This window comes from Pedococcus bigeumensis (assembly GCF_039531795.1).
Taxonomy (GTDB): Bacteria; Actinomycetota; Actinomycetes; order Actinomycetales; family Dermatophilaceae; genus Pedococcus; species Pedococcus bigeumensis.
In genome coordinates this window covers 623,622-679,774 of sequence record NZ_BAAAQS010000003.1, presented here as the reverse complement: position 1 = coordinate 679,774, position 56,153 = coordinate 623,622, and the positions used below count along the sequence as shown (strand labels likewise).

Annotated in this window: 54 protein-coding genes (1 of these 54 only partly in view); 24 read left to right on the top strand and 30 right to left on the bottom strand. The window is 70.9% G+C overall.

What is annotated here, in order from left to right:
- Positions 1-490, bottom strand: partial view of a sugar-binding transcriptional regulator gene (locus ABD262_RS13785; RefSeq protein WP_344137146.1) — the 5' portion only. Its footprint begins 452 nt before the window's first position; only the first 490 of its 942 coding nucleotides appear in the window; it begins with the start codon at positions 488-490; its stop codon lies beyond the left edge, outside the window.
- 211 nt (positions 491-701) lie between these two features.
- Here ABD262_RS13785 and ABD262_RS13780 point away from each other — a divergent pair, with 211 nt between their 5' ends.
- On the top strand, positions 702-2,120 hold the full coding sequence (locus tag ABD262_RS13780; RefSeq protein WP_344137143.1) for a xylulokinase: 1,419 nt from the start codon (positions 702-704) through the stop codon (positions 2,118-2,120).
- A 55-nt stretch (positions 2,121-2,175) separates the two neighbouring features.
- Here the strand turns inward: ABD262_RS13780 and ABD262_RS13775 are convergent, their stop codons facing one another.
- A complete protein-coding gene (locus tag ABD262_RS13775) occupies positions 2,176-3,369 on the bottom strand; it encodes an MFS transporter (RefSeq protein WP_344137140.1) in 1,194 nt (397 codons plus the stop codon).
- Between the two features lie 143 nt (positions 3,370-3,512).
- Between ABD262_RS13775 and ABD262_RS13770 the strand changes: the two genes are divergently transcribed.
- Positions 3,513-3,968, top strand: a complete 456-nt coding sequence (locus ABD262_RS13770; RefSeq protein WP_344137137.1) for a MarR family winged helix-turn-helix transcriptional regulator — start codon at positions 3,513-3,515, stop codon at positions 3,966-3,968.
- 57 nt (positions 3,969-4,025) lie between these two features.
- Positions 4,026-4,514 (top strand): cupin domain-containing protein, encoded by a 489-nt coding sequence (locus ABD262_RS13765; protein WP_344137134.1) that lies wholly within the window; start codon positions 4,026-4,028, stop codon positions 4,512-4,514.
- 40 nt (positions 4,515-4,554) lie between these two features.
- Here ABD262_RS13765 and ABD262_RS13760 read toward each other — a convergent pair whose 3' ends face one another.
- Entirely contained in the window at positions 4,555-6,129 is a 1,575-nt protein-coding gene (locus ABD262_RS13760) for a PucR family transcriptional regulator (protein WP_344137131.1), read from the bottom strand.
- 102 nt (positions 6,130-6,231) lie between these two features.
- Between ABD262_RS13760 and ABD262_RS13755 the strand changes: the two genes are divergently transcribed.
- From ABD262_RS13755 to ABD262_RS13730, 6 genes are all read left to right on the top strand, one after another.
- A complete protein-coding gene (locus ABD262_RS13755) occupies positions 6,232-7,500 on the top strand; it encodes an NAD(P)/FAD-dependent oxidoreductase (protein ID WP_344137128.1) in 1,269 nt (422 codons plus the stop codon).
- 165 nt (positions 7,501-7,665) lie between these two features.
- Positions 7,666-7,965: a metal-sensitive transcriptional regulator gene (locus tag ABD262_RS13750; RefSeq protein WP_344137125.1), complete on the top strand. Its 300-nt coding sequence runs from the start codon at positions 7,666-7,668 to the stop codon at positions 7,963-7,965.
- 41 nt (positions 7,966-8,006) lie between these two features.
- Positions 8,007-8,225: a heavy-metal-associated domain-containing protein gene (locus ABD262_RS13745; protein ID WP_344137122.1), complete on the top strand. Its 219-nt coding sequence runs from the start codon at positions 8,007-8,009 to the stop codon at positions 8,223-8,225.
- On the top strand, positions 8,222-9,172 hold the full coding sequence (locus ABD262_RS13740; RefSeq protein ID WP_344137119.1) for a hypothetical protein: 951 nt from the start codon (positions 8,222-8,224) through the stop codon (positions 9,170-9,172). Before ABD262_RS13745 ends, ABD262_RS13740 begins: the two co-directional genes overlap by 4 nt.
- The gene (locus ABD262_RS13735; RefSeq protein WP_425564874.1) at positions 9,169-11,466 is read left to right on the top strand and encodes a heavy metal translocating P-type ATPase; all 2,298 of its coding nucleotides are present in this window, start codon (positions 9,169-9,171) and stop codon (positions 11,464-11,466) included. Before ABD262_RS13740 ends, ABD262_RS13735 begins: the two co-directional genes overlap by 4 nt.
- Positions 11,467-11,506: 40 nt before the next feature.
- Positions 11,507-11,869 carry a hypothetical protein gene (locus ABD262_RS13730; RefSeq protein WP_344137116.1) on the top strand — a complete coding sequence of 121 codons (363 nt, stop codon included), beginning with the start codon at positions 11,507-11,509 and terminating at the stop codon, positions 11,867-11,869.
- Between the two features lie 84 nt (positions 11,870-11,953).
- Here ABD262_RS13730 and ABD262_RS13725 read toward each other — a convergent pair whose 3' ends face one another.
- Positions 11,954-13,066 carry a lysylphosphatidylglycerol synthase transmembrane domain-containing protein gene (locus ABD262_RS13725; protein WP_344137113.1) on the bottom strand — a complete coding sequence of 371 codons (1,113 nt, stop codon included), beginning with the start codon at positions 13,064-13,066 and terminating at the stop codon, positions 11,954-11,956.
- Positions 13,067-13,191: 125 nt separating this feature from the next.
- Entirely contained in the window at positions 13,192-13,539 is a 348-nt protein-coding gene (locus ABD262_RS13720) for a UBP-type zinc finger domain-containing protein (RefSeq protein ID WP_344137110.1), read from the bottom strand.
- An 85-nt stretch (positions 13,540-13,624) separates the two neighbouring features.
- Between ABD262_RS13720 and ABD262_RS13715 the strand changes: the two genes are divergently transcribed.
- Complete coding sequence (locus ABD262_RS13715) at positions 13,625-14,140, top strand: DUF427 domain-containing protein (RefSeq protein ID WP_344137107.1); 516 nt, start codon at positions 13,625-13,627, stop codon at positions 14,138-14,140.
- Positions 14,141-14,182: 42 nt separating this feature from the next.
- On the opposite strand, the gene ABD262_RS13710 is transcribed toward ABD262_RS13715, so the two are convergent.
- Positions 14,183-15,142, bottom strand: coding sequence for a hypothetical protein (locus ABD262_RS13710; protein ID WP_344137104.1), 960 nt, complete (start codon positions 15,140-15,142; stop codon positions 14,183-14,185).
- Positions 15,135-16,055, bottom strand: coding sequence for an amidohydrolase family protein (locus ABD262_RS13705; RefSeq protein ID WP_344137101.1), 921 nt, complete (start codon positions 16,053-16,055; stop codon positions 15,135-15,137). Before ABD262_RS13705 ends, ABD262_RS13710 begins: the two co-directional genes overlap by 8 nt.
- A 127-nt stretch (positions 16,056-16,182) precedes the next feature.
- On the opposite strand from ABD262_RS13705, the gene ABD262_RS13700 reads away from it, so the two are divergent.
- From ABD262_RS13700 to ABD262_RS13685, 4 genes are all read left to right on the top strand, one after another.
- Positions 16,183-16,653 (top strand): VOC family protein, encoded by a 471-nt coding sequence (locus tag ABD262_RS13700; protein ID WP_344137098.1) that lies wholly within the window; start codon positions 16,183-16,185, stop codon positions 16,651-16,653.
- 241 nt (positions 16,654-16,894) lie between these two features.
- Positions 16,895-18,382, top strand: coding sequence for a DHA2 family efflux MFS transporter permease subunit (locus tag ABD262_RS13695; protein ID WP_344137095.1), 1,488 nt, complete (start codon positions 16,895-16,897; stop codon positions 18,380-18,382).
- A gap of 1 nt (position 18,383) precedes the next feature.
- On the top strand, positions 18,384-19,484 hold the full coding sequence (locus ABD262_RS13690) for a phosphotransferase enzyme family protein (protein ID WP_344137092.1): 1,101 nt from the start codon (positions 18,384-18,386) through the stop codon (positions 19,482-19,484).
- A 9-nt stretch (positions 19,485-19,493) separates the two neighbouring features.
- Complete coding sequence (locus ABD262_RS13685; protein ID WP_344137089.1) at positions 19,494-21,149, top strand: glycoside hydrolase family 13 protein; 1,656 nt, start codon at positions 19,494-19,496, stop codon at positions 21,147-21,149.
- Positions 21,150-21,153: 4 nt separating this feature from the next.
- On the opposite strand, the gene ABD262_RS13680 is transcribed toward ABD262_RS13685, so the two are convergent.
- The 3 genes from ABD262_RS13680 to ABD262_RS13670 are packed head-to-tail and all read right to left on the bottom strand — an operon-like array spanning position 21,154 to position 23,919.
- A complete protein-coding gene (locus tag ABD262_RS13680) occupies positions 21,154-21,987 on the bottom strand; it encodes an amino acid ABC transporter ATP-binding protein (RefSeq protein ID WP_344137086.1) in 834 nt (277 codons plus the stop codon).
- Complete coding sequence (locus ABD262_RS13675) at positions 21,984-23,450, bottom strand: ABC transporter substrate-binding protein/permease (protein ID WP_344137083.1); 1,467 nt, start codon at positions 23,448-23,450, stop codon at positions 21,984-21,986. The genes ABD262_RS13680 and ABD262_RS13675 overlap by 4 nt, the downstream gene beginning before the upstream one ends.
- 43 nt (positions 23,451-23,493) lie before the next feature.
- Positions 23,494-23,919, bottom strand: coding sequence for a VOC family protein (locus ABD262_RS13670; RefSeq protein WP_344137080.1), 426 nt, complete (start codon positions 23,917-23,919; stop codon positions 23,494-23,496).
- A 343-nt stretch (positions 23,920-24,262) separates the two neighbouring features.
- Between ABD262_RS13670 and ABD262_RS13665 the strand changes: the two genes are divergently transcribed.
- Positions 24,263-25,531 carry a hypothetical protein gene (locus tag ABD262_RS13665; protein WP_344137077.1) on the top strand — a complete coding sequence of 423 codons (1,269 nt, stop codon included), beginning with the start codon at positions 24,263-24,265 and terminating at the stop codon, positions 25,529-25,531.
- 13 nt (positions 25,532-25,544) lie between these two features.
- Here the strand turns inward: ABD262_RS13665 and ABD262_RS13660 are convergent, their stop codons facing one another.
- The 5 genes from ABD262_RS13660 to ABD262_RS13640 form a co-directional block, all read right to left on the bottom strand.
- Positions 25,545-26,561: a GTP pyrophosphokinase gene (locus tag ABD262_RS13660; RefSeq protein WP_344137074.1), complete on the bottom strand. Its 1,017-nt coding sequence runs from the start codon at positions 26,559-26,561 to the stop codon at positions 25,545-25,547.
- A 77-nt stretch (positions 26,562-26,638) separates the two neighbouring features.
- A complete protein-coding gene (locus ABD262_RS13655; RefSeq protein WP_344137071.1) occupies positions 26,639-27,199 on the bottom strand; it encodes a DinB family protein in 561 nt (186 codons plus the stop codon).
- A 150-nt stretch (positions 27,200-27,349) separates the two neighbouring features.
- Positions 27,350-28,660, bottom strand: coding sequence for a DUF4232 domain-containing protein (locus ABD262_RS13650; protein ID WP_344137068.1), 1,311 nt, complete (start codon positions 28,658-28,660; stop codon positions 27,350-27,352).
- A 78-nt stretch (positions 28,661-28,738) separates the two neighbouring features.
- Positions 28,739-29,227 (bottom strand): mycothiol transferase, encoded by a 489-nt coding sequence (locus ABD262_RS13645; RefSeq protein ID WP_344137065.1) that lies wholly within the window; start codon positions 29,225-29,227, stop codon positions 28,739-28,741.
- 52 nt (positions 29,228-29,279) lie between these two features.
- Positions 29,280-30,668 carry a flavin-containing monooxygenase gene (locus ABD262_RS13640; RefSeq protein ID WP_344137062.1) on the bottom strand — a complete coding sequence of 463 codons (1,389 nt, stop codon included), beginning with the start codon at positions 30,666-30,668 and terminating at the stop codon, positions 29,280-29,282.
- Positions 30,669-30,743: 75 nt separating this feature from the next.
- Between ABD262_RS13640 and ABD262_RS13635 the strand changes: the two genes are divergently transcribed.
- Positions 30,744-31,667, top strand: a complete 924-nt coding sequence (locus ABD262_RS13635) for a serine hydrolase (protein ID WP_344137059.1) — start codon at positions 30,744-30,746, stop codon at positions 31,665-31,667.
- Between the two features lie 10 nt (positions 31,668-31,677).
- A complete protein-coding gene (locus ABD262_RS13630) occupies positions 31,678-32,793 on the top strand; it encodes a DNA glycosylase AlkZ-like family protein (protein WP_344137056.1) in 1,116 nt (371 codons plus the stop codon).
- 28 nt (positions 32,794-32,821) lie between these two features.
- On the opposite strand, the gene ABD262_RS13625 is transcribed toward ABD262_RS13630, so the two are convergent.
- Together ABD262_RS13625 and ABD262_RS13620 are read right to left on the bottom strand one after the other, a co-directional pair.
- A complete protein-coding gene (locus ABD262_RS13625; RefSeq protein WP_344137053.1) occupies positions 32,822-33,859 on the bottom strand; it encodes a fatty acid desaturase family protein in 1,038 nt (345 codons plus the stop codon).
- Between the two features lie 58 nt (positions 33,860-33,917).
- The gene (locus ABD262_RS13620; RefSeq protein ID WP_344137050.1) at positions 33,918-35,162 is read right to left on the bottom strand and encodes a cysteine desulfurase-like protein; all 1,245 of its coding nucleotides are present in this window, start codon (positions 35,160-35,162) and stop codon (positions 33,918-33,920) included.
- 58 nt (positions 35,163-35,220) lie between these two features.
- Between ABD262_RS13620 and ABD262_RS13615 the strand changes: the two genes are divergently transcribed.
- Positions 35,221-36,150, top strand: a complete 930-nt coding sequence (locus ABD262_RS13615) for a DUF429 domain-containing protein (protein WP_344137046.1) — start codon at positions 35,221-35,223, stop codon at positions 36,148-36,150.
- 13 nt (positions 36,151-36,163) lie between these two features.
- On the top strand, positions 36,164-36,865 hold the full coding sequence (locus tag ABD262_RS13610) for a nucleoside/nucleotide kinase family protein (protein ID WP_344137043.1): 702 nt from the start codon (positions 36,164-36,166) through the stop codon (positions 36,863-36,865).
- A gap of 17 nt (positions 36,866-36,882) precedes the next feature.
- Here ABD262_RS13610 and ABD262_RS13605 read toward each other — a convergent pair whose 3' ends face one another.
- Genes ABD262_RS13605 through ABD262_RS13580 form a run of 6 tightly spaced genes read right to left on the bottom strand, consistent with a single transcriptional unit; the run spans position 36,883 to position 44,066 of the window.
- Entirely contained in the window at positions 36,883-38,112 is a 1,230-nt protein-coding gene (locus ABD262_RS13605) for a glycoside hydrolase family 32 protein (protein WP_344137040.1), read from the bottom strand.
- 4 nt (positions 38,113-38,116) lie between these two features.
- Entirely contained in the window at positions 38,117-39,250 is a 1,134-nt protein-coding gene (locus ABD262_RS13600; protein WP_344137037.1) for a LacI family DNA-binding transcriptional regulator, read from the bottom strand.
- Complete coding sequence (locus ABD262_RS13595; protein WP_344137034.1) at positions 39,247-40,182, bottom strand: carbohydrate ABC transporter permease; 936 nt, start codon at positions 40,180-40,182, stop codon at positions 39,247-39,249. The genes ABD262_RS13600 and ABD262_RS13595 overlap by 4 nt, the downstream gene beginning before the upstream one ends.
- Complete coding sequence (locus ABD262_RS13590) at positions 40,179-41,060, bottom strand: carbohydrate ABC transporter permease (RefSeq protein WP_344137031.1); 882 nt, start codon at positions 41,058-41,060, stop codon at positions 40,179-40,181. The genes ABD262_RS13595 and ABD262_RS13590 overlap by 4 nt, the downstream gene beginning before the upstream one ends.
- A gap of 55 nt (positions 41,061-41,115) precedes the next feature.
- Positions 41,116-42,474 (bottom strand): ABC transporter substrate-binding protein, encoded by a 1,359-nt coding sequence (locus ABD262_RS13585; protein WP_425564872.1) that lies wholly within the window; start codon positions 42,472-42,474, stop codon positions 41,116-41,118.
- Entirely contained in the window at positions 42,471-44,066 is a 1,596-nt protein-coding gene (locus ABD262_RS13580; RefSeq protein WP_344137028.1) for a family 43 glycosylhydrolase, read from the bottom strand. The genes ABD262_RS13585 and ABD262_RS13580 overlap by 4 nt, the downstream gene beginning before the upstream one ends.
- A 541-nt stretch (positions 44,067-44,607) precedes the next feature.
- Between ABD262_RS13580 and ABD262_RS13575 the strand changes: the two genes are divergently transcribed.
- A complete protein-coding gene (locus ABD262_RS13575) occupies positions 44,608-44,877 on the top strand; it encodes a DUF4242 domain-containing protein (protein WP_344137025.1) in 270 nt (89 codons plus the stop codon).
- A gap of 17 nt (positions 44,878-44,894) precedes the next feature.
- Here the strand turns inward: ABD262_RS13575 and ABD262_RS13570 are convergent, their stop codons facing one another.
- Complete coding sequence (locus tag ABD262_RS13570; RefSeq protein WP_344137022.1) at positions 44,895-47,825, bottom strand: ATP-binding protein; 2,931 nt, start codon at positions 47,823-47,825, stop codon at positions 44,895-44,897.
- A 149-nt stretch (positions 47,826-47,974) separates the two neighbouring features.
- Between ABD262_RS13570 and ABD262_RS13565 the strand changes: the two genes are divergently transcribed.
- From ABD262_RS13565 to ABD262_RS13550, 4 genes are all read left to right on the top strand, one after another.
- A complete protein-coding gene (locus ABD262_RS13565; protein ID WP_344137019.1) occupies positions 47,975-48,340 on the top strand; it encodes a cupin domain-containing protein in 366 nt (121 codons plus the stop codon).
- 66 nt (positions 48,341-48,406) lie between these two features.
- Positions 48,407-49,783: an FAD-binding oxidoreductase gene (locus ABD262_RS13560; protein ID WP_344137016.1), complete on the top strand. Its 1,377-nt coding sequence runs from the start codon at positions 48,407-48,409 to the stop codon at positions 49,781-49,783.
- A 140-nt stretch (positions 49,784-49,923) separates the two neighbouring features.
- Positions 49,924-50,820, top strand: a complete 897-nt coding sequence (locus ABD262_RS13555) for a hypothetical protein (RefSeq protein WP_344137013.1) — start codon at positions 49,924-49,926, stop codon at positions 50,818-50,820.
- 169 nt (positions 50,821-50,989) lie between these two features.
- Positions 50,990-51,862, top strand: coding sequence for a phosphatase PAP2 family protein (locus ABD262_RS13550; protein ID WP_344137011.1), 873 nt, complete (start codon positions 50,990-50,992; stop codon positions 51,860-51,862).
- Positions 51,863-52,181: 319 nt separating this feature from the next.
- On the opposite strand, the gene ABD262_RS13545 is transcribed toward ABD262_RS13550, so the two are convergent.
- The 6 genes from ABD262_RS13545 to ABD262_RS13520 all read right to left on the bottom strand — a co-directional run bounded on the left by ABD262_RS13545 (position 52,182) and on the right by ABD262_RS13520 (position 56,037).
- Entirely contained in the window at positions 52,182-52,724 is a 543-nt protein-coding gene (locus tag ABD262_RS13545; protein WP_486352071.1) for a PIN domain-containing protein, read from the bottom strand.
- A 28-nt stretch (positions 52,725-52,752) separates the two neighbouring features.
- Entirely contained in the window at positions 52,753-53,895 is a 1,143-nt protein-coding gene (locus tag ABD262_RS13540) for an ImmA/IrrE family metallo-endopeptidase (RefSeq protein ID WP_344137005.1), read from the bottom strand.
- An 83-nt stretch (positions 53,896-53,978) separates the two neighbouring features.
- Positions 53,979-54,362 carry a hypothetical protein gene (locus tag ABD262_RS13535; RefSeq protein ID WP_344137002.1) on the bottom strand — a complete coding sequence of 128 codons (384 nt, stop codon included), beginning with the start codon at positions 54,360-54,362 and terminating at the stop codon, positions 53,979-53,981.
- Positions 54,355-54,741 carry a hypothetical protein gene (locus tag ABD262_RS13530; protein WP_344136999.1) on the bottom strand — a complete coding sequence of 129 codons (387 nt, stop codon included), beginning with the start codon at positions 54,739-54,741 and terminating at the stop codon, positions 54,355-54,357. Before ABD262_RS13530 ends, ABD262_RS13535 begins: the two co-directional genes overlap by 8 nt.
- 192 nt (positions 54,742-54,933) lie before the next feature.
- Positions 54,934-55,518, bottom strand: a complete 585-nt coding sequence (locus tag ABD262_RS13525; protein ID WP_344136997.1) for a hypothetical protein — start codon at positions 55,516-55,518, stop codon at positions 54,934-54,936.
- A gap of 27 nt (positions 55,519-55,545) precedes the next feature.
- Positions 55,546-56,037: a hypothetical protein gene (locus tag ABD262_RS13520; RefSeq protein WP_344136994.1), complete on the bottom strand. Its 492-nt coding sequence runs from the start codon at positions 56,035-56,037 to the stop codon at positions 55,546-55,548.
- Positions 56,038-56,153: the final 116 nt, after the last annotated feature.

Here is a 56,153-nt window from a genome sequence, read left to right as displayed (position 1 = left end):
CGCGTGCTGCCCGGCGGACGATGTCGACGGCGCTGCTGTCGAGGTCGGGGAGGGCGATCGCACCGGTCAGCTGCACGACGTCGACGCGAGGCAGGGTGGTCAGCGCGCTGACCACGGCGTGGACGTTGCGCGACCACGGCAGACCGAGCACGTCACCCTCGACGACGACCTCGGACAGCAGCTCGGCCGCTGCCCGACCCAGCTGGTGGCGCACCCCGCCCGGGTCGGCGTCCGCGGTGTCGACGACCACCGCGTGGGCCAGGCCGAAGCGCTCCTGGAGCCGCGCCGACAGGTCGACGTCGAGCGACCCCTGGCGCACGATCTCGATCCGGACCAGCCCCCGCTCCCGGGCAGCCTCGAGCATCCGGGCCACCTTGAAGCGGCTGATCCCCAGCTCCTCGGCGATCTGCACCTTCGACTGGTTCTGCAGGTAGTGCCGACGCGCCACCGCCGCGAGCATCACCAGCTCGGCGGGTCCGTCGTCGTCCACGTATCCGTCCTTCCCATTGACAGGCTCCGGGGTGCGCCGACATGCTCGACGAACTCGTTTGCGCATCATCGCGCTCGTTTGAGCGACAGTCAACCAGCCCGGACGTCGAGGGAGGCGGTGACCGGCCAGGCGTGAGAGCCTGACCGGCACCACCATCGCGTGTCTCGAATCGACCCCACGGGCGCCCCGCCGACCCGTCCCGGAGGCCTTCATGCCCGACGCCCCTCGCACCCTCGTCGCCGGGGTCGACTCGTCCACGCAGTCGACCAAGGTCGTCGTCTGTGACGCCGAGACCGGCGAGATCGTGCGCTCCGGGCGGGCCCCCCACCCCGACGGCACGTCGGTCCACCCCGACCGGTGGTGGGACGCCTTCACGGCGGCGACCGCCGAGGGGCTGCTCGACGAGGTCGCGGCCATCGCCGTGGGTGGACAGCAGCACGGCATGTGCGCCCTCGACGAGTCCGGTCAGGTGGTGCGGGATGCCCTGCTGTGGAACGACACCCGCTCCGCGCAGGCAGCCCGCGACCTCACCGACGAGCTGGGCGGACCGCAGGAGTGGGTCCGCCGCACCGGTTCCGCGCTCGTGCCCAGCTTCACCGTGACGAAGGTGAGGTGGCTGGCCGAGCACGAGCCCGAGAACGCTGCCCGCGTGCAGGACGTGGTGCTCCCGCACGACTGGCTCACCGCCCAGATCCTCAAGCAGGGCAACGGCTTCGAGCGCTACACCACCGACCGTGGCGATGCCTCGGGCACCGGCTACTTCTCCACCACCGACGACTCCTACCTCCCCGACCTCCAGGAGCTCGCGCTCGGACGCGTCTTCGGCGTGCCGGAGGTCCTCGCCCCCCACCAGGTGGCCGGGCGCACCGAGGGCGGGATGGTCGTCGGACCCGGCACCGGAGACAACGCCGGGGCTGCGTTCGGCCTGGGACTGCGACCCGGCGACGTCGTCGTGTCGCTGGGCACCAGCGGCGCGGTGTTCGCCGACGCCGACCGGCCGGTGGCCGACCCCAACGGCCTCATCGCGTCGTTCGCGAGCGCCTCCGGCGGCCACCTCCCCCTGATGGCGACCCTCAACGCGGCGCGGGTGCTGACTGCTGCGGCCCGACTGCTCGGCACCGACCTGGCCGGCCTCGACCGGCTCGCGCTCGCCGCCCCGCCCGGCGCCGGTGGGCTCACACTGCTGCCCTACCTCGACGGCGAGCGCAGCCCCAACCTCCCCGACGCGACCGGCACCCTCGGCGGCCTCACCCGGGCCAACGCGACGCCCGAGAACCTCGCCCGTGCAGCGGTGGAAGGGATGCTCGCCAACCTCGTCGCCGGGGTGGCCGACGTGCGACGTCTCGGCCTCCCGGTCGAGCGTGTGGTGCTCATCGGCGGGGCCGCCGCCTCCGCCGCGGTGCGGGCGGTCGCACCCGGCCTGTTCGGGGTGCCCGTCGCGATCCCGGAGCCCGGTGAGTACGTCGGGCTGGGTGCCGCGCGGCAGGCCGCGTGGGTGCTCGGTGGCGACGAGCGGCCGCCGGAGTGGGAGGTCAGGTACGAGGCCACCCTCGAGCCGCCGACCGGCGACGAGGGCGCGGCCGTGCTCGACCGCTATGCCGCGTTGCTGGGAACCGTCCACCCTTCCTGACCCAGCATGCCCCCGTCCCGCCCCCCCGCGAGCAACCTTTGCTAGCAAAGGTTGCTCAGTGGTGGACACCTTGCAACCTGTCCGGCAGCGAGTTTCCTTTGCTAGCAAAGGTTGCTGCGCGTTCGGCGACCACCAGCACCACGAGCGCACCGAGGCTGAGCGCGGCGCCGTCCCAGATCGTCGAGGCGTAGCCGAGCCCTGCGGTGATCGTCAGCCCGCCGAGCCAGGCACCTGCGGCGTTGCCGACGTTGAAGGCCGCGATGTTGGCGCCACTGGCCAGTGTCGGAGCGGAGCCGGCATACGTCATGATCCGCATCTGCAGGCCCGGCACGGTCGCGAACCCGAAGGCCCCCATGAGCACGAGCCCCACCACGGCCATGACCGGCGAGGAGGCGGTGAGGGCGAAGAGGCCCATCACGACGGCGAGGGCGGCGAGCACCACGGTGAGCGTGACGGGGACCGACCGGTCGGCCGCGCGTCCACCGACCCAGTTCCCCACGAACAGGCCGACCCCGAACAGCACGAGCAGCCACGGCACGGTCGTGGACGCGAAGCCGGAGACCTCGGTGAGGGTGTACGCGATGTAGGTGAAGGCGCCGAACATCCCACCGAAGCCGAGCACCGTCACCAGCAACGACAGCCACACCTGGCCGGACCGGAAGGCCCCGAGCTCGCCGCGCAGGCCGGCGTCGTCGGCGGAGACCGGCTGCGACGGCACCAGGGTGGCCATCCCGACCAGGGCGAGGACGCCGATCCCGCTGATCGCCCAGAAGGTCGACCGCCAGCCGAGCTGCTGCCCGAGCAGGGTGCCGAACGGGACCCCCAGCACGTTGGCGGTGGTCAGCCCCGCGAACATCATCGCGATCGCACCCGCCTTCTTCTCGGGCGCGACCAGGTGGGCGGCGACGACCGAGCCGATGCCGAAGAACGCGCCGTGGGTCAGGGCCGCCAGGATGCGGCCGAGCAGCATCACCTCGTAGGTGGCGGCGTTCGCCGAGACGAGGTTGCCGGCGATGAACAGGACCATCAGCGCGGTGAGGACGTGCTTGCGGTCGAACCGCGTGACCGCCGCCGTGAGGGCGATCGCGCCGACGGCAACGCTCAGGGCGTAGCCGGAGATCAGCCAGCCGGCCGCGGCCTCGTCGACGCCGTAGTCCGCCGCCACCTCGGGGAGCAGTCCCGCGATGACGAACTCGGTGAGCCCGATGCCGAAGCCCCCGATGGCGAGGGCGAGGAGTCCGAGGGGCATGTGGTGCCTTTCCGTGCGTTCGTGGTGTCGGGGCTGGAGACCTCGAGCTTTCCCGAGCCGGTATGCCGCGTGTGCAACAACCAGCGCATGCAGCAAGTTAGTTGCACGCGCGGCTTATTGCAAATGCGGGTTATGATGGCGCCATGGGAATCGCAGACGACGCCGTCGAGGTCCGCGCCCAGGGCTGGCGGACCCTCGCCGCGCTGCACGGGCTGATCGAGTCGGCCCTCGAGCGTGAGCTCACCAGTGCGCACGACCTCTCGGTCGTGGAGTTCACCGTGCTCGACGCGCTCTCGCGCCAGGACGGCTGGCACATGCGGATGTCACAGCTGGCCCGCGCCGCAGCCCTGTCCAACAGCGCGACGACCCGGCTGGTCAACCGGCTCGAGGACCGCAAGCTGATCCGGCGGATCCTGTGCGCCGACGACCGGCGCGGCATCTACACCGAGCTCACCCGCTCGGGGGTCAAGCTCCTCGAGGCGGCCCGGCCGACGCACGACCGGGTGCTCGAGGACACCATCCGGCAGGCCGAGGAGACGCCCGAGCTGGCGCCGCTCGTCGACGCCCTGCACCGGCTGCCCGCCGCCGTCGCCGTCTGAGGCCGCCACCCGCCGCCTGAGGCTGCCGCCCGCCCTCATCCCGGGCAGGATGGCCGCATGAGCTATCCACCGCCCCTCTACGACGGCACCACGGGCGAGGTCAGCGCGACCGTCCGCCTGAGCGACGCGGAGCCGGATGTCATCTACCCCAACGGAAACCGGGTGCACTACCTGTCGACCGGGGAGTCCACCGGCCGGCTGTTCGGGCTCTACCGGTGGGAGTTCGCCGGCCCCCGGTCGGGCCCGGACTCGCACTTCCACAAGACCATCGCGGAGTCGTTCTACATCCTGTCCGGCGAGGTGAGCATCTTCGACGGCACCCGCTGGAACACCACCCGACCGGGCGACTACGTCCACGTCCCTCCGGGTGGCCTGCACGGCTTCCGCAACGAGGCCGGCCCCGCGTCGATGCTGCTGCACTTCGCGCCCGGCGCTCCTCGCGAGGGTTACTTCGAGGGCCTGGCCCGCGTCGCCGCCGGCGAGACCATGACCGACCGGGAGCGCGACGAGTTCATGCGCTACCACGACAACTACTGGGTGGACTGAGGACCACCGGCGGGGCTCCGGATACCGGGTGGGCTGAGGACTACCGGCCGGACTGGGGCGCGGCGGCGACCGGACCGGCCGCGGCCAGCTGGAGGCGCACCGCCAGGCGCACGGTGGCGTCGTCGAGGTCGAGCCCCGCGAGGTCGGCGATCCGGGACATCCGGTAGCGCATCGTGTTGGGGTGCACGTGGATCGAGCGCGCCGCGCTGGTGGGCGCGCCCGGGTGGTCCAGCCAGGCGGTGAGCGTCCGCAGGTAGTCGCTGTGGTGCTCGGCATCGTGCGCGCCCAGGACGGCGAGTGGCCCGAGCGGGTCGCCGACCAGCGTGCTCGCAGCCCGTGCGATGGTCACCTCCGCCCAGACCTCCTCGTGGGCCACGACCGAGTCGTCAGCGCCCCCCGCGCGGCCGCGTCCGCCAGCGGCCCGCCGGCCCACCACGCGGTCGGTCTCCTGCGCCTCGACCCGGGAGCGCTCCAGCTCCGCCGGGGCGTGTGCCGTGCGGCCGGCCCGGGCGGTCAGCGCCAGCGACTCGTCGCGGGCCTGCGCGACCACCCCACGCAGCCAGGCCCACGTCCCGGGTGACGTCTCGCTGCTGTCCCGCACCACGGCATACCCCCGGCCGTCGAGGTCGGCGAGCAGTGGCTGGTTCCAGGCGTGCCGTCGGCACACCGACTCCCAGAGGTCGAGCAGCCGCACCGGATCGCCCTCGCCGCCGAGCGCCACGACCCGCCACGGCCCGGCCGGTAGCCAGTCGGCGGCGCCGCTGGTGTTGCCGGACAGGACGCCCCGCAGGCGGTCGGCGGCCACCCGGCGGGAGAGGTCGGCCTGGGCCCGCAACCGCAGGAGGTGCAGCGCCACCACCGAGGAGGTCTGGACGAGCTCGGCCACCAGGGGGGCCGGCGGACGCTCCTCCACCACGGCCCAGATCGAGCCCAGCCAGGCGCCACCGGCTCGCACGGGGATGACGAGGCGCGGCTTGGTGCCGCCCGAGGCCGGGACGAAGACAGGGTCCGCAGACCGGGCGAGCCGGCGGAAGACACCTTGGGCGCGCAGGGTGGCCAGCACCTCGTCCGGCACCCGACGGCCGACGATCGTCGAGACCCGGGCGGGGTCGGTGAGGTCCTGCCTGGAGGAGTAGGCCAGCACCCGCGACTGGGCGTCCTCGATGGTCACCGGGGCATCGACCAGGGCCGCCGCGGCATCGGCGAGGGCGAAGAGGTCGTCCTGCACGGGGGCGTCGTCGCGCCGGCCGGGGCCCACGGCCGCGCGGTCGATCACGCCGCGCAGCAGCCACACGAGGTGGGCCCACGACGCCTGCTCCGCGAGCTCCACCAGGGCGATCCCGCTGCGCCGGGCGCGGTCCCGGACGGTCCGGCGCCGGGCGATGCCGCGTCGCAGCACGACACCCCCCGCCCCGGCCTCGGCGGCCCTGCGCACGAGGTCGCTCGCCGACTCGGCCGACTCGACCCCCACGCCGAGGACGAGGTCGCCCGGCTGGCCGACGATGCCCTGCCCCGGTTCGGCGATGGTCAGGTCGTCGACCTCGGCCCCCTGGTGCGGCACCCCGAGGGTCAGCAGACCCCCGAGGGTGGCGACGAGGTCGGTGACGGCGAGCACCCGCTCAGGGTGCCCGTTCTTGTGCTGGCCGCACAAGTCGTGCGGAGGTATTCAGGCTGGCGGGCCAAGGCGGCATACCGGTTGCGCTGTCACGCTCGATCCATGGCCCCCATCACCGCAGCAGGTCTCCCCGTCCCCCAGCGCGTCGCCGTCGTCGGCGCCGGCATGGTCGGTCTGTCGACCGCCTGGTTCCTCCAGGAGCACGGCGTGGAGGTGACCGTCCTCGACCGCGAGGGCGTCGCCGCGGGTTCGTCGTGGGGCAACGCCGGGTGGCTCACGCCCGGCATCGCCACCCCTCTGCCGGAGCCGGCCGTCCTCAAGTACGGGCTGCGCGCGGTCCTGTCGCCGAGTTCCCCGGTCTACGTGCCGCCGAGCGCCGACCCCAAGTTCCTCAAGTTCGTCACCGGGTTCACCAGGAACTCGACGATGAAGAAGTGGAAGAAGGCGATGGGCTCGCTCGTGCCGGTCAACGACCTGTCGCTGGAGAGCTTCGACCTGCTCCGTGACGGCGGCGTGCAGGCCGAGACCCGTGAGGCGAAGTCGTTCCTCGCGTCCTACCGCACCGAGGCCGAGCGCGTCACGCTGCTCGAGGAGATCGAGCACATCCACGCCGCCGGCCAGGACATCGAGTTCGACGCGCTGACGGGCGACCAGGCCCGCGCCATCGAGCCGAGCCTGTCCGACGAGATCGGCGCCGCGATCCTGCTCAAGGGCCAGCGCTTCATCGACCCCGGCACCTACGTGCACGCCCTCGCCGACTCGGTGCGGGCCCGCGGCGGCAAGATCATGGACGCCGCCACGGTGGCCGACATCCGCGACACCGGCACCGGCGTGGTCGTCACCACCGCAGAGGGCTCGGTCGAGGAGTTCGACGCCGCCGTCCTGGCGACGGGCGCCTGGCTCGGCAAGCTGGCTCGCCAGTTCGGCGTCAAGAACGTCGTGCAGGCCGGGCGCGGCTACTCCTTCTCCGTGGCGATCGACCACGTGCCCAACGGCCCGGTCTACTTCCCCGCCCAGCGGGTCGCCTGCACGCCGATCGGTGACCGGCTGCGCGTCGCCGGGATGATGGAGTTCCGCAAGCCCGAGGCCGCGCTCGACCAGCGCCGCATCCAGGCCATCGCGGAGGCCGCCCGTCCGCTCCTGCGTGGCGCCGACCTCGACAACCGCCAGGACGAGTGGGTCGGCTCGCGTCCCTGCACGGTCGACGGCCTGCCCCTGATCGGTGCCACGAAGTCGCCGCGCGTCTTCGCTGCCGGTGGTCACGGCATGTGGGGCATCACCCTGGGGCCGGTCACCGGCCGCCTCCTCGCCGAGACGATGGTCACCGGCAAGCAGGTCGAGCAGCTCAAGCCGTTCGACCCCATGCGCTGACCTCTCGCGCCACCCGCGCAAAACGGGGGTTGCCCGACGAAACGGCCGCTATAGGCCCCGTTTCGTCGGGCAACCCCCGTTTTGCGGTGGCGGACAGGGGGGAGTTGGCGGTCGCAGGGCAGGGTGGGCTGTTGACTTAATACCATAGGGGGGTATGGTGTGTGCATGAGCAGCACCGAGACGCACCACGGGTACCACGACCAGAAGGACAGCCACCTCAAGCGGCTGCGCCGCATCGAGGGGCAGGTCCGCGGCCTCCAGCGGATGGTCGAGGAGGACAAGTACTGCATCGACATCCTGACCCAGGTGTCGGCCGCCACCAAGGCGCTGCAGTCCTTCTCGCTGGAGCTGCTGGAGGAGCACCTCGAGCACTGCGTGGTCGATGCCGCGCGCCGGGGCGGCCCCGAGGCCCAGGAGAAGGTCCGCGAGGCCTCCGACGCGATCGCCCGGCTCGTCCGGTCCTGACCGACCACCCCCACCACCCCACCACCTGCGAGGAGCACCCCATGAGCACCCAGAACTTCGACGTCGTCGGCCTGACCTGCGGCCACTGTGCGAGCGCCGTCACCGAGGAGCTGAGCGCCCTCGAGGGCGTGACCGCCGTGACCGTCGACCTCGTCGCCGGCGGCACCTCCTCCGTCACCGTCGAGACCGCCCGCGAGCTCAGCCCTGCCGAGGTCACCGCGGCCCTCGACGAGGCGGGCGACTACAGCCTGGCGCCGTGAACGCCGTCACCCGTGTCGCCGCCTTCGGCGCCGGGATCGCGGTGGCCTTCGTGGCGGCGTTCGGCACGGGACGCCTGATCGGACCCCTCGAGTCCGTCGCCGCGCCCGCACCGCACACCGACATGCCCGCCACCGGCCACACCCCTGCGCAGGACACGGGCACGGGGGGCCACGGCGACGAGGGCCATGCCGACGAGGGACACGGGGCCGAGACGGCCACACCCGTGCCCGCCGGGCTGAGCGCCACCGACCAGGGCTACCGGCTCGTCGCGGGGAGCGGCACCCTGACGCCCTCGACGTCGGCGCGCGTGACCTTCCGGATCCTGGGTCCCGACGGCCGGGCCGTCACCGGCTTCACGACGGCGCACGAGAAGAAGCTGCACCTCATCGTGGTGCGCCGCGACCTGTCCGGCTTCCAGCACGTGCACCCGGTGATGTCGGCGGACGGCACCTGGGCGGTCGGCCTCGACCTGAGCCGGCCGGGACAGTGGCGGATGTTCGCGGACTTCGACCCCGACGGCCCGACCGGCGGCCTGGTGCTCGGCACCGACCTGGCCGTCCCCGGCGACTACTCGCCGGTGGCGCTGCCGGGGGCTGACGCGAGCACGTCGGTGGACGGGTTCTCGCTCCGGGTCGCGGGCGCACTCTCCCCGGCCCGGGCCCAACCCGTGGCCTTCACCATCGGTCGCAGCACGGGCACCCGGCCGGTGAGCCTCGAACCGTACCTGGGCGCCGGTGGTCACCTCGTGGTGCTGCGGGAGGGCGACCTCGCCTACGCCCACGCGCACCCCCTCACGGGAGTCAGCAGCCTCGCAGGAGGCGCCGCAGGGCTGGCGTTCCAGGTCGAGGCGCCCGGGCCCGGGCGCTACCGACTGTTCCTCGACTTCAAGGCCGAGGGCGTAGTCCACACAGCCGCTTTCACCCTCGACGCGGGGACGACACCATGACCGAAGCCCGCCAGAGCAGCAGCACCGCCACCACGGCGACCGCTCCCCCGATCGTGACCGACTCGGTCGAGCTGGTCATCGGCGGGATGACCTGCGCCTCCTGCGCGACCCGGATCGAGAAGAAGCTCAACAAGATCGCGGGCGTCACGGCCACGGTCAACTACGCCACCGAGAAGGCCAAGGTCAGCTTCCCCGCCACGGTCTCGACCGACGACCTCCTCGAGACCGTCGAGCGCACCGGCTACACGGCCACCCTTCCGGTCGTCGCCCGCCCCGAGGGGGGCGCAGGCGCCGCGGCCGAGGTCGACCCCACCGCGGTGCTCCGCCACCGGTTGCTCGTCTCGGTGGCGCTGGCCGTGCCCGTAGTCGTCCTGGCGATGGTGCCGGCCTGGCAGTTCGACTACTGGCAGTGGGCCTCCCTCGCCCTCGCGGCCCCTGTCGTGGTGTGGGGCGGCTGGCCGTTCCACCGCGCTGCCTGGACCAACCTGCGGCACGGGCAGACGACGATGGACACCCTGGTGTCGGTCGGCACCCTCGCGGCGTTCGGCTGGTCGCTCTACGCCCTGTTCCTGGGCACGGCGGGGGTCCCGGGGATGACCCACCCGTTCCGGTTCACCCTCGAGCGCAGTGACGGCGCCGGGAACATCTACCTCGAGGCGGCAGCCGGCGTGACCGCCTTCCTCCTGGCCGGGCGCTACGCCGAGGCCCGCGCCAAGCGGACCTCTGGCGCAGCACTACGGGCTCTCCTCGAGCTCGGCGCCAAGGACGTGGCGGTGCTGCGTGGCGAGGGAGACGACGCCCCCGAGGAGCGCATCCCGGTGGACCAGCTCGTCGTCGGCATGCGGTTCGTCGTGCGGCCGGGCGAGAAGATCGCCACCGACGGCATGGTCGAGCACGGGACCTCGGCGGTGGACGCCTCGATGGTGACCGGCGAGTCCGTGCCGGTCGAGGTCGGCCCCGGCGACGCCGTGGTCGGCGCGACCGTGAACGCCGGTGGCCGCCTGGTCGTGCGGGCCACCCGGGTCGGTGCCGACACCCAGCTGGCCCAGATGGCGACCCTCGTCGAGGACGCCCAGAACGGCAAGGCGCAGGTGCAGCGGCTCGCCGACCGCGTCTCGGGCGTCTTCGTGCCCATCGTCATCCTGCTGGCGGCAGCCGCCCTCGGCTTCTGGGTCGGCACCGGCGCCGGGTGGACGGCCGCCTTCACCGCCGCCGTGGCGGTGCTGATCATCGCCTGCCCCTGCGCCCTCGGTCTCGCGACGCCGACCGCGTTGATGGTCGGCACCGGTCGCGGCGCCCAGCTCGGCCTGCTCATCCGCGGCCCCGAGGTGCTGGAGTCGACCCGTCAGGTCGACACCGTGGTGCTGGACAAGACCGGCACGGTCACGACCGGTCGGATGGCACTCACCGAGGTCGTGCCGGCCGCCGGTGAGGAGGCGGCGGAGGTGCTCCGGCTGGCCGGTGCGCTGGAGCACGCCTCGGAGCACCCCGTCGCACGCGCGGTCGCCGAGGCGGCCAGGGGCGCGGGACCGCTGCCGGCGGTCGAGGGCTTCGCCAACAGTGAGGGACTGGGCGTCGCGGGGACCGTCGACGGACGAGCCGTCGTCGTGGGTCGGCCCCGGCTGCTGGCCGACTGGTCGGTGTCCGTCCCGGACCACCTCACGGAGGCCGTCGAGTCGGCCCAGCAGCGTGGCGCGACCGCTGTCGTGGTCGCCTGGGACGGCGTGGCCAGAGGTGTCCTCGTCGTGTCGGACACGGTGAAGGAGACCTCGCGGGGCGCGGTCGCGCAGCTGCGGGAGCTCGGGCTCCACCCGATCCTGCTGACCGGCGACAACGCAGCCGCTGCCCGCGAGGTCGCGGCGAAGGTCGGCATCGACGAGGTGGTGGCCGACGTGCTGCCGCAGGAGAAGGTCGAGGTCATCCGGCGGCTGCAGGAGCAGGGCCGCACGGTCGCGATGGTCGGCGACGGCGTCAACGACGCGGCTGCGCTCGCCCAGGCGGACCTGGGGCTGGCGATGGGGACCGGCAGCGACGTGGCGATCCAGGCCAGCGACCTCACCCTGGTCAGGGGCGACCTGCGCTCGGCACCCGACGCCATCCGGCTGGCCCGCCGCACGCTGGGCATCATCCGCGGCAACCTGTTCTGGGCCTTCGCCTACAACGTCGCCGCCATCCCCCTCGCGGCCGCCGGACTGCTGAGCCCGATGATCGCCGGTGCGGCGATGGCCCTGTCGTCCGTCTTCGTCGTGACGAACAGCCTGCGCCTGCGCGGCTTCAAGGCCACGATCTCCTAGAGGCCGCGCGGTCGTCCGCGGGCGGTGGGAGGATCTGCCGGTGAGCGCCGACCTTCGAGCCCTTTTGCAGTCGTCACTCCTGCCCGCGATGCGGGTGGGCGACAAGGACACCGTCGACGTCGTGCGCTCCGCCTTGGCAGCCATCGCGAACGCCGAGGCGGTGCCGCCCACCACCGGCCGGGTCGGGGAGGGACGGGTCGCGGGCGCCGCAGTCGGCGTCGGCTCCACGGAGGCTCCGCGTCGCGAGCTCACGCCCGACCAGGTCCGTGCGGTCGTGGAACGCGAACGGCAGGAACGGATCCACGCGGCCGAGCAGTCGGAGGCCGGCGGGCTCGGGGAGTATGCCGCCCGGTTGCGGACCCAGGCCGCCGTCCTCGCGTTCCTCCTCGAGCGGACCGCCTGAGCGGTCCGCCCGACCGGACCGCCCGAGCGGACCGCCCGACCGGCGCCCTGACGGCGCACCCTGATCCCCTCTGAACGGGGTGCGTCAGGCGGCGAGGGCGGTGCCGCGGCGACGCAGCGACCAGGCGAGCATCGACAGTCCGCCGACGGGGATCTCCAGGCCGAAGATGAACGCACGGTAGAGCAGCACCCCGGCGGCGGCGGTGGCCGGTTCGCCGTGGAACGCCACGAGCACCCCGGTCATGCCGAGCTCGACGATGCCGGTAGCGCCCGGCGTGATGGCGACCATGGTCAGGATCCGCTCCACCGCGAAAGCCGCACCGACGACGGCGGGGTGGACGTCGGCGCCGACCACCCGCAGGCAGGCCCAGAGGAGCACCGCCTGCAGCGCGGCATACGCGAGCTTGGCGCCCACCATCCGTCCCCACCCTGCGGCGACCAGCCCGGCGCTCTCGCGCCGGAAGGACGCGGCGCGCTCGGCATATCCCTCGTCGGCCTTGGGCAGGAAGTGGACGCGAGCCACGATGCGGTCGGCGACCCGACCGAGCCACCGCACCGCCCGGTCGTCGCGAGCCACCAGCCAGACGGCGGCGAGGCTGCCGGTCAGCAGCCCGAGCCCGACGTAGGCGGCGGTGCTGACGCTGCTCGACACCTCGACCCCGGCGACCCCCAGCCAGCACAGGGCCAGCCCGGGGAGGACGAACTTGAGGAGGGTGTCGACGAGGTTGGTGAGGACCGCCCACCGCGCGAACGCGGGTGACTCGAAGCCCCACGAGCGGGCCATCCGCCAGTTGGCGACCGTGCCGGCGGCGCCACCCAGGGGCAGCAGGTTGGAGACGAACGAGCCGGTGAGGTTGAGCATCAGGGCCCGCCGGTGCGAGAGGCCCGGCAGGGCTGCGGTCAGCGCGGGGGTCTGGGCCCAGAGCCCGGCGAGCCAGAGGACGGTGAGGAGCGCGAGCTGCCCGACGGTGAGGCCCTTGAGCGCGGTCGCGATGTCGACCCACTCGGCGCCGGCGACCTTCGGCAGCGCCAGCGCGACGATGCCGGTCGCCAGCGCACCGCTCACGAGCAGCTTGGCGGCCCCCCGCCCGCCGCGTCCTGCCCCGGGGGCGCGGCGGGAGACCTGGCCCCGCGCGGTCACCGGCCGCAGTGGTGCGGTCAGTGCCGTCGGCGGGATCAGCTCGGTTTGGAGGGCCATATCTCCACGGTCCCGGCTCGGGGCACCGTCGTACATGGGGACTGATACCCAGATCGACCCCCAGCGTGACTAGTCACTCTCAGGGTCGACCCTGAGTCGAAGGCGTGGCTCGACTCCGCGTGCGGCTAGTGGATCTGGCTCTGCCAGTCGGCCGGGACCTGCCCCGCCGGACCGGGGGTGGGCTGGTCCTCGGGATGGCTCTGCGGGTCGGCCAGGCGTGGGCCGAGGAACCCGCGCTCCTGGGTGAAGTCCCAGAACCAGTCCTCACCCGGCTCGAAGCTGGCCATCACCGGGTGGCCGGTCTCCTCGAAGTGGCGACTGGCGTGCTGCATCGGCGACGAGTCGCAGCAGCCGATGTGCCCGCACTGCGCGCACCGGCGCAGGTGGACCCACCACCCCTGCGCCGCAAGGCATTCCACGCACCCCGTCCCGCTCGGCTCGACCTCGGGGTCGATCCCCACCTGCTGCGTCATGTCGCCACCTCCGTCCGGCCAAGGTACCCCGCGATCGCGGTCGGCCGCGTCCCGACCCCGCGCCGAGGCGACGTAGCGTGGGGGCATGTCGCGACCCGTGCCAGCACCCACCTCACCCGGCCAGGAGTCGGTCTGGGACTACCCCCGTCCGCCGCGGGTGGAGCCGAGCAGCGAGACCGTGGAGGTCTGGCTCGGTGGCGAGCGGATCGCGCACACGACGGCGTCGTGGCGGGTCCTGGAGACCAGCCACCCCCCGACCTACTACCTGCCCCGCGCGGCCTTCGCCGACGGGTCGCTCCGTCCCGCCGCCGGCTCGTCGTGGTGCGAGTGGAAGGGCGCGGCCTCCTACCTCGACCTGGTCGCCGGCGGCCGGGACGGGGTCGAGCGGGTGGTCGCCCCGCGGGCGGGCTGGTTCTACGCAGACCCGACGCCGGGCTTCACGGTGCTCAGGGACGCCGTGGCCGTGATGCCGGGGCTGGTCGACCGCTGTGTGGTCGACGGCGAGGTGGTGCGCGCCCAGGAGGGTGGCTTCTACGGCGGGTGGATCACCGATCGCGTCGTGGGCCCGTTCAAGGGCGGGCCCGGCTCACACGGCTGGTGAACCGGCTGGCTCGGGCCGCCGGTCCAGCCGGGCGCGGACCTCTCAGGCGTGCGGGCCGCCGTGCTCGGCCAGCGCCTCCTGCGCGGTATGCCGCGCCGCCTCCGCCGCCTTGCGCGCTCGGACCGCGTCGGTGACCGCCTCGAGGGCCCGCTCGTCGGCCGCCCGTGCCTTGGCCAGCTGCCGCTCGACCACCGCGAGCCGTTCGCGGGTCTCCTCCGCGCGCTCCCGCGCCCGGCCGACCTCGGACTCGGCGACCGCGAGCTGCTTCTCGGCCGCCTCCAGCGCGGCTCGGAGCTGGGCCTCGTCCGGGGCGTCACCGCCGTCGGCGTCACCGACCTCGTCGTCACCCCGCTCGTCATCACCCCGCTCGTCGTCGGCCTGGTCGTGCTCGCCCGCTCCGTGGTCGTCGCGGCGGCGGTCCCCGCGGGCGCGCGGGCCGGCACCGCCGCCCTTGACGACGGAGAGGATCGCCCCGGAGGTCGTGCGGACGACCGCCTCGGCGAGGTCCACCTCGCCGAAACCGCTGTAGGACAACGTCCTGGCGAGCTGTCCGGACGCCACGGCGGCCATGGCCTGCTCGTCGGCCAGGGCGGCGATCGCGGTTGCCCGCACGTCCTGCTGGGCCGCCGGGCTGCAGGTGCGCCCTGCGTCGGCGACGAGCTGCACCGTGGTCCGCACGACCTCCTCCAGGAGCTGGTCGCGTTCGGGGCGCAACGACGTCAGGGTCGCGGTGTCGAGCCGGCCCTGCGCCGCGCGCATCCGTCCACCGAGGTCGGCGAGGCCGTCGACGAGGTCGGGCGCCTCCCGGGCCAGGAGGTTGACCGCCCAGGCGGCGAGGCTGGGCTTGCGCAGGGCGCCGATCTCCTTGGCCACGGCGGGGTCGCCATCCGCCTTCTCGGCGGCGACCAGCCGCCTCCGCTCGGCCATGAAGTCCTCGGGCGGCACGGCATACAGGCTCCGCAGGGCTGCTGCGAGGGGGCCGACGTCAGGGACCTCAGGCATCGACGGCCTCCAGTCCGAGCAGTCGGGCACCGTTGTGCCACAACACCTTTCGCATCCACTCGTCGCCGAGCCCGAGACGGTGGAGGGCCTCGAGCTGGTGCGCGTAGGGGTAGGGGATGTTGGGGAAGTCCGATCCGAGGACGACCCGGTCGGCGAGGGCGCCGAGCCGTTCGACGTAGGAGGGCGGCAAGGGGGCGAACCGGTTGCTGAAGTCGGTGCCGGCCATCGTCGTGTCGAGGTGCACGCGGGGAAACGCCTCGACGAGGTCGGCGAAGGCGTCGTACTCACCCATGCCGAGGTGGGCCACCACCAGGGTCAGCTCCGGGAACCGGTCGAGGACCGCGGCGACGGCCTTGGGCCCGGTGTAGGCGCCCTCCTTGGGGGCCGACCCCGCGTGCAGCACGACCGGGGCACCGGCCCGCTCGAGTGCGCCCCAGGCCGGGTCGAGCAAGGCGTCGTCCGGGCTGTAGCCGCCGACCTCCACGTGCATCTTGAACAGCCGTGCCCCCGACTCCAGCGAGCGCTCCACCTGCTCGCCGACCCCGGGCTCGGGGAAGAGGGTCGCGCAGTGCACGGCTCCGTCGACGCGGGCCGCGAAGTCGGCGCACCAGTCGTTGAGCCACTGCGCCATCCCGGCCTTGTGCGGGTAGGCGAGGGCCGGGATCGCACGGACCCCGAGCGCTCGCAGCGTCGCGATGCGGGTCGCCTCGTCGTCGCGGTAGTGGATCGGCCACGGCTGGCCGTAGTGCTCGTCCGCCCGGTCGAAGTAGGCCCACACCTTGGCCAGCATCGGCTCGGGCAGGAAGTGCACGTGGACGTCGGCCAGACCGGGCAGGCCCAGGGCGCGCCAGTAGGCCGGGACGTCGGCGTCGGAGCGCGGCGCCGTGAGCTGCGACGGAGGTGACGGGACCACGGTGGCGACGCTACGGCATACCCGGCGGTGGTCCCGCGACGAGTTCCCGCGATGAGTTGTCGCGATGAGTTCCGGCGACGGGACCGGTCTGTCCCTTCACCAGCCACCCCGCCGTGAGGAGCCCGCCATGCCACGCCAGTACGTCTGCCTCTGGTTCGACCGCCAGGCCGAGGATGCCGCGAGGTTCTACACCTCGGTGTTCCCGAACTCGGGCATCGGGACGGTCTCGCGCTACCCCGACGACAGCGGGGAGCGCGCCGGGGAGGTGTTGACCGTCGCGTTCGAGCTCGACGGGGTGCCCTACGTCGGGCTCAACGGCGGCCCGCAGTTCACCTTCGACGAGGCCATCTCGATCACCGTCGAGTGCCGGGACCAGGCGGAGATCGACCACTACTGGGACGCGCTCACGGCCGACGGCGGTGAGGAGGGTCCGTGCGGCTGGCTCAAGGACCGGTTCGGGTTGTCGTGGCAGATCGTGCCCCAGGACTGGGACGCGATCTTCTCCACCGATCCCGACCGCGCCGCCCGTGTCTTCGCCGCGATGATGACCATGAAGAAGCTCGACATCGCCGCCCTCCAGGCCGCCGGCGCAGCCTGACCGGCTCCCACCTGCGGCGATGCCGACCGGGCTTGACCGCCGGGTCATCACCCGAAGAAATCCAGGTGTCGCTGTCGGTCGACGGGTCTAGGATTTTCCGTGCGTCACGCACCGTCGCGGGGGGGGCGCACCACGGCTCGAGCAGCACCCGGTCCAGACACCGCGCGCCCGGGCACCCACGCCTGAGAAGACAACACCGGCCTGAGCAGACTCCGCAGGCCCAGCTCCGAGAGGACTCCCAGTGTCAGCACCTGCCACGACACCCGTGGACTACCCCGAGAAGATCGACGCCGCCGTCCTCAAGGTCGCGGGTGTCGTCGTGCTCGGGGCGATCATGTCGATCCTCGACATCACCGTCGTCAACGTCGCGCTGCGCACCTTCCAGACGGCCTTCGGGGGCGCGCCGCTCGCCTACTCCAGCGTCGCGTGGACCGTCACCGGTTACACGCTCGCGCTCGCGACCGTCATCCCGCTGTCCGGCTGGGCGGCCGACCGGTTCGGCACCAAGCGCCTCTACATGTTGGCGATCCTGCTCTTCACCCTCGGCTCGCTCCTGTGCGCGGCGGCCACCTCGATCGGCATGCTGATCGGGTTCCGCGTGCTCCAGGGCCTCGGCGGCGGCATGCTGATGCCGCTCGGCATGACGATCATGACCCGCGCCGCCGGCCCGGCCCGGATGGGCCGGCTGATGGCCATCCTCGGGGTGCCGATGCTGCTCGGCCCGATCTTCGGCCCCATCCTCGGCGGCTGGCTGATCGACCACTTCAGCTGGCACTACATCTTCCTGATCAACGCCCCGATCGGGCTGGTCGCCCTGGTCTACGCACAGTTCGCGCTGGCCAAGGACAACCCCCAGCCCTCCGAGTCGTTCGACTTCGTCGGCATGCTCATGATGAGCCCCGGTCTCGCGCTCTTCCTCTACGGCGTCTCGTCGATCCCGGGTGAGGGCGGCATCGGTCACGCCAAGGTGCTCGTGCCGGGCTTCGTCGGCCTGGCGCTGATGGTCACGTTCGTGCTCTACAGCTTCCGGCCCCGGCACCCGCTGCTCGACCTGCGGCTGTTCAAGAACCGCAACCTCACCGTCTCGACGATCACGATGTTCATCTTCGCGGCGTCGTTCTTCGGCGGGCTGCTGCTGGTGCCCCAGTTCCTCCAGCAGGTGCAGGGCGAGACGCCGCTCAGCGCGGGCTGGCTGGTCGCCCCCCAGGGTGTCGGCGCCATGCTCACCATGCCGATCGCGGGCACCCTCGTGGACAAGTTCCCGGTCGGGCGGATCGTGCCCTTCGGCCTGGTGCTCATCATCGGCGGGATGTTCGCCCTGACCCAGATCGAGGCCGACTCCTCGCACTGGGGCTTCCTCATCCCCGTGCTGTTCGTCATGGGGCTCGGCATGGGCGGCACGATGATGCCCATCTTCACCACGGCCCTGAAGACGCTCACCCACCACGAGGTCGCCCGCGGGTCGACGCTGCTCAACATCACCCAGCAGATCGCGAGCTCGGTCGGCGTGGCGCTGTTCTCGGTGGTCCTGACCAACGCCCTCAAGGACAACCCACCGACCAGCCCGGCGCAGGCACCGGTCGCGGCGGCGAGCGCGTTCGCGCACACCTACTGGTGGGCGGCGATCCTGGTCAGCCTGACCCTGATCCCGGCGTTCTTCCTGCCGCGCAAGCGCGAGGTGTCGCACCTGCTCGACGACCAGGAGTTGCCGCCGGTGGTGGTCCACTGACGTGGACCTCCTCGGCCGGGTCCGCGAGGACTTCGGCATCCCGCTGATCGGCGTCCGACCCACCGGGTTGGGCGCCGATCCGCGTGCCTCGCTGTTCCGCGGCGAGACCGCAGACGGCACCGCGTATGCCGTCAAGTCCGGCCCCGCACCCCAGCCGGGTCTGGTGGTGGCCGACTTCCTGGCCGGTCGCGGGGTACGCGGAGTGCCCGCTCCGGTCCGCACCCGGACCGGCGGGCTGGTGGCAACCGACGACGACCGGACCGTCAGCGTGGTGCCGTGGGTCGACGGCGATCGGGCCATCGAGGTCGGGCTGACCGCCGCCCAGTGGCGGAGCTTCGGGGAGCTGCTCGCGACCGTGCACGCGACGGCTCCGGGACCGCCCCTGGTGGGGGTGCCGCCCGGCCTGCGGGTCGACCGGCACGACCCGAGCTCGGAGGTGGGGCGGGCCCGGGCGTTCCCTCGACAGCTCGCCGCAGCTGTGGCGCAGGCGCCGTCGGACCCGCTCCTCGCCGAGCTGGCAGCGGTGTGGGACACCGGCGGCCACCGGGTGCTGGAGGTGGCAGCCCTCGCCGAGTCGACGGCGCGCTCGTCGGTGTGGGCCGGGACCGAGCCGGTGGTCTGCCACGCCGACCCCCACCACGGCAACCTCCTGCTCGAGCCCGACACCTTCGCGGGCGCCGGTGACGGTGTCTGGCTGGTCGACTGGGACGACGCGGTGCTCGCCCCGCGCGAGGCCGACCTGATCTTCGTCGTCGGCGGGGTCTTCTCGTTCGCCCCCATCACCTCGAGTGAGGTGGACTCGTTCTTCGAGGGCTACACCCCCGCATCCGGCGGTGTGACGCGCCGAGACCTCGACCTGACTCGGCTGACCCACTACCGCAGCACCCGCGCCCTGACCGACTTCCTCGACTTCGCCGACGACGTCCTCGACCTCGCCGTCGAGGCCGACCCCGGCCTCGACGGCGACGTCGGTGTCGGCCCCGCCGGAGACCCGTGCGACCGAGAGGCCGGACGCGCGGCGGCCCTGCGGATCGCGACCGGGGCCCTGTCTCCCGAAGGGCTGGTCACCATCACCCTGTCGGAAGCTGCTGCAGGGCACTAGGTTCGGCCTGTGGCACACAACGAGGAGTCGGGCCCTCCGCAGTCGTGGTGGCGCTCGGCCGTGATGTACCAGGTGTATCCGCGGAGCTTCGCCGACGGCAACGGTGACGGCGAGGGCGACCTGCCGGGCCTGCGCGCCAAGCTCCCCTACCTCGCAGACCTCGGCGTCGACGGTCTCTGGATCTCGCCGTGGTTCCCGTCGCCGATGGCCGACGGGGGCTACGACGTGAGCGACTTCCGCGGCATACACCCGATGTTCGGCACGCTCGAGGATGCCGACGCCCTGCTGCGGGAGGCGCACGAGCTGGGCCTGCGGGTCATCATCGACCTGGTGCCCAACCACACCTCCGACCAGCACCCGTGGTTCCTCGCGGCGCTGGCCGCCGCCCCGGGGTCGGCCGAGCGGGCCCGGTACTTCTTCCGCGACGGGCGGGGCGAGTCCGGCGACGAGCCGCCCAACAACTGGATCAGCGCGTTCGGCGGGCCGGCCTGGACGCGGGTCGCCGAGCCCGACGGCTCGCCCGGTCAGTGGTACCTGCACCTGTTCGCTCCCGAGCAGCCCGACCTCGACTGGAGCAACGAGTCGGTGCTGGCCGACTTCGACGACGTGCTGCGGTTCTGGTTCGACCGTGGGGTCGACGGGCTGCGGATCGACGCGGCGCCCGCGATGTCGAAGAAGGCCGGGCTGCCCGACGCCGACTACGGCGGGGTGCTGCAGTTCCGGACCGTCGACTGGGACGACAACCCGCACTGGGACGTCGACACGGTGCACGACATCTTCCGGCGCTGGCGCGCGATCGCCGACACCTACGACGGCGACCGGGCCTTCGTGGCTGAGGCGGTCGTCAGCACCCCGGAGCGGCTGGCCGCCTACCTGCGCCCCGACGAGATGCACACGGCCTTCAACTTCCCCTACCTCAAGGGGCCGTGGGAGGCCGGTCCGCTGCGCGAGGTCATCGACGCGACGCTGTCGTCGTTCGAGCCGATCGGGGTGCCGTCCACCTGGGTGCTGACCAGCCACGACGAGATCCGCCCGGTCACGCGCTACGGCCGCGCGACGACGAGCTCCTACTTCATCTCCGACGGTGCGGGCGAGGTCTCCGACCTGGCCCTCGGCACCCGCCGGGCCCGAGCGGCGGCGATGCTCATGCTGGCGCTGCCCGGCGGCGCCTACGTCTACCAGGGCGAGGAGCTCGGCCTGCCGAACGTCGACGACCTGCCCGACGAGGTGCTCCAGGACCCGATGTTCCTGCGCAGCGGCGGTGAGCTGCGTGGCCGTGACGGCTGTCGGGTGCCGCTCCCCTGGAGCGGGCAGGAGCCGCCCTTCGGGTTCTCACCGGACGGCGTGACGCCGTGGTTGCCGCAGCCCGCGTCGTGGCGTGACCTCACCGTCGAGGCGCAGGACGGCGACCCGGCGTCGATGCTGACCCTCTACCGGGACGTGCTCCGGCTGCGAAGCGAGACCCCGGGTCTGCACGCCGCGGGGCTCGCCTGGCGCGAGTCGGCGCCGGACGTCCTCGACTTCGACCGCGACGGCGCCCTGCGCTGCGTCGTCAACCTGTCCTCGGAGCCGGTCGACCTGCCGGCCGACCGGGTGCTGCTGTCGAGCAGCCCGCTCGAGGGCGGGCAGCTGCCACCCGACACCACCGCCTGGGTCCGCCCCTGACCGGTCAGATGGGTTCGAGGAGGCGCGTCAGGAAGGTCCTGGTCCGCGGATGCTGGGGATCGGCGATGACCTCCTGCGGTGGGCCCTGCTCGACGATCAGGCCGCCGTCGATGAACAGCACCTGGTCGGCCACCTGTTGGGCGAACCGCAGCTCGTGCGTCACGACGACCATCGTCCAGCCCTCTGCGGCAAGGTCCTTCATCACCCCGAGCACGTCACCGACGAGCTCGGGGTCGAGGGCCGAGGTGGGTTCGTCGAAGAGCACCAGGTCGGGACGCAGGGCGAGGGCCCGGGCGATGCCGACCCGCTGCTGCTGGCCACCGGACAGCTGGAACGGGTACTTGTCGGCGTGCTCGGAGAGCCCGACCTTCGCGAGCAGCTCGCGCGCTCGCGCCGTCGCCTCCGCCACCGGCTCGCCCTGCACCACGACCGGTCCCTCCGTGATGTTCTCGAGGGCGGTCTTGTGCGGGAAGAGGTTGTGCGCCTGGAAGACCATGCCGCTGTGGCTGCGCAGCGCCATGAGCTCGGCGCGCTGGGCCTTGGGCAGGCGGCCCCGCGGCCCCGGGTGGATGCCGGCGAAGTCGACGGTGGTGCTGCCGATCCGCACCACTCCCCGGTCGGGGACCTCGAGCGCGTTCAGCGAGCGCAGGAGGGTCGTCTTGCCCGATCCCGACGGACCGATCACGCAGGTGACGGTGCCGGAGTCGACGGTGAAGGAGACGTCCTCGAGGACGACGTGGTCGCCGAAGGACTTGGCCAGGTGCTCGACCTGGACGAGGTGACCGCCCGATGCCGGGACGGGGGTGCGGCCGGACGCTGGGCCGGTGGAAGTGCTCATGCGGCGACGAACCTGTTCAGTCGGGTCTCGGTGCGGGACTGGATCACGGACAGCACGAGGCAGATCACCCAGTAGTAGACGGCGGCCATGCCGAACAGGGCGAGGAACTCGAAGGTCGGTGCGGCCGCGAGCCGGGCCTGCTGGAACAGCTCGGTGACGAGGATGACGGCTGCCAGCGAGGTGTCCTTGACCAGCGAGATCAAGGTGTTCGACAGGGGCGGGACGGCAGTTCGCGCCGCTTGGGGAAGGATGATCCGGCGCAGGGTGGTCGAGTAGCCCATGCCCACCGTGGAGGCCGCCTCCCACTGCCCCTTGGGCAGCGACTCGACCGACGAGCGGACGATCTCCGCGGCATACCCTCCGACGTTGACGCTGAAGGCGATCACCGCGGCGAGGAAGGGCTCGATCTTCACGCCGAGCTGGGGCAGGGCGTAGAAGATGAGGAAGAGCTGCACCAGCAGTGGGGTGCCGCGGATGAACGAGATGTACAGCCGTGCCAGCCCCGACACGACAGGCTGCTTCGACATCCGCATCAGCCCGACCACCAGGGCGATCACCATGCCGATCGTGAAGCTGATCGCGGTGAGCGGGATGGTCTTGGTGAGGGCGGCCCTGACCATCGGCCACGCGTTCTGCCGCATGATCTGCCAGGTGCTGGTCTGCTTCGCCTCGGCCCCGAAGTACTTCGCGTAGATCGTGTCGAGCGTGCCGTCGGCCCGCAGGTCGGCGATCGCCTTGTTGAGCTGGGGCAGGTAGCCGGAGTCCTTGCGGGCGGCGAACACCGACTTGCTCACGTCGTCGGTCTCGGCGACCACCTTCACCCCGGCGTCGGGCTTGGTGGCGAGGTAGTTGCGGATCGCCAGCTTGTCGTTGACGAGGGCGTCGACGCGTCCCTGCTCGAGGTTGTCGATCGCGAGGGCCATGCTGTCGACCCCGACGATCGTGGCCCCGGCTCCCTTGGCGACCTCCGCCCAGTTGCTGGTGATGTTCTCGGCCGCCCGCTTGCCCTTGAGGTCGGCGATGGTCTTGATCTGCGACTCGCCCTTGCGCACTACGAGGACCCCGGTCGTCTCGACGTAGGAGTCGGACAGGTCGTAGCGCGCGTTGCGCTCCTCGTTGAAGGTGATCTGGTTGGCCACGACGTCGAAGCGGCCGGCCTCCAGCGCTGCGAACATCGAGTCGAACGGCGTCTCGACGTACTCGACCTTCACTCCGAGGTGCTTGCCGATGGCGTTCATGACGTCGATGTCGTAGCCGGTGAGGCCGCTACCGGTCCCGCCGTGGTAGCTGAAGGGTGGGTAGACCCCCTCCGTGCCGACCTTGAGGACCTTGGGTATGCCGTCCTGCACAGCCTGCTGCGCCGCGGCCGGCGCCGCCGCGGAGGCCGGCAGGGCGGAGGCGGGCACGGCGGCATACAGCAGACCGATCAGGACGGCGGCCAGAGTGGCGGATGCCCGTTTCACCCTGTCAACGTAGTCGCGGCGTCAGGGGCGCGCTGCCCCGCGTTCAGCCGTCGGACTTCGGGCGGGCGCCCGCGATGTTCACCATCCAGCCGATGCCGAACCGGTCGACACACATGCCGAACTCGTCGCCCCACATCTGCTGCTCGAGCGGCACCTGCACCTGCCCGCCGTCGGCGAGCTCGTCCCAGTAGCCGTGCAGCTCGTCGGCGTCGTCGCCCGAGAGGCTGATCGCGATGGTGCTGCCGGGGTGGTGATCCATCCCGGGTGGGGTGTCGGCGGCCATGATCGTGTAGCCGCTCGGTGACTCGAGCTGGCCGTGCATGATGCCGTCGGCCCCGGGCTGGCTGGGGTCTCCGTACTCGCCGAACGTGCTGACCGTGAGGTCGCCGCCGAAGACGCCCTGGTAGAACTCGAGCGCGGCGCGGGCGTTGTCCTTGAACTGGATGTAGGGGTTGAGGCGAGAGGCCATCGGGTGCTCCTGGGTCCGGGGAAAGGTGATGCTCGGCACGATAGACCGGCGCACCGACGGCGTCAGGAGGTCGGGCGACCGGGTGGCTCGGCCCGAACAGGGACAGCCCGGACGGCTCGGCCACCCGCCGCCGGACCGGCTCGGCACGGCTCCCCCAGATGCACGAGGACAGGGTCGAGTGCGTGTGGACAATGAGAAACATGGCTTCGGGGAGTCCGCCACCCGCCAGCTGTCCCATCGGGCGGCAACCACAGGCACTCGCACCGGTCTTCCACGGCACGCAGGGCCCGAGCCGTGGTGCGACTCCGGCTCCCCCGCCCCGCGGGACGGCTGAGGAGGACCGATGACCGGCGACGTGATGGCTGTGCGGGACGCCGTGGTGCTGCAGACCAGCTTCCTGGCGCTGCGCCGCACCGTCGCCGCCGTCCAGGCCGACTGCGCGGAGGTCGCCGAGACGCTCGAGGCGCTCGAGGAGGCCCTCGGCGTGGTGACCCAGGGTGGTGGTGCGGGCGGTGGCGGGGGCGTCCAGGCGCTGGCGGGGTTCGGGTTGATCGGCCTGCCGATCGCGGGGGCGGTGCGGGCGGTGAAGGGGTTGGCCAGCCAGTACGTCAAGCAGCAGACCGGGGTGCCGCTGAGCACCTGGGCGGCCTTCGTGACCTCGGCCTCCGGGGAGTTCCAGGCCTACCTCGCCGAGCTCGACCGGATCAGCGACCTCGCGGAGAAGCAGCGGCAGTCACCGGACGGCGAGGTCGACGCGACGCGGATGCGCAAGGACCTCAAGGTGCTGGCCGACGTGCGCTGGCGGACGGCCGCCTGGAAGGCGGTGCTCGGCCGGGTGGCCCAGCTCGGGCAGGTCGTCGACGCGATCCTCCAGATCGACGTGCAGGCGGTCGAGGCAGAGAGCGGCGGGGCAGCCGAGCCGGCCGCGCCCGAGGCCAGCACCGGCCTGGCCGGGTTGTCCGGTTTCGGAGGCACCCTGCAGCGGCGGATCAAGGACGTCCAGCACCGCACCACCGATCGGTCCTCCGACCTGCGCGAGTGGGTCATGCGTCCGTTCCTCGACGTGCGCGACCGCGTGCGGCTGCTCCCGACCCAGGTCGGGCGGCTGGCCCAGGAGGTGGGTCTGCTCGAGCTGTTCCTCGAGCTGGAGACGGCCGAGCTGAGCTGCCTCGCGGGGCACCTGGGCGCGGACGAGACTCGGATCGTGCGGTTGCGGGTCGCGGCCTCGGTGCTGCTGCCCGAGCTGGTCCACAACCTGGGGGTGGCCCGGACGACCGTGACCGAGGTCGAGGGCTACCAGCGCCGGCTGGAGGCAGGGCGGCTGGACGGCACGGTCGCAGCGGTGGCCCACGCGCGCCTGTCCGCCGAGTACGCACAGGACCTCGAGCGCGCCCGGGTCGGGCTGGCGGACCTGGAGGGCCAGGCCGAGGTGTGGCGTCGTGATGGCCCGGAGATCCTGCGTGCCTGCGACGAGTGGGCCACCACCGAGCTCGACGTGCTGGCTGCCCGACGGATCGCGGAGCAGGCCGACAAGGCGGCTGACCGGCGCACCCTGCTCGAGCGCGAGCGCAGCCGTCTCGTCGAGGCACGGGCGCTGCTCGCCACGATCTAGCGGCGGCGCCGAGTCAGACCGCGCGGAGCTTGTCGAGCCGGGCCCGCAGGGCGGCCTCGCGGTGCCCGTTGCCGTGCAGAGCGAGGTAGCGCGAGCCGTAGACCGCGAGCAGCGCGTCGTCGAGACGACGCACCGCGCCGGCCGGGTAGCGGTAGCCCATCCGCGCGTTGATGCCCTCGAGGTCGATCGACGACAGCAGCCCGCCCAGCTCGTCGAGCGAGGTGATGCCCAGCTCGAGCAGCAGCCCCGAGATCCACGCGTAGTGGTCGGTGCGCGACCAGCCGGCGTCCTGGAACTGGCCCGCGAGGAACGTCGCCAGGTCGGAGGCGCTGATGCGGGGGTCGTCCTCGTCGATGGTGAGCCGCTGCCCACCCATGGTGGCCTGCAGCGTGTCGCGGATCTCGGAGAACTCGCGGTCGGCCAGCTCGAGCAGCCCTGCCGCCAGGGTGAACCGCCGGTCGAGGTCGGGCACGTGCTCTTCGGGGATCGTGCCCTTGTAGCGCACGTCGTGCTCGAACTCGGCCCATGCGTGCTGGAGGATCGTGCGCACCTGCACCGAGGCGCTGCGCCCCTTCAACGTCTCGTATGCCGCGGGCACGCCCTTGACCGGGTCGACCGCCACGAGCAGGTGGCGGCTGGAGTAGCCGAAGCGGCCCTGGCGGGCCGTCTCGCGACCCATGTCGCGGTCGTCGAGCACGCTGAACTGGTCGGACAGCAGACCGGCCACCGCATCGACGTCGCCGTGCAGGTAGGTCACGACGCGCACGCCGATCTGGTCGGTGATCTCGGTGAGCGGGTCGGAGTAGACCGGGGCGCCGTCGAGCATGCGGCCCGCCTTCGCGGCGAACGAGGCCACCGACTTCGTGCGGCCGGTGACGCTCACGTAGTTGATGCCCGCGTCGTCGAGCAGTGAGGTGACGAGCGAGACGAACTGTTCGGTGGGCACGCGCAGGTCGGGCTGCATCGCGGCATACCGCTGCACGGCATCGTGCACGGTGGTCGGTTCGGGTGCCGCAGCCTCGTTGCTCACGCCCACAGGCTATGGGTCCCTGGCTCGTCACACGCTTATCGGGCCGGTGGGAGTGAGGGGTGGCGGCCGGGCCGGAGCTACTGTCCCGTGCGGCCGTCGATGCGTTCGCGGATGAGGTCGGCGTGCCCGCAGTGCCGGGCGTACTCCTCGATCATGTGCACGAGCAGCTCGCGCACCGTGATCGGCCCGCGGGTCGCATGGGTGCTGACGACCTCGAGCGACTCGGCGCGCTCGACGAACTCCACGGCATACGCGACCTCGCGACGCCACGCCTCCCACGCCTCGGCGACGACGACATCGTCGGCCACCGCACCGTCGAAGTCGGCGTCGCGCTCGTCGTCCTTGCCCCAGAGCCGCGGCACGTCCTCGTTGACCATCGTGATCCGGAACCAGGTCTGCTCGACCGCGGCGAGGTGACGCAGCAGCCCCAGCAGCGACATGGTGGACGGCTCGACCGAGCGTCGCGCCATCTGCTCGGCGTCCAGGCCCTCGCACTTCATCTCGAAGGTGAGGCGAAAGTGCCGGAGGTACTCCACGAGCACGCTGCGCTCGTCGGTCGCCGTGGAGGTGGCCGACTCGCGAGGGTCGTCCTCGGGGTCGACCCACAGGTCCGGGTACTTCTGCGCCTTGGAAGCCATGGTCCCGATCATGGCGGAGCCAACGGTCCGGACCAACTGGGATTCAGTCGCCGGGATCCGTCGCCGGGGTCCGTCGCCGGGGTCCGTCGCCGGGGTCCGTCGCCGGGGTCCGTCGCTGGGAGGCAGTCGGCACGGGTCACGTCGACCGGGTCAGTCCACTCGCGGACCCCACGGGGTGACGTCGACCTCCGCGTGCTCGATGACGTCGACGAGGTAGGGGTCGCCGGGGAGCTCGAGCCGGGCCGGCGCTCCGCGGCCGAGGGCCAGCACCACGGTCTGCGGGGTCGACTGGTCTGCTGCGTTGCGGTAGCCCTTCCACCACCACCCGAACACCGCGCCGCCGCCCGGGGCGACGCCGACCCGCTGGGGCGTCAGCGGCAACCCCTGGTCGCTGCGTGCTGGGTGGCCGACCACCAGGCGCAGGTCGGCCCCGCCCTGCAGCAGGCGAAGCTTCGGGTAGCCCTCGACCCAGCAGGCGGTGGCCGAGCCGTTCGTGGCGACGATGGTGACGGAGGAGTCGCCCATCGCGGAGTCCCATCCGGTGGCTTCGAGGGTCAGGTCGGTGGACCCGCACGGCCGGGCAGCCTGCACCGGTGCGGGGGTCGGCCGGGGAGTGGGGAGGGGGTCGGGTCGCCCCGGTGGTCGGGGACCGGGCTCCGGCGGAGGAAGGACCGCGGACGAGACGGCCGAGGGCACCTCCGGGTGGAACTCGTCGCGCAGCGACCGGACCGAGTCGCGGCCCTCGTCCGTGACTCCGACCAGCACGGCACCCACGAGTACGGTCACGACGACTCCCGCGACGGCGGCGGCCGGACCTCCGCCGACCGGCATACGGGCCACGGCGGTGACGAGGACCACGCTGGCGAGCACAAAGAGCGGCGGCAGGACGAGGCTCCCCTTGCCCTCGAGCACGTAGACGAGGGCGAAACCCAGCAGGGCGGCCAGGGTCGCGGCGAGGGCTGCCGCTCCGGACACGAGGAGGGTGGCCCCGGTGGCCTCGCCCGGGTCAGCCCGCCGGTGCACCCGGTCAAGCCCCCAGGTCAGCCCGACCAGCCAGCAGGCGACGACGGCGACCAGGAGCGGCGCGCCCCCGAACAGCCAGAAGACCGAGCTCGCCACCAGCCAGCCGAGCCACGCGAAGGTGACCAGGAACGCCAGGCCCGTGTGCCGGACCCCGGAGAACCCGCCGACCTGGTCGGGCACCGGTCGTCGGCGCCACGACCGCCTCGTGAGGACGACCACGAGCCCCAGGACGGCGAACGACGCCGAGGCGAGGTACCAGCGCGACAACCCACGTCGTGCCACCGCGATGGCCCGCTCGTCGCAGAAGCCACGGCTGCGACACGGGTCGTCGCCGAACACGGTGACGTACTGCGCGTACTGCCAACCCACGACGAGGAGGCCGACGAGTCCGACCAGCACCGCGATCCTCGGTGCCCAGCGCCGCACCATCTCGCTCATCCCCCGACGACCCCCACCCGACCACCCTAAAGGACCGGAATGTCCGGTTGGCGACGCCGGAGCCGAGCCGCCGATCCGCTAGGTGACGACCACCCACTGCTTGCCGTCGACCAGCTCGCGGGCCGCGTCGGCGTGACCGGCGTGCGCGGCCGTCTCGACCATGAGGTGCAGCACCACTTCGCGGACCGTCTGCAGCCACCGCTCACCCATGAAGTCCGGCCACCACGCCGGCGGCGCGTCGAGGTCCGCTGCAGCGAGCGCGGCGTCGGCGAGCTCGGCCTCCCGCAGGTAGAGGCCCCGCACGTCGGCGACCGACAGCTCGTCGGGCACCACCCAGGCGTTCTCGCTGAGCCCCGCGATCGCCTCCGCCTCGCCGGTCACCACGGCTCGCACCCAGAACCGCTCGTCGTCGAGCGCGAGGTGGTGCAGGAGCTGGACCGCGGACCAGCCGGACGGCAGCACGGCGCGTCGCATGTCCTCGTCGCTGAGACCGTCGAACGCAGCGAGCACGTGGCGCCGCTGGCCGCGGAGGTAGTCGAGGAGAAGGGCGAGGTCGGGTGAGGTCACCTCGCGAACCTAGCGGCACCCCCGGTGGCTCGCCCCGGGACCGCTTCGGGCGTCACGAGGCAGGGCCGGCCGTCGTCCGTGCGCGAGCGGCTCCGCGGCGGATCTCGCGGCGCAGGTCCCAGAGGTAGTGGTCGAAGTCGACCTCCATGGTGTGCCGCACGGAGGAGTAGAGCTGCCGCTTGTTGCGCTCGTGGTCGGCCCGCATCTGGCGACGGACCTCGGAGTCCGGCGGTGGGGCATAGCGGCCCGTGAGGAGCTGCGCGACCCACTCCCCCTGCGCCTGGGCCAGCGGCATGACGGCGCCGACCGGCTGCACGAGCCCGATGAAGTAGAGGCCCGGCAGGTCGGGGTGGAGGGTGCGCTTCCACAGGGGTAGGTCGTTGTCCTTGGCCGACACCAGCGCCGGGTCGAGGAACGGGAAGCTCACGCGGTAGCCGGTCGCCCAGACGATGAGGTCGGCCGGCACCCGGCTTTCGTCGGCGAAGACCACGTGGTCGCCGTCGAGCCGCTCGATCGCCGGGCAGGGGACGACCCGGCCGGTGCGGAGGGCGTCACGGATCCCCTCGGACTGCACCGGGTGCGACTGGCCGGGCTTGTGGTGTGGTTGCGGCAGGCCGAGCCTCGCGACGTTGCCGGACAGCAGCGCCCCGATCCGCAGCCGCAGGGCGGTGGCCCACCAGGGCAGCCAGCCGGGCAGCACGACCTGGTCGGCCGGACGGCCCAGCGCGAACTTGCGCAGCACCCACTGCCCGCGGCGTTGCGAGAGGTTGGCCGACCTGGCCACCTTGCCCGCCTCGACGGCGATGTCGAGCGCCGAGTTGCCCGAGCCGACCACGACGACGTCGCGACCGGCCAGCTGGGCGCCCGAGCGGTAGTCGTGGGCGTGGAGCTGCTCGCCGTCGAACACCCCCGGGTACGGCGGGTTGGGCCAGCGCGGGTCCCAGTGGTGGCCGTTCGCGACGAGCACGGCGTCGTACTCGCGCACGTGGTCACCGTCGGGGCCCGTGGTGCTGACCAGCCAGGTGCCGCCCGGTCCGCGTGCGACGTCGGTCACGGTGGTGTGGAACGTGATCCGGTCACGGAACCCGAAGTGGTCGACGTAGGCGTTGAAGTAGGCGGCCACCTGGTCGTGGCGGGCGTACGGCGGGTAGTCGTCGGGCATCGGGAAGTCGGAGAAGGCCATCCGCGGGCCGGACGTGTTGATCTCCAGCGTCTCGTAGCAGGCGGACAGCCCGTTCGGGTTGTCGTAGACCCAGTTGCCACCGACGACGCTGCCCCGCTCGAAGCAGTCAAAGGGGACTCGAGCGGTGTAGAGCGCCTTGGCCGCGGCGAGCCCGGAGGACCCGGCGCCGATGACGCACGCCCGGGGCAGCCTCGGGTCGGGCGGGATCGGCCTGCGCACGGGTCGAGCCCGATGGCTCTGCTTCACGAGGTAGGGCACGGCGCGATTATCGCCGGAAAGCGCAGGGCCCTCCACAAAGCCCGTGGACGCCGGCGCGGGTTACCCTCGGTGACCATGCGGCACACCGTGTGGTTGGCAGCTGCCTGTCTCGCGCTCAGCGCGTGCACGGGCGCGGCGCAGACCCCGCGGGCGGCCACCACCTCCGGGACGACGCCGACGAGCAGCCCCACGACGGCCCCGACGACCAGCTCCACGCCGACCAGCCCCACGACCACCAAGGCCAAGCCGGTCAAGACGTCCCGACCGCCGGCGCCCAGACCGTCCTCCGCCAAGCCGTCCACGGCCAAGCCGCGCACCAGCCTCGAGGGCGACACCAACGACGCGTTCGCGTTCGCGCCGCTGGGCAACCCGGGCAACGTCACGGTCGAGGGATCGGTGTCCAGCTACAAGGCCTGGTCGACGTCGAAGGTGCTCGTGGTCGCCGCGTTCCTCGACACCGCCTGCGACGGCGATCCGGCCAGGGCCAGCGCGCAGCAGAAGCGCTGGGTCACGGCCGCCCTCACCGCCTCCGACATGGATGCCGTGATCGCGTTGCGCGAGGACATCCCCGGCAGCCCGGGGGCTGCCATCACCAAGGTGCTGCGGTCGATCGGAGACACCCGCACGGTCGCCCCCGACGCCTCGCAGGGCGGGATGCAGTGGACCATCCGCCAGCAGGTGCGGTTCATGGCAGCGCTGAGCTCCGGGCGCGTGGTCTCCAAGGCGGCGAGCGCCTACATCCTGTCGTCGATGCGCCCGATCCCGGCCCACCGCTGGGGGCTGGGCACCATCGGGGCCGGCCCGTTCAAGGGTGGCTGGCTGCGCAGCGACACCGTCACCCGCCAGATGGGCATCGTCGACGGGTATGCCGTGGCGATCATCACCGACGCGGTCGGGCCTGCCGTGCGGCAGACCGACGGCGACTCGGCGCACGTGGAGCAGATGAACTACCTCGCGAAGGTGCTCCAGCGCCGGCTGGCCCTCGAGTCCCGCGGCTGACGGGGCCGACGTGGGAGAGCTCCGGCTGTCGCGGGCCGAGGCCCGCCGGATCGCGGTCCGTGCCCAGCTGCTCGACGACCCGCGCCCGACCGGGCTGCTCGACGTGGTGCGGCGGCTGGGGGCGGTGCAGGTCGACCTCACGGCGGCTGTCGCGCCCAGCGCCGACCTCGTCTGCTGGAGCAGGCTCGGCGCCGGCTACGCGCTGGGCGAGCTCGACGACCTGTTCCAGGAGCGGGCGGTCGTGGAGCTGAAGGGGTTCCTGCGCCCGGCCGAGGACATCGCGCTCTTCCGGGCCGAGATGGCCCAGTGGCCCGGGGTGGAGCCGCTGCGCGACTGGCAGATGGACGTCGCCGAGTGGGTGTCGGCCAACGACGAGTGCCGGCTCGACATCCTCGACCAGCTCGAGTCCGAGGCGCCCCTGCCGGCTCGGCGCCTCCCCGACTCCTGCGTCGTCCCCTGGCGCTCGACCGGCTGGACCAACAACAAGAACACCCAGCGGATGCTCGACTTCATGGAAGCCCGCGGAGAGGTCGCGGTGGCGACCCGCGAGGGGCGCGAGCGGCAGTGGGACCTGGCCAGGCGGGTCTACCCCGACGCCACCGGCGAGCCGGAGGTGCCGGCCGAGGAGGCCGTCGTCGAGCGCGGCCGCCGCCGGCTGGCCGCGCTCGGGGTGGCGCGGGCCAAGGCCGTCGAGGCGTCGGCCGAGCCGAGCGACGTCGGGTCGGTGGGCGAGGCTGCGGTCATCGAGGGGCTGCGCGGGCAGTGGCGGGTCGACCCGGCCCAGCTCGACCGTCTCAGTGCACCATTCCACGGCCGCACGGTGCTGCTGTCGCCGCTCGACCGGCTGGTCTTCGACCGCAAGCGGATGACCGAGCTCTTCGACTACGACTACCAGCTGGAGATGTACAAGCCGGTCGCGAAGCGCCGGTGGGGCTACTGGGCCATGCCGATCCTGCACGACGACCGACTGGTCGGGAAGCTCGATGCCACCGCCGACCACGCGGCCGGGGTGTTGCGGGTCGCCGCGGTGCACGAGGACGCGCCCTTCTCCCCGGCCGTGCGCGAGGCCGTCGACCACGAGGTCGCCGCGCTCGCCGCGTGGCTCGGCCTCACCGTCGCCCGCTGAGCGACGCGCCCCTGGGCGTGCCTCCGGCTCAGGTGGCGGTGCGCAGCGGGGCGCCGACGGCGTGCAGGTGGCGCAACACGTCGGCATACGACGACCGCGCGGACGCCTCGACGTAGGGGACCGCATCGCGCTCGCACAGGGCCCGCACGATGACCTGCGCCCTCGGGAGGTTCGCCCGCGCCATGCTCGGGAAGAGGTGGTGCTCGATCTGGTAGTTCAGCCCGCCCAGGGCCCAGTCCACGACCGGGCCGCCACGGATGTTGCGTGAGGTCAGCACCTGCCGCAGGAACGGGTCGGCCTCGTCGGCGCGCGACAGGACCGGCATGCCCTTGTGGTTGGGCGCGAAGGAGACCCCGAGGTAGATCCCCCGCAGCCCTTGGTGGATGGCCACGAAGACCAGCCCCTGCGCCCACGTCATCGTGGTGACCACGAGCGTGAGGTATGCCGCGGTGTGGACGACGATGAGCGCGACCTCGGCCCAGCGGTGGCGCAGCCCGGGGCGGAGCAGTGACCGGATGCCGGCGACGTAGAGGTTGACCGCCTCGAACGTGAGCATGGGGAAGAACAGCCAGGCCTGGTGGCGGGTCACCAGGGCAGCCAGCCCGCGGCGTCCGCGGGTCTGGCTGGTGTCGAAGATCAGCACTCCCGCGCGGACGTCGGGGTCTGTCTCGAGGTCGTTGGGGTGGGCGTGGTGGGCGTTGTGCTTGTCCACCCACCAGCCGTAGCTGAGGCCGCTGAGCAGGTTCGCGTGCAGGAGGCCGAGCAGGGTGGCGGTCCGAGCCCGTCGCGAGACCTGGCGGTGCGCGATGTCGTGCCCGAGGAAGCCGATTTGCACCGACACGACGGCCAGGACGGCGGCCCAGGGCAGCACCCACCAGGAGTCGCGCCACACCAGCAGGGCGGCGAGCACGACCAGCAGGGCGACGGCGTTCACCGCGAAGTGGACCAGGTAGGGGCCCAGGCGGCGGTCCATGAGCCCGGCGGCCCGGACTGCTCCGACGACCTCCGGGTACAACGGGCGCGGGGCGGTGGGGGTCGTGCGGGCGGGGGTGGGAAGAGTGCTCATCCCGGACTCCTGGACTGGTGGTGCGCCACCGGGTCCAGGGCAGCCTTCGGGCTCCACTCTACGCGCGATCTCGTGCGCCGATCGCCCGCAGGCCGGTCAGGAGACGGTCGAGGTCGTCGTCGTTCGAGTACGACGCCAGACCCAGCCGCAGGCCCCCCGTGTCACCGAGGCCGAGGGCCCGCGACGCCTCGAGCGCGTAGAAGTGCCCGGCCGGAGCGTTGACGTCGAGGCTGGCCAGCTGTCGTGAGACGTCCTTGCTCTCGTGGCCGGCAAGCGTCAGCAGCAGCGTCGGCGTGCGGCGGGCGGCCCGTGAGTGCAGGGTCACGCCCGGGAGCGTCGACAGGTCGGCCTCCAGGCGCCGGCGCAGGGTGAGCTCGTGCGCCCCGACGGCCGCGAGCGAGCCCGCGAGGCGTTCGCGCCGCGACCCGTGGCCGGGCACGATGCCGGCGATCACGTCGATGGCGGCGGTCACGCCGGCCATCAGCTCGTAGGGGAGCGTCCCCAGCTCGAACCGCTCGGGCACGGCGTCGGACGACGGCACCAGCTTGTCGGGGTGCAACGACTCCAGGAGCTCCGGGGCGGCAGCGAGGGCGCCGCAGTGCGGACCGAAGAACTTGTAGGGGGAGCAGGCCACCAGGTCGGCGCCCATCGCGACCCGGTCGACGACGCCGTGCGGCGCGAGGTGGACCGCATCGACGTAGAGCAGCGCGCCGACGGCGTGGGCGATGGCGGCGATCCTCGGCAGGTCGGGCATCGTGCCGATGAGGTTCGAGGCAGCGGTCACGGCGACCACCCGGGTGCGCTCCCCCACCACTGCAGCCACCGCCTCGGGCTCGAGCTCGCCGGTGCGCGGGTCGAGCTCTGCCCAGCGGACGGTGGCGCCGACCTGCTCGGCCGCCAGCACCCACGGGCGGATGTTCGCGTCGTGGTCGAGCCGGCTGACGACCACCTCGTCGCCGGGACCCCACGAACGCGCCAGGGTGCGCGCCATCTCGAAGGTCAGCGAGGTCATGCTGCGCCCGAACACCACGCCCCCGGGGTCGGTGCCCATCAGGTCGCCGAGCGCCTCCCGCGCGCCACGAACCGCCGCGTCGGAGTTGCGCTCGGCCAGGGTGACGTCCCCGCGCGTCGACATCGGACGGGTGAGCTGACGGGCGATCGCGTCGGCCACGGCCTGCGGCGTCTGCGAACCCCCGGGACCGTCGAAGTGCGCGGCTCCCCCGTGCAGCGCCGGGAACTGGGCACGCAGCGCCTCGACGTCGAACGCGGGTGGGCTCTGGGCGGTGAGGGGGTTCGACGTCATGTCTGGCACTGTTTCACCCCTGGCATGTTTCACCAACGACGACGAAAGGCGGTCAGCGGTGGCGGACGAGGCCCCCGGGCTGTCGGCACGCCTGTCCGAGCAGGCGGACGCCCTTGCGCAGCTGCTCGCCACGTCCGGCGGAGCGGACCCGGGCGAGGTCGAGCGGGCCGTGTCCTCGGTGACGACCACCCTGCGGCAGCTCGGCGACACCCTCGGCCTCGACGTGGGTGCCGCGCTCGCGGCCGGCCCCCCTCAGCCGGTCGACGACGGTCCACGGCCGTTCCCACCGCTCGAGGTGACGGTGCCCGTGCTCGGTGTCGACGCCTGCAAGGCGGGCTGGGTCGGCGCGATCCTCGAGCCCGGCGCCCCCCGCCCGCGCATCGCGGTCGCCGCGACCATCGCCGACCTCGTCGAAACGGTGCGCCAGTCCCTCGGCATCCAGGCCGTGGCCATCGACATCCCGATCGGCCTCCCGGACGACACGACGCGCCAGGCCGATGCGATGGCGCGAAAAGCCCTGCGCGGCAAGGCTTCCTCGGTCTTCACGACCCTGACGCGAGCCGCCTATGCCGAGGCCACCCGCCAAGACGCCGACCCCGTGAACCGCGCGCTCACCGGTCAGGGCGTGGGGGCGCAGGCGTTCGGGCTGCGAGCCAAGATCATCGAGGTCGACACGTGGGTGAGGAGCCGGCCCACGGTCACCGTCATCGAGGCGCACCCCGAGCTCAGCTTCGCCGTCATGGCTGGCGCCCCCATCGTGGCGGGCAAGAAGACCGACGCGGGCCGGGTCGCGCGGCTGGCCGCACTGGCCGCCGCCGGCCTCGCCTCCCCGTCGGTGCTCAACGGCAGTGGGTATGCCGCCGACGACGTCCTCGACGCCTGCGCAGCCGCCTGGACGGCGGCCCGCCGCATGAACGGCGAGGCCCACCCGCTGCCCGATCCGCCCGAGACCTTCTCGGACGGCATACCCGCCGCGATCTGGGTGTGATGACATGGGGCCCATGACTTCCGGGGACGGCGACCGCGACGCCACTGACCTCGCCACTGACCTCGCCGCGCTCGTCGAGCGCGCCCGTGGCCTGGTCGCCCGCACGGCGGCTGCGGGTGGCGGGCGCGCGGTCCTCGGCATCACGGGAGCACCCGGCGCGGGCAAGACCACGCTCGTCGCACGGCTCGTGGCCGAGCTGGCGGAGCACCCGCCGGACGGCGCGGCGGCAGACTGGGTCGCCCACGTGCCGATGGACGGGTACCACCTCGCCGACGCCCAGCTCGACCGGCTCGGACTGCGCCACCGCAAGGGCGCCCCCGAGACGTTCGACGCCGCCGGGTATGCCGCGATGCTGGAGCGGGTGCGGACCGACACCACCGAGACCGTCTACGCGCCGGGGTTCGAGCGCGACCTCGAGCAGCCGATCGCCGCGGCGCTGGCCGTGCCCCCGTCTGCGCGGCTGGTCATCACCGAGGGCAACTACCTGCTGCTCGACGAGCCCGCGTGGCGTCGGGTCCGGGCGGCGATGGACGAGGTCTGGTACTGCGACCTCGACGAGCAGACCCGGCTCGAGCGGCTGGTGGCCCGGCACGTGGCCTTCGGCAAGGAGCCCGACGCCGCGGCGCTCTGGGTGGACCGGGTCGACCAGGCCAACGCCGCACTGGTCGCGGCCACCCGAGCCCGTGCCGATCTCGTGGTGACGACGCCTGCCTAGCCCCGGGCGCGGCTGCCTCAGTCGAGCCAGCGAAGGTCTGCACCCTGCGCACGGTCGTCCCACCACGTGGGGCCTGGGAGGGCATGGGCGAAGGCACCGCCCGACGTCAGCACCTCGATGCACGGGCCGTCCACGAGGACCTGCACACCCCGGGGTGAGGCCTCGATCGCGACCACCTCGGCGCCGGCCTCCACGACCACCTTCCCCTCCTCGTGGGACACCGTCAGGGCGGCCGTGCCGCGGGACGTCAGTCGCACCGGCCCGTCGCCCAGGTCAGCGGGCTCGGCGATCGCCGCATTGGCGGCGTCGCGGCGCTCGCGACCCCTCGTGGCCAGGGCCGGGTGCAGGCGCAGGCGCAGGCGTCCGTCGACGAGCTCGAGGCGGTGGACCACGCTCAGCGCCCCGGCCCGACCGGCCGACCGGTCGAGGAGACCGCGGATCCAGAAGACCAGGCAGGGCTGACCCTCGGCATCACTGAAGGCGGCCGGGGCGTAGTAGCCCTGACCCACCGTCAGCTGCTGCCACGACCTCGGGCTGAAGGTCGGGCCCTCGGTCGTGCCGAGGGCGGCCACGACGTGGTGAAGGGCATCCTCAGCCCACACCGAGGCCACCAGCACCCGAGCCCCGCCGGCCGTCACCAGCTGCGGGCACTCCCAGAGGGTGCCGGTCCAGAGCGGATCGGTGAGGGCGCTGGACCTCGAGGCGGCGAGGCCTTCGTAGGTCCACTCGGACAGGTCCGGGGAGGAGAAGGAGGTGGCCGCCGCCTGGTTGCCGCCGAGGGAGGTGCCCACGAGCATCCGCCACACCGCGCCGTCCCGGTAGACGAACGGGTCGCGGAACGCCGTGACGTCGGCTCCCGGCGGGGCCGTCACGACGACGTCGCCCTTCACCCAGGAGCCGGGCGAGAGGTCGGGGCTGTCCGCCCACCGCACCCGCCCCATCGGGAGGTCGTCCAGGGAGACGGCCGTGTAGAAGACCCGGAACCCGCCGTCGTGGCGCACCATCGAGCCGGACCACACCCCGTCGTCCTCGCCGTCGGGGGCGAGCGCGATCCCGCGGTACTCCCAGTGCACGAGGTCGTCGGACACCGCGTGACCCCAGTGGCAGTGGGGGGCCCACTCGACGGAGTCCGGCACGTACTGGAAGAACAGGTGGTAGCGCTCACCGTCCCAGGTGGGTGCGAGCGGGTCGTTGACCCAGCCCCGGTCCGCCGTCAGGTGCAGCGCGGGCCGGAGCTCGTCGGCCACCACCTCAGGAGTCCTGGACCGCGACGCTGCGAGGGTCGTGGACGCGAGTCGTCGGAGCCGTGACCGACGCACGGGCGACCGGCGGGCACTGAACGCGCAGCGGCCCCACGGCCGGGTAGTCCTCCACACCCATCAGGACCCGGACGCCGCGCACCCCCAGCTCGTAGTGCGGGAGGGCCACCGTCGACAGGGGTGGACGCAGGTGCGCCGCGATCACCTCCTGGTTGTCGAAGCCGACCACCGAGACGTCGTCGGGCACCGCGAGCCCGCGTTCACGCAGGGCGTCGTACACACCCATGGCGACCCGGTCGTTGTGGCAGCAGACACCGGTGACGCCCAGCTCGGCCAGCCGCTGGCCGGCGACGAACCCACCCTCCTGGTCGGGAGCGGTGTCGATGACGAGCTCGGGGTCGACCTCGAGCCCGGCCGCTGCCATGGCCTCGCGGTGACCCGCGATGCGCCCTCTGCGGGCCGGGGAGGGCGTCGTGGTGTTGAGGAACGCGATCCGTCGGTGGCCTGCAGCCAGGAGCAGCTCGGTGGCGGCGCGGGCACCCCCCACCTCGTCGGGCACGACGGCGCGGACTCCCTCGGCGGCATAGCAGTTCACCAGGACGTGGTCCACCTCGCTCAGCCCGACCGGGAGGGCCACCTCGCGGTGGTACCAGGTGGAGAAGAGGATGCCTTGGACCTGGTGGGCCAGCATCATGCCCAGCGCCTCGGCCTCGGCGTCGGCGTTGTCCTCGGTGTTGGCGATGAGGAGGGTGTAGCCGAGTCGCCAGGCCTCGTCCTGGGCTCCGCGGATGATCTGTCCTGCGAAGGGGGTCGTGGCGATCGAGTCCGCGACCAGGCCGATGAAGCTCGACTGACCCCTCACCAGGTTGGCCGCCGTGGCGTTGGGACGGTAGCCGAGTGCCGCCACGGCTTCGCGCACCCGTCGTCGGGCGTCCTCGCCGATCCGGGCGCCAGCCTTGTTGTTGATGACGTGGGACACCGTGGTGGTGGAGACGCCGGCCAGCCGACTGACGTCGCGCAACGTCACGCGGGCGCCCGCACCGCGGGGCGTCGGGGTGGTCGAGGTGGTCGACGTGGTCGACGTGGCATCGCCCGACGCCGCCATGGCGCCCTGCCCTTCACTCATCCCTTGGTCGCTCCGCTCTCGAGTCCGTACATCATCGCCCGGTTGAGGACGAGGAACACCAGCAACAGGGGAGTCACGGTGACACACACCGCCGCGAACGTCGCGGTCCAGTCGGTCTTGCCCATCGCCCCGATGTAGTTCTGCAACCCGAGGGGGACGGTCTTGAGCCCCTCGGACAGCACGAAGGTGTTGCCGAACACGAAGTCGTTCCAGATGAAGATGCTGTTGATCATGACGACGGTGACGATGGTGTTGACCGACATCGGGAGCGTGATCCTGGCGAAGATCGCAGTCGGTCCGGCTCCGTCGATGGAGGCGGCGTCGTAGACCTCCTGCGGGATGTACTGGAAGAAGGACATGAACAGGTAGAGCGACATCGGCAGGGAGAACCCGGCCAGCGGGATGACCATCGACAGGTGTGTGTCGAGCAGGCCGATGCGGGCGTAGTCGACGAAGAGCGGGACCAGGGCGATCTGGACCGGCACGATGATGCCGACGAGGAACACCACCCGGACCACCCGGCTCCCACGGAACCCGAGGACCTGGATCGCGTAGGCACCCATCATCCCGCAGACGACGATGAGCGCCGAGGCCCCGAGCGTGACGATGAGGCTGTTGACGATATTGCGCCCGAGGTCTCCCTGCTCGAACGCCCTGGCGAAGTTGTCGAGCGTGAACGACTGCGGCAGGCCGAAGGCGCCGTTCGACGCGAAGTCGGCGTCGTCGCGGACGGCCGTCAGGAAGATCCACACCAAGGGGTAGACCTGCACGACCAGGAGAGCTCCGAGGAGGACCCGGGAGACGACCCGGGCCGGTGTGAGCGGGCGACGTCGACGAGCGGGGATGCGCGAGGGCGTGCGGCCCGACGGAGGGACCCGGCCACCACGGGCCGGGGTCGGCTTGGCCAGCGTGTCGGTCGGCGACGAGGTCATTGCACGGCCTTCCGGTTGAGGAGGAGGTAGATGAGGCCGACGGCGACCAGGCACTCGAGCACGATGAAGACCGACATCGCACTGGCGTAGCCGTAGTTGGTGCTCGTGAAGGCGGTCTTGTACATGTACGTCGTCACGAGCTCCGAGGACTGCCCGGGTCCACCGTTGGTGAGCAGGTAGGGGATGTCGAAGCCGCGCAGGGCGAAGGTCGTGGCCATGATCGTCGTCGTCACCCAGACCGGCCGGATGTACGGGAACCGGATCTTCGTGAAGACCTGCCACGCGTTCGCGCCATCGAGCCGGGCGGCTTCCTCGAGCTCGCGGGGCACCGCCAGCAACGCGGCATACACGATGATCGTGTAGAGCCCCACGAACCGCCAGCCCTCCGGCGCGGAGACGGCGGCCAGGACGGTGTGGACGTCCGAGAGCCATGGACGGCTCAGCGACCCGAGGCCGACGCTGTCGAGGACCCCGTTGAGCAGCCCCACCGGGTCGTAGGAGTAGATCCGTTGGAACAGCAGGCCGATCGCCACGGTGGAGATGACTGCCGGCAGCAGGTACAGGACCTTGACGACCTCGCGGCCCCTGGTGATGGTCAGGAGCAGTGACGCCACCAGGAGGGCACCCCCGAGCTGCAGCACCAGGCAGACGGCCAGGTAACCGAGCTGGTTCGTGAAGGCGGTCCAGAAGGTCGGGTCGCCGGCGAACATGTGCCGGTAGTTCTCCAGTCCGACGAACTCCCGGTCACTGATGCCGTCCCACGAGAACAGGGAGAGGTAGACCGACTGCCCGATCGGCAGCAGCACGGCGCCGCCGAAGAGGAGCAGGGGTGGGAGCAGGAAGCCGACGACTGAGAGCCGGGAGCGGTAGGGAAGCACGGTGGTCTCCTTCCGGGTCGGTGGGTCGGGAGTCCCCGACCCACCGACAGCGGCCTTACTTGAAGTACTTCGGCGCGTTCTGGGCGAGCGTGGTGTCCATCGTGGAGATGAACTTGGCGGGCGTCACGTCACCTTGGACGAGGAGCACCAGCTCCTGCTGCAGCTTGGTGTTCGTCGTGGGGTCGAGCTGGGTGTCCCAGGGCATGGCCAGCTCGTCCCCGACCTTCTCCGCGGTCGAGATCGCCTTGGAGTAGAGGGGAGTCGCGTTGGCCGGCACCGTCACCGCGGTCGTGGTCGGTGCCAGCGCGCCGGACGCGGCGTACTGCTGCGGGTACTTGGTGAGGGCGAACTTGAGGAAGTCGCGGACCAACGGGTCGTACGTCTTGGTGTTCACCGCCATGCCGATCCCCGAAGGGGCGACGTAGTCGTTGTCCGCGGTCTTGGCGTTCGCGACCGTCGGGAGGGTGAAGAAGTCGACGTCGTCCCGCACTCCCTTGTCCAGCTTGTCGGTGGCGAGGCTGCCGAGCTCCCACGTACCCATGTTGTAGATCGCCGCCTTGCCAGAGGTGAAGAGGTTCTGCGCGTCGGTGTACCCGACGGAGGAGAAGCCCTTCTGGAAGCAGCCTGACGAGCCGAGCTCACCGAGCCACTTGGCCGCGGCGGCACCCGCGGGGTCACTGAACTTGGCCTCGCCCTTCTTGAGCTTGCCGACGTAGCCGGGGCCCTCGAGCCGGAACGGCTGGTAGGCCATGTAGCGCTCCAGCGGCCACTGCTCCTTGCCGGCGAGGGCGATCGGCGTGACTCCCGACTTCGCGAGGGCGGCGCAGACGGCCGGGAAGTCGTCGAGGGTCTTCGGGACATCGACGCCAGCCTTGGCGAAGAGCGCCTTGTTGTACCAGAAGTACTCGGCGCCGTACTCGAACGGCAGCAGGTAGAGCGAACCGTCGTCGAACCGCTGGTAGGCCAGCGCCGACGGCCGGTAGCTCTGGTCCAGGCCGATGTCCTTCAGCAGCTTCTCGGCATCGACCATCTGGCCCTGCTTGGCGAGCTTCTGGGCATAGGGGGTGGCGTCGGTGTCGAAGAACTCGGGCAGCTTCTTCGCGGCCGCCAGCGTCTCGAGCTTCTGGATGTATGACGGGCGGTCAGGGGTGGTGATGAAGTTCAGGGCGAAGCCGGGGTGCGTGGTGGCGTACTCGTCCGCAAGGCCCTTCATCACGGTGATGACGGAACCGTTGGCGGGACGGGACAGCAGCCACGAGATCTCCCGCGGCTTGATCTGGCCGGTGGGGTTGACGTCGCCCGGCGCGGTGCCGGTCGAGCCACCACCACAGGCGCTCAGGGCCAGCGCGGTGCCTACGGCAGCGGCCAGCAGCGAAGCAGTCATCTTCCTGCTACGCCCGGTGATCTTCTTCATGGTGCACTCCTTCGTGCAGCGGACCCCGTGGAGCCGGGGTCGGTCGTGGTGGAACGAGGGGGCAGAACGGATGTGTCGGGGAGGTCGGTGTCGTCAGTGCCATCGGTGTCGTCTGAGGAGGTGTCGTCGGTGAGGGTGGGGTCGGTGACCGGTGGGCGTCGGCTGAGGTTGACCTCGACCACCTCGAGACGCCCCTCCCCGACGAAGACACCCAGGCGTCCGCGCCGGTGGTCGTAGAGGGGCGTGCTGAGGGTCACGGCGCCGTCGAGGGTGAACACGGCGAGGTCGTCGTCGACGAGCGCCTCGATGACGTGCCGTCCGGGCGACAGGTCGGCGGGGCGCTCCAGCTCGATGATCTGGGGCACGTCGCCGGACACCTGCCACTGCGCTTCGCCGGTGGTCCGGCGCGGCCAGCGGTCGAGCACCATGCGTGACGCGTGGGGCTCGAGTCGCAGCACGTATCCGGTGTCGCCGTCGTCCGAGCAGCGGACCAGGAGACCGAACTCCCGGGTGCCGGGGTCGACGTCGAGGACCACCCTGGCGTGGAACTGGCTCGGGGTGTCGTGGTCGGAGACGGTGTCCACGTAGGAGTCCGGTGCCTCGAGCACCCCCTTGGCGAGCCCGAGCTGCGCGGACCGGTCCTCGCTGAACGTCTCGACCAGCTCGGCCGGTGGCCGGATGGCCAGGGTGCCGTCCTCGCGCTGCAGCGCCTCCAGGGTGGACAGGCTCCCGGCCCACTGCCAGGCACCGTCGTCGCGCTGGCCTGCGCGGCTGGCGATCCACCCGAAGAAGAACCGGCGCCCGTCGCGAGCCGCCGACTTCGCGGCATACCAGGCGCGTCCGTCGAGGGTGTCGTGCACGGGGACCTCCCACGGGCCCTCCGGGCTCCGGGCCATGCGGTAGCGCGTGACGAAGCGGTCGGAGAACTCGGAGTAGACGAGGTACCACCACTGCCCCCACTGGAAGACCTCGGGGCACTCGTGCGTGATGTAGCGACGCGGGTCCCAGAACGGCTGGGCCGGCTCCCAGGTCACCAGGTCGTCCGAGACGCAGCGGGCGATCACTCCGCGTCGCCGTTCGGGGCCGGTCTGGTGACGCGCCGCGAGGAGCATGTGCCAACGGCCGTCCGGGTGCCGGAAGACGAACGGGTCGCGCCAGTCCGAGGGCCGGTACCCGGGCGTGGCGCCGAAGGTGTCAGCCGGGTGCTTGGTCCAGGTCGTCATCCCGTCGTCGCTCGTGGCATGGGCGACGAGTTGCAACGGCAGCCCGTCGGACCCGAGGACGTCCGGGTTCTGGGCCGTGTAGAAGAGGTGGTGGCGACCGTGGTCGTCACGCACGATGCTGCCGGTGTAGCAGTTGTGGTCCTCGGCGCCCGGCTCGCTGCCGGTCGGCAGGGCCAGGCCGCGATCGGTGAGCGTCACGAGGTCGCGGGTGGTGACCAGGTGCCAGGGCATCCCCGCCGGCGGGTCGCCCCGTCGCTCGAGCAGGTAGTACAGCCAGAACTGGCCGTCCTGCTCGAACGGGATGACGTCTCCCACCCATCCGTCCTGCGGCCGGAAGAAGACCGGCTCGGTCGTGGTGCCCAACTCCATCGGCAAGCCTCACTCCATCGTGATTAAACGCTTGATCAGACGGTAGAGCCTCTCGGTGACCTTGGTCAAGCGTTTAACCAAACTTTGCACCACATCCGCTGCTGCGTGCGACAGCGGCGCCACAACCGCTGGACGGCATGGTGCGGAGGCCGGGCCTACCCAGAGGAGGGGGCACGGCGTACCTCGTTCGGCGCGGTCCTCGACCTCGGTCGTGCCCGACACCACGAGGCCGCGAAGTGCTCACGCGACGCGAGCACCGTCCGGGTCAGAAGCTGGTACGTCCGCCGATAGATGACATGGCGGGGCGCACGGCCCGCGAGGCACGGGTCGATCGATCATGCCAAGTTTGAGTGAATGCCCCTGGACGAACCCACCTGAACGATTCGACAGTGCCCGACCCGCCCACCTCAGAAGAGACTGAGATCGCGCGCCGGACTGGCACGGTTCACGTGGGCTGCCCAGCCGTCTATGTTGGAAAGGCTGACACTTCCGATCGGGGCCTTCCTGAGGAGGCTGGAGGCCAGTTATCGAGAGGACGCGGATGCCCGTATTCATGGTGGAGCGACAGTTCTCGGATCGATTGGAGGCCGCGGGAGAGACAGCCGCAGCCATCAATCGGATCAACGACGAGGCTGGGGTGCGCTGGCTCAAGTCCTTCCTGTCCTCCGACAAGCGCAAGACCTTCTGCCTGTACGAGGCCGACGACGTCGCGAGCATTCGCACGGCCGCGATCCGGGCGGGCCTCCCGGCCGATGCGATCATGGAACTGTCCGGGACGCTGGCTCCGGACGGCTCCTTCGCCCCGATGTAGCTCATCGAGGTGGGTGACTAGAGCAAGCCGTGTTCGACGGCGAAGATCGCAGCCTTGGTGCGGTTGAGTGATGCCGTCTTGAGCAGGATGCTACGCACGTGGTTGGCGGAGGTGTTGGCGCTGATGAACAGCCGCTCGCCGATCTCTCGGTTGGAGAGCCCCTCGGCGACCAGGCGGAGCACGTCGACCTCTCGTTCGGTCAGGCCGTTGGGTAGAGGTTCGCGCTGGACACGCGGAGCAGGCTCGGCATCGAGCTCTGTGAGGACTCGGCGGTGACCGATGCGCCGCGCCATGGCGCGTGCCTCCTCCGCGAGGCTTGCTGCTGTAGGGCACACCTGCCCGCGAGTCGGACCACCGGCGCGGGCGCGATGCCAGCTCCAGGCGGTGAGCGTCTCCACCTGGTGGGTGGCCGCACCCATCCGGCGGTCCATCTCCAAGGCACGCTCGAAGTACCGGTCGGCTGAGGGGTCGCCCAGCAGGGAGTCCAGCTGCCCAAGGTACCGATCTGCGGAGCCGAAGACTGCGGCATTGGCGCCGGCCATCAGGTTGCTGCCTGCGTACTCGGTCAGCAGTGGCCGGAGGCACGCCGCTGCGGTGACGTCGTCCAGCTTCGCGGCGGCCTCGGTCGCGAACGCCAATACCCCGGCCCACTGGGCCCCGGCGCGGTAGTCGTCCAGTCTGTCGGACAGGTACCTCAAGAGGCGGCCGGCTGGCTCGACCATGCCGAGCCCCGTGTACAGGGCTAAGAGGCCGGGCAACCACTGGTGTTCGAGACTCTCCTCACCGGTGATGAGCGGGCGGATCTGCTCGAGCCCACCAGTGACCCGGTGCAACATGAACTGCTGGAGGCCCCACGATCCCTCGGTGGCCCCGTCGAACTCATGGCTGAACTGGTCGTCGAGCCAGGCGGCGATGTGCGCTGCGCCCGCAAAGTCGCCAACTGCGTAGCGATGGGCGAACCGGGAGCAGCCGGAGACGTAGCGGAAGAATGGCTGCCCGCGGGACAGGGCGATCTCGGTCATGTCGCGCTGCGCGCTGCTCCACTCGGGCTCGTCGCCGACGATGTAGGCGAACGCACCCCGGTGGAATGCGGCCGGCCCCAAGTGGTCGTCGCTTCCCAGGCGCGTGGCGATCTCGTGCATCTCCAGGGCGCGGGCCAACAGCGCTGGGGCGAGCGCCGGGTTGAGGCCTTGCCACAGGGTCGCCCCGAGGGCATGCGCGGTGAGATGTTCGTCGGCGCTGAGGCGGGCCAGCCGCAGTGCCTCCTCCCCGAGTTCGCGGGCCTGCCTGCGGTCACCGGTGAACGAGGCCGCACGTCCCATGCTGGCCAGGGCATGGATGTTCAACGGGTCGTCATCGTCCAGGGAGGAGGCCTGCCGGGCCTTGCTGAGCATCTCCAGGGATCGCTGACCGTTCTCGGAGGGTCGCCATGACGCGTCCTCGTGACCAATGGCGGCCAGCAAACGCACCTTGGGGTCCCGGTCCGTGCTCAGTTGGTCGTAGATCTGGCGGGCGACCGGGAAGTGGCCGGCGTGCATGTGGCAGCGGGCTGCGGCGAACAGCAGCTCGCCCTGAGGCGGGCCGTCGACGACGTGCAGCTGCGCTGCCTGCTCGTAGAGCGTGGCTGCCTCACCGTGAGCGATGCCGCGGACGGCCTGTTGGGCCGCCATGACCAGGTAACGGACGGCCTTCTCCCCGTGCCCGAGTGCGCGGGCCTCGACGTAGTGGTGCGCGAGCTGCGCCATATTCGACGGGTCATCACCGGCCACGCGCGTCTCCAGGACCGCCGCGATGCGCCCGTGTGTACCCGCGAGATCGGTGGCTGCCATCTGGTCCAGCACTGCCTGCCGCACCAGCGAGTGGACGAAGCGGTAGCCGCCGGCTTCTGCGTCCGCAACCAGCAGTCCGGCCCGGACAGCGAGGTCGATGCCCTCAAGAACCATGTCCGCACCAAGATCACAGGCCGAGACCAGCAGGCTCGGGTCGACCATGTCCCCCGCGACCGCGGCCAGTTCGAGCACCCGTGTGTGGGCGAGGTCGAATGCGGCCAGCCGACGGGCCAGAGCGTCCTGCACCGAGCGCGGAGCCTTGGCACTTCCGAGCCGCAAGGCGTCGAGACCACCCCGCGACGCGAGGTCGTACCAGTACTCCTGGAGGAAGAACGGGTTTCCGCCGGTGTGGTCTCTCACCACCGGCGCGGCCGCTCGAGCGGACCGCGGCGATACCCGGGCCTCGCGCACCAGGTACTGGGCCACGTCCTCGGTGGTCAGCCCGACGAGGTCGATCCGGGCGACGCCGTCGAGGCGGTGCAGGTCTGCCAGGGCGAAGCTGACCGGGTCCGTGCGGTCCGGGGCGGTGGTGCGACGCGTCGCCAGGATGAGGAGTTGCTCACCCGCCGTCGACTCGACCAGATGGGACAACATCCCCAGTGTCGGCTCCGGGGCCCAGTGAAGGTCCTCGAGGACCAGCACGGCCGGCCCCTGCTCAACCACCGCCAGCAACACGCGCAGGACGGCGTCGAACAGGACCGGCTGGGAGTCACCGTCTCCCCGCTCGACACTAGCTGTTGGCCAGTGGCCCAAAGTGGCCTTGGTCAGTCGCAGGAGAGGGGCCGCAGCGTGGGTTGTGATGTCCCGCAAGGCTTGCGCCGGAGCTTGTTCCAGTGCCTGCTCGAGGATGGCGACAAAGGGTCTGTACGGGGTGTTGAACTCCTCGCGGCACGAACCCCAGAGCACCGCGGCGCCCTGCTCACGAAGAGCTGCGGCCGCCTCAACCACCAGCCGGGTCTTGCCGACGCCGGGCTCGCCGCCCACGAAGACGACCTGTCGACAGTCGTCCTCGACCGCGGCCCACACCGTCTCCAGGCGCTGCATCTCCGAACGGCGCCCGACGAAGGTGGTCCGACTTCTCGCGGGCCCGGTCGGTGAGCTCACCGAAGCAGGTTCCATTGTCCCTCGACTGTAGACCGATCCCGCGCCGGCCGAGATAGTCAGTTCTGACCCCCACCCCTGACCGAAGGGTCACATCAGGTCATGCGCCGCGAGCGGCGGCTCCGTAGCGTCGTTCACGACGACAATCACTGCGAAGGAGCATCTCCATGGCGACGCACATCAATGACCTGCCCATCGAGGTAGCGCAGGGCGACCTTGAGACGAGGTACGTCGAGCAAGGTGGCGGCATGGCTGTTCGGCATGTACGGATCCCGGCCGGGACTGACTTCGGCCCGGTGTTGAAGGGTCTTCCGAACGACCGCTGCCCCAGTCCCCATTGGGGGCTCGTGCTCGAGGGATCGGTCCAGCTCGAGCACGCAGACGGGAGCACCGAGACCGCGAGTGCCGGCGAGGTCTACTTCTGGCCTGCCGGACACACCGCCACGTCCGCCGAGGGCGCAGTGTTCATCGAGATCGGTCCCGTCGCCCCCATGCGCCAGTTCCATGACCACGCCCAGCAGTTGTTCAGCTGAGCCGGCCAGCCCACCACCCTCCCGACCCAATCCCAGAGCTGCAGCGAGAAGAAGAGGAAGAATCCCATGAGCGGCACTCCCGCACTCACGATCCTCGACGCGGTCCGCGGCGATGTCATCAGCGCCCGATCACAGGAGTACGACGAGGCGCGGTCTGTCTACAACGCGATGATCGACCGGCGCCCGCTCGCGATCGTCCGCGCGCTGAGTGTTGCGGACGTCCGCATCACCGTTGCGGCTGCCCGCGAAAGTGGCCTCCCACTGGCCATCCGCGGTGGCGCCCACAGCGTCCCGGGCTTTGGGACGGTCGACGACGGCATCGTGCTTGATCTGAGCGCCATGAAGGGAATTCGCATCGACCCGGCAAAGCGCATCGCTCGCGTGCAGGGCGGCTGCACCTGGGGTGACTTCGACCATGCGGCACACAGCTTCGGCCTCGCCACCACGGGCGGCATCATCTCCACCACGGGGGTTGCTGGGCTCACCCTCGGGGGCGGGATCGGCTACCTCGCTCGGGCACACGGGCTCTCCATAGACAACCTTCGGTCGGCCGACGTCGTCCTCGCCGACGGTAGCTTCGTGTCCGCCAACGAGACCGAGCACCCGGACCTGTTCTGGGCGCTGCGTGGCGGCGGCGGCAACTTCGGCGTGGTCACCGAGCTCGAGTTCGACCTCCACCCGGTGGACACCATCTACGGCGGGCCGATGTTCTTCGAGCTCGACGTCGCCGAGGAGCTGTTCAAGACGTACGCCGAGTGGATCGCCACGGCGCCACGAGCGATGGGCGCCTTCCCCGCCTTCCAGATCGCCCCACCTCTCCCGTTCATCCCCGAGGACCGCGTCGGCGATCCGCTGATGCTCTTGGTGTCGTGCTTCAACGGTCCGGACACGGACGCGGAGGCTCTGTTGGGCGAGCTGCGGACCGTCGGGACCCCTGTGGCCGAGCACGTTGGCCGGATGCCCTATCCCGCCCTGAACAGCGCCTTCGACGGTCTGCTGCCGAAGGGTCTCCAGCACTACTGGAAGGCCGCCTTCCTGCCTGAGCTGACCGACGGCGCCATCGCCGCCCACGTCGAACATGGCCCCAAGGTGCCTGCGATGCAGTCCACCATGCACCTCTACCCCATCGATGGCGCCGTCCACGATGTCGCGGCGGACGCGACCGCGTTCGCCTACCGTGACGCGAAGTTCGCCCCGGTGATCGCCGGGATGTGGCCTGACGCCGAAGACAACGAAGCCAATATCGATTGGGTGCGCGCGTACCACGGAGCGCTCGAGCCACACACCAGCGCGGGCGGCTACATCAACTTCATGTCCGAGGACGACCAGGGCCGCATCCGTGCCAACTACGGCGCCAACTACGACCGCCTGGCCTCGGTCAAGGCGACCTACGACCCCGCCAACCTCTTCCGGAACAACCAGAACATCGCGCCGGCCGAGTAATCCGCTCGACGGTAGAAGCCGTTGGTCCACCCGTTCACACCTCAGGGGTCGTCATGCGTGTCAATCTGTCCGACAACACAGCCAACTCGCTGAGGCGTGGGTTCAAGGTCATCGGGCCGCTCCCGACCCTCCCGCCCAGCATGAGCATCAACGAACGCCTGAGCCTTGACCAGTTCACCGTCTCCGACGCCTCGCCGGCTCCGTTCGAGGAGTTCCAGGTCACCTGGGCCATCAGCGCGGCATCCGCGAACGTTGATGTCGCCGACTACCAGTTCCGACTGAGGACGCACTACCAAATCCTCGACCCTGGGCTCCCGACCCAAGGCACGGTGAACACCGCCATCCGCGCCCGAACCCTCCTGAGCCTCCAGGCCAAGCACACCGGATCAGGTACCTGGCACACGCTCGGGCAGGCGATCAGCATGGGTCTCGACGAGTCGACGTGCACCTTTCGGGAGTTCCCCGGCGCCCTCTTGGACGAGCTCTTCAGCACGCAGGTCGAACAGCACCTGGCGGCCGCGCCCGAACTTTGGCTGGCTGGAGCAGGAGTGCAGCCCTCATGGCACACCACTCACGTGGAGTACAAGATCCCGATCACCATGGTGCTGGACAACTACTTCAACGGTGACCTGGACATCGTCTGGAAGCTCCATTTCGGGGTCGAGTACGACTCACGGCAGGAGTGCCAGCTCGACGTGTCGATCTCCTCGGCCGGGGCGGCCAACTTCTCTTGGTATGAGGACCTCCTGTCCCTCGGTTCCTCGGCAATCATCGCTGGGACCGTCGAGCGCCTGATGCCGGCGATCTTGCGCTGTGTCGTCAGGGACGCGGAGCGGGCCATCGCCTCGGGGCTCTGTGCCTACCTGGACGTAGGGAACTTCCTCGATGAGCACCGACTCCTCAGCGTGCAGATCCTGCCCTCGGGCAACATCAACACGCTGCGATTCGTCTTGTGCGAGCCTCCGGTCGGCCCCGCCGAGCGGACGCTCGCACCGAAACGAGACGTGGCGTTCGACCAACTGGATCGTATGCCGTAGCCGACCCCCTTCCCATGTACCCAAAGGACGGCGTGGATCGAGCCACTCATCGGTATGCCTCCGTCGTGAGGTCACGCGTCTGACCGCGATCCGCACGCTGACGGCGGATCGGGTGCAGGATGTTGATGTGGGAGTCGAACGCACGCGCGACGACAGAGGGGGTCCTCTCGTGCGAATCGCCCTGACCGGCTTCGCCTTCGCGATCGGATTCGCGCTCGTCTACTACGTGACGGTTCGCACGATCCAAGGTCGCCTCTTCGGGGACGCCTCCCTGCGGGGAGCCCTCCTGACGCGTTCGGCCCTGGCTGACGGCACCGACAGGGTGCTGAACGTGGTCTCGATTGCCTCGCTGCTGGGGACGGTCGCGCTGGTGGCCACGATCGCCCTGGTCCGGCTCGAGCGTGTTCAAGGACTGGCTGCCATTGGCCTCCTCGCCGGTGCGAACGTCTCGACCTTGATCTTGAAAGACCATCTGCTGGAGCGGCCGGACTTGGGGATCCGCGAGGTGTCACCGGCCACGCTCAACAGCCTTCCGAGCGGTCACACCACGGCTGTGATCTCTGCGTCGGCCGCGCTCCTGCTCGTCGTCCCCATGCGGTGGCGATACCCGACCGCCGTGGCCGGACTGGCAGCCGGGACCGTGACAGCCCTTGCCACCATGTCTGCCGGTTGGCACCGCGCCGGAGACTCGATCGCCGCATTCCTGCTCGTGGGACTGTGCACGACCATCGCCGCTGGTGTTGTGGTGATCGCCGACCCCCACTCCCATGACCGCACGAACTTTCGGTGGCCCCCGTCGACGCGGTGGCTGGCCGCGGTCGCCGCTGCCCTGCTCGCCCTGGGCCTCGCGTTGGGCGTGGCCCTCAACGTCGCGGCTCCGATCCGCGACGCGACCTTCGGCACCTGGATCGCGTTCGGGGTGGGCGGGCTGTTGATCACCGGGACCGGGATCCCAGCCATGGGGGCCATCCTCTACGCCCTGAGCCTCACGGACCCGCGTCGGTCGCCGAACAGCCGACCGGCGTCGCCACCGCGAGACTGACCTCAGTGAGGGGCGTCAAACCCTGCGCCCTTCCTTCCTCCTCCTCAGCAGGGGCCGAGTCGGCAACCGCGAGCAGACGCGCCGACGAGGGCTGTCGGGCAGTCCCCTACGCCCCGACCCTCGGCAGACCCCACGTCCTCCGGCGCACCGGTGCCCCACGGGATCGCTACACTCATGCGAGACGCTGCATCGGCGTGCGGACACTCTGAGCACAAGACATGACATGGCACGCGCCGATTGTGAAGCGACACGGAAGTGTCACCACTCGCGACACTGACTGTCACCAGTGACACCTCGTGTCACTTATCCACAGGTGCGGTCAGGTGCCTGTGATCCACCGGGTGAAGTCGGTGAGAGACCTGGCGCACGGCGGCCATCCGCGGTCGAAGGATTCGAGGCTTTGTGCGTCGGCGTGGGCCTCGGCCGTGGTGATAAGGCCCTTGCGATGAGCGACCTTCAACAGGTCCCAGGTGGTGATGACGGTGATCCCTGCACCGCGGGCGGCTGCCTGCGCTCCCTTGTCGTCAGTGATGAAGACGGCTTTGATGCCTCGGGAGGTGACGATGGCGATGGTTTCGGCTTCGCCGACGTGTTTGGTGGCGGCGTCGCCTGGTTTGCGCATCTGGTCGCGGAGATCGAACGTGCGGTCCCTTTCACGGTCTGTCGGGGTGAGGGGTTCGCCGAAGACGTCTCGGGCGTGGCGCAGGTCGGCTAGGCCGGGGACTCTGGCTGACTCGGCGCATTCTTGGGCCACGACTTCGCACCAGGCCCGGTCCGGGAGGAGTGTTCCCAGCAGTGACAGTCGGTTGATGTGTCCGAAGTTCACCAAGACGGTGTTGTCAGGGAAGAAGCAGAGGCTCACAGGTCGGCGAGTGGTTTGGGGGCGCGAGTCACAGGCCGAGGGCAGACATCAACTGGTCTGTCGTCATGGTTTCCGGGAGCGGTTCCTCGACTTCAACCTCGTCTGGGGTCACTTCGAGCAACCATGCGAGGGTGCCCTTGTTCAGGCGGCCTGCGGCGATCCCGTCGAGGTGTGCGGCGATCAACGCTTCGGGGATACGTCGCTCGGCGGCGGCATTGAACCGGTGGGTGATGGGGTCGATCACGGCGAACGGTGTTCCTGGGTACGTCATGACGGGGAGGGCTTCACGCTGGCGGCGCAGGAGCCGCATCGTGGATCCCGCGGGCCGAACGGTCAGGATGGCCGGTACGGGCAGGCCGAGGGTGCTGAGCCGGTTGGCGAGGGCTTCGGTTGATACGCCGTAGGCCCACAGGTGCCGGGCCAGGTCGGCTTCATCGCAAGCGGCCCAGTCGACGTTGCGGATCACTTGTTCGGGCAGGAGCAGTTCGCTCGCGAACCGGTTCGCGGGCGCTTCGTACTGGCTGTCTGCGTGCTTGCCGGTGACGTTGTGGTGCCGAAGGGCAAGGTGGGCGATCTCGTGAGCGAGCGACCAGTTGGAGCGGAACCAGTGCGGTTCGGACTTGAGCAGGATGACGCGACGCTCTCCAATCGTGAAGGAGTAGTCGGTCGACAGGTTCTGGATACGAATGACGTCGATCTTGAGCGCTTGTTCGGTTCGGTCGGCGAAGGTCTGCACGAACCCTTCTCCGAGGGCCCCCCGGATCTCGGCCGGGTCGGTAGGGAGCGCCTCAACCGGGTCGGTCCGCCACTGGCTGGCTTGCCGGTATGCCAGTGCCACACCATCGAGAGTTGCATCGTCCGCGGCAGCGTCAGGTCTGTGGTGGTCGCGCGTTTCAGCATCCCAGGTGTGCCGGGCGGCGATGCGCACACTGAGTGGGTCGGGTTCGCCGGTGATCAGCCAGTGGACGTCTTCGCTGAGGACGTCGGCCAGGCGGGCGATCTCCAAGGAGGAGAAGGCCCGGTTCCCGCTCATCGCTCGGGAGAACGCGTCAGGCTTCATGCCGATGTCGGCAGCGATGGACGCGTCCGTGGGCGTGGCCGTCTGGAAGGCGCGCCTGATTGCTGCGCGTACACGCTCCCCAACTAGGTTCGCCTGCTCTGTGGTGCTCATCGGTATGACCCTAACTGATGCTCTTGGGATTTTCCCAACAACAGGTGTATCGGTCGGCGCCGACAGTCTCTGAATCTCGGCCGTCAGTGTGGTCCTGCATTGTCGGTTGTCGAAGGGCACCGCTTCCCAGAGTCCCGAAGTTCCGCCGCGAGGCCGGGCAGGGCTTCGACCGCTGCTTGTTTGGAGCGGAAACGGCGGCGACCGATCCTGCGCCCGGACGGTTCGTCATAGACAACGACGCTCCACCCGAAGCGGAACACGAGCCGTCCCAGCACGTTCCAAGCAACCCCCGCGAGCACTACCGCAACATCGACGAGGTGAGCGCCGACGTCGTACTGCCAACCGATCACACCGGAGGGCTGGACGGTCACCGTGAAGCGGTCGCCTTCCGGGCCGCGGACGAGCACGGGGTCAGGCGTGCGCGGTCGGGACGTCACAACGTTACGTCCGGCGGTCTGGTCATTCATTGCTGAGCACCACGACGAGGTCACGGCCACCGATGGCTTTCCAGACGCTGCCTCGGTACGGCTGAGCACCGGGCGCGTCCGCGGGCGGTTCCCAGTCCTCCCCAGTGTCGAAGTCCGGCTCGACTTCTTTCCACAGGGCGGGAAGATCGGCGACTTCGAACCACTCAAGTCCTCCACCGCATTCGTGCACGGCGAATGGCACCTGCCCTCGCCGAACGAAGCGGTTCACCTCCTTGACCGGGAGGTCGTTCGAGTACGGCTCGTACTCGCGACCATCGGCGTCGAAAAGTCGCGCCCCGGTGGAGGTCCAGAGGTACCGCGGCGCCTTCTTGGGCGCATGGCGGCTGCTACCGGTCGGACGGTTGATCTTCTTGCTCATGGTGGGGCCTCCCTTTGGGAGCGTACGTGGGCGGCATGAGGTCGCGCAGGGTGCGCAATCCGGGCGACTATCTCGTCGATCCGAACCCCTGGCTCCACGTGTGCTTGTCTGAGTGGCTCCACGTCCTTGCGGGTCGGGTCGAGGTCCATCTGGGTTACCGTTCGTCCTCGACGATGTCGTGGGCTCATGTGTTCAACGGTCCTTGATCCCGATCAACCGGCGGAGCGCGTCGTTGTTACCTGCGGCGATGCACAGGGTGATCAACGCGAGCATGCCGAGGCCGATGGCTAGCCCTTTCTCCGGCTCTCGGGAGGTGGCGAGGCGTTTCATGTCCTGACGAGCCATCGCTCGGACGGTTCCGTCACCGTGGCGTAGATAGGTGACGTCGAGCGGGGCCAGGTAGCCGGTCCGGGCTGTGGGTGGTTGCCACCCCAGTCGCATGGGGCGAGAGTCGAAGTCGTCGGACTCGGGGATGCCCGTGAGTTCGACCTTGCCGAGGTCTGGCAGCGGTACCCGGACCGCGTCAGTTTCGTAGTAGTCGCCGCCGCGGCCTTGGAACTTGCCCACGTGGACCTCGGGGTCGGTCACGATTACCTGGACTCCGTGGGCGGCGACCTCACGGGCTTCCTTTCGGTCACCGAGGTCGGTAGGCACGAAACCGAAGCCGAGGAGCGCGAAGAACGACGCGACGAAGATAAGCGGCATCGTGGGGATGGCGCCGCGGCGTACCCAGCGGACCAACCGCTCGACATGGGACGGCTGGGGGGATCTATTCACACGCCCTCTTGGTGAACTCGTCCATCGTCACGGTGATGGGGCGACGCCTTCACTGGTCGGATCGTTGATGAGGACCTCACCGACGGCGAGCCGGTCCACGTCGCTGGCCTCGAAGTCGACCCCCGCCGCGTTGGTCACGTTGACCTCACTCCAGGCGAACAAGGAGTACACATGTCCGGGCTCGAAGTGCGATGGCGCAGGCTTCCAGATGTCCCAACCGTCCGGTGCTGTCGAGTCCTGGATCAGCCAGGCAGCCCGGTTCACCGGATGTGACGTCTCCCAGCGGCCGATGCGCTGGGAACGGTCGGTATTCGAGTCGCGGATCAGCAGGGCGCCTTGCAGGTCGTCGTCGGGGCAGGCGTTCCAGGCCCCTTCGAGCCCTCTGTCTGTGAGCATGAGCCCGGTGTTGCCCTTGATCTCGGGGCTGCAGGACGACAGGGCCAAGACAATGGCGTCCGTCGCGGCTAGACCCGCGCCGGTGTGGGCGCGTTGGCGCAGGCGACGGCGAGCGGTGCTCATGAGGTTGGTCCTGGCCGATGACGCCCACGGCGTGGTTCTCGGCCGGTCCAGATCAGCCAGCAAGTCACTGCTGCCATGACGAGCACGGCAGCGGTGACGAGCCCTGGGCTGTCGGT

What these genes read in the sequence shown, in the direction of transcription:
- ABD262_RS13780 (WP_344137143.1), top strand. Translation starts at nt 702, where the DNA reads ATGCCCGACGCCCCTCGCACCCTCGTCGCCGGGGTCGACTCGTCCACG.
- ABD262_RS13755 (WP_344137128.1), top strand. Translation starts at nt 6,232, where the DNA reads ATGGCCCCCATCACCGCAGCAGGTCTCCCCGTCCCCCAGCGCGTCGCC.
- ABD262_RS13620 (WP_344137050.1), bottom strand. Translation starts at nt 35,162, where the DNA reads ATGACGTCGAACCCCCTCACCGCCCAGAGCCCACCCGCGTTCGACGTC.
- ABD262_RS13720 (WP_344137110.1), bottom strand. Translation starts at nt 13,539, where the DNA reads ATGACGCAGCAGGTGGGGATCGACCCCGAGGTCGAGCCGAGCGGGACG.
- ABD262_RS13770 (WP_344137137.1), top strand. Translation starts at nt 3,513, where the DNA reads ATGGGAATCGCAGACGACGCCGTCGAGGTCCGCGCCCAGGGCTGGCGG.
- ABD262_RS13600 (WP_344137037.1), bottom strand. Translation starts at nt 39,250, where the DNA reads ATGAGTGAAGGGCAGGGCGCCATGGCGGCGTCGGGCGATGCCACGTCG.
- ABD262_RS13650 (WP_344137068.1), bottom strand. Translation starts at nt 28,660, where the DNA reads ATGAGCGAGATGGTGCGGCGCTGGGCACCGAGGATCGCGGTGCTGGTC.
- ABD262_RS13775 (WP_344137140.1), bottom strand. Translation starts at nt 3,369, where the DNA reads ATGCCCCTCGGACTCCTCGCCCTCGCCATCGGGGGCTTCGGCATCGGG.
- ABD262_RS13580 (WP_344137028.1), bottom strand. Translation starts at nt 44,066, where the DNA reads ATGGAGTTGGGCACCACGACCGAGCCGGTCTTCTTCCGGCCGCAGGAC.
- ABD262_RS13725 (WP_344137113.1), bottom strand. Translation starts at nt 13,066, where the DNA reads ATGGCCCTCCAAACCGAGCTGATCCCGCCGACGGCACTGACCGCACCA.
- ABD262_RS13655 (WP_344137071.1), bottom strand. Translation starts at nt 27,199, where the DNA reads ATGGCTTCCAAGGCGCAGAAGTACCCGGACCTGTGGGTCGACCCCGAG.
- ABD262_RS13700 (WP_344137098.1), top strand. Translation starts at nt 16,183, where the DNA reads ATGCCACGCCAGTACGTCTGCCTCTGGTTCGACCGCCAGGCCGAGGAT.
- ABD262_RS13765 (WP_344137134.1), top strand. Translation starts at nt 4,026, where the DNA reads ATGAGCTATCCACCGCCCCTCTACGACGGCACCACGGGCGAGGTCAGC.
- ABD262_RS13665 (WP_344137077.1), top strand. Translation starts at nt 24,263, where the DNA reads ATGACCGGCGACGTGATGGCTGTGCGGGACGCCGTGGTGCTGCAGACC.
- ABD262_RS13680 (WP_344137086.1), bottom strand. Translation starts at nt 21,987, where the DNA reads ATGAGCACTTCCACCGGCCCAGCGTCCGGCCGCACCCCCGTCCCGGCA.
- ABD262_RS13710 (WP_344137104.1), bottom strand. Translation starts at nt 15,142, where the DNA reads ATGCCTGAGGTCCCTGACGTCGGCCCCCTCGCAGCAGCCCTGCGGAGC.
- ABD262_RS13625 (WP_344137053.1), bottom strand. Translation starts at nt 33,859, where the DNA reads ATGAGCACTCTTCCCACCCCCGCCCGCACGACCCCCACCGCCCCGCGC.
- ABD262_RS13575 (WP_344137025.1), top strand. Translation starts at nt 44,608, where the DNA reads ATGCCCGTATTCATGGTGGAGCGACAGTTCTCGGATCGATTGGAGGCC.
- ABD262_RS13585 (WP_425564872.1), bottom strand. Translation starts at nt 42,474, where the DNA reads ATGAAGAAGATCACCGGGCGTAGCAGGAAGATGACTGCTTCGCTGCTG.
- ABD262_RS13735 (WP_425564874.1), top strand. Translation starts at nt 9,169, where the DNA reads ATGACCGAAGCCCGCCAGAGCAGCAGCACCGCCACCACGGCGACCGCT.
- ABD262_RS13540 (WP_344137005.1), bottom strand. Translation starts at nt 53,895, where the DNA reads ATGAGCACCACAGAGCAGGCGAACCTAGTTGGGGAGCGTGTACGCGCA.
- ABD262_RS13565 (WP_344137019.1), top strand. Translation starts at nt 47,975, where the DNA reads ATGGCGACGCACATCAATGACCTGCCCATCGAGGTAGCGCAGGGCGAC.
- ABD262_RS13610 (WP_344137043.1), top strand. Translation starts at nt 36,164, where the DNA reads ATGACTTCCGGGGACGGCGACCGCGACGCCACTGACCTCGCCACTGAC.
- ABD262_RS13520 (WP_344136994.1), bottom strand. Translation starts at nt 56,037, where the DNA reads ATGAGCACCGCTCGCCGTCGCCTGCGCCAACGCGCCCACACCGGCGCG.
- ABD262_RS13750 (WP_344137125.1), top strand. Translation starts at nt 7,666, where the DNA reads ATGAGCAGCACCGAGACGCACCACGGGTACCACGACCAGAAGGACAGC.
- ABD262_RS13595 (WP_344137034.1), bottom strand. Translation starts at nt 40,182, where the DNA reads ATGACCTCGTCGCCGACCGACACGCTGGCCAAGCCGACCCCGGCCCGT.
- ABD262_RS13555 (WP_344137013.1), top strand. Translation starts at nt 49,924, where the DNA reads ATGAGCATCAACGAACGCCTGAGCCTTGACCAGTTCACCGTCTCCGAC.
- ABD262_RS13670 (WP_344137080.1), bottom strand. Translation starts at nt 23,919, where the DNA reads ATGGCCTCTCGCCTCAACCCCTACATCCAGTTCAAGGACAACGCCCGC.
- ABD262_RS13560 (WP_344137016.1), top strand. Translation starts at nt 48,407, where the DNA reads ATGAGCGGCACTCCCGCACTCACGATCCTCGACGCGGTCCGCGGCGAT.
- ABD262_RS13535 (WP_344137002.1), bottom strand. Translation starts at nt 54,362, where the DNA reads ATGAATGACCAGACCGCCGGACGTAACGTTGTGACGTCCCGACCGCGC.
- ABD262_RS13715 (WP_344137107.1), top strand. Translation starts at nt 13,625, where the DNA reads ATGTCGCGACCCGTGCCAGCACCCACCTCACCCGGCCAGGAGTCGGTC.
- ABD262_RS13570 (WP_344137022.1), bottom strand. Translation starts at nt 47,825, where the DNA reads ATGGAACCTGCTTCGGTGAGCTCACCGACCGGGCCCGCGAGAAGTCGG.
- ABD262_RS13530 (WP_344136999.1), bottom strand. Translation starts at nt 54,741, where the DNA reads ATGAGCAAGAAGATCAACCGTCCGACCGGTAGCAGCCGCCATGCGCCC.
- ABD262_RS13635 (WP_344137059.1), top strand. Translation starts at nt 30,744, where the DNA reads ATGCGGCACACCGTGTGGTTGGCAGCTGCCTGTCTCGCGCTCAGCGCG.
- ABD262_RS13745 (WP_344137122.1), top strand. Translation starts at nt 8,007, where the DNA reads ATGAGCACCCAGAACTTCGACGTCGTCGGCCTGACCTGCGGCCACTGT.